53 protein-coding genes (2 of these 53 cut by a window edge) are annotated in these 57,425 nt (G+C 63.3%); 27 read left to right on the top strand and 26 right to left on the bottom strand.

The genetic code is table 11. The annotated features are described in order from the left end of the window. From groL to bla, 3 genes are all read left to right on the top strand, one after another. On the top strand, window positions 1–1,505 hold the 3' portion of the coding sequence (gene groL / locus GRI97_RS14505) for a chaperonin GroEL (protein WP_161391929.1). Its footprint begins 133 nt before the window's first position; 1,505 of the gene's 1,638 nt are visible here — the last part of the coding sequence; its start codon lies off the left edge, out of view; the stop codon is at window positions 1,503–1,505. A 151-nt stretch (window positions 1,506–1,656) separates the two neighbouring features. Further along, a complete protein-coding gene (locus GRI97_RS14500) occupies window positions 1,657–2,454 on the top strand; it encodes a class I SAM-dependent methyltransferase (protein WP_161391928.1) in 798 nt (265 codons plus the stop codon). A 130-nt stretch (window positions 2,455–2,584) separates the two neighbouring features. After that, on the top strand, window positions 2,585–3,616 hold the full coding sequence (bla, locus tag GRI97_RS14495; RefSeq protein WP_161391927.1) for a class A beta-lactamase: 1,032 nt from the start codon (window positions 2,585–2,587) through the stop codon (window positions 3,614–3,616). A gap of 225 nt (window positions 3,617–3,841) precedes the next feature. Here bla and GRI97_RS14490 read toward each other — a convergent pair whose 3' ends face one another. Next, the gene (locus GRI97_RS14490) at window positions 3,842–4,123 is read right to left on the bottom strand and encodes a hypothetical protein (protein ID WP_161391926.1); all 282 of its coding nucleotides are present in this window, start codon (window positions 4,121–4,123) and stop codon (window positions 3,842–3,844) included. Window positions 4,124–4,202: 79 nt separating this feature from the next. Beyond that, the gene (locus GRI97_RS14485) at window positions 4,203–4,478 is read right to left on the bottom strand and encodes a hypothetical protein (RefSeq protein WP_161391925.1); all 276 of its coding nucleotides are present in this window, start codon (window positions 4,476–4,478) and stop codon (window positions 4,203–4,205) included. A gap of 233 nt (window positions 4,479–4,711) precedes the next feature. On the opposite strand from GRI97_RS14485, the gene polA reads away from it, so the two are divergent. Next, a complete protein-coding gene (gene polA, locus GRI97_RS14480) occupies window positions 4,712–7,567 on the top strand; it encodes a DNA polymerase I (RefSeq protein ID WP_161391924.1) in 2,856 nt (951 codons plus the stop codon). A gap of 159 nt (window positions 7,568–7,726) precedes the next feature. Here the strand turns inward: polA and GRI97_RS14475 are convergent, their stop codons facing one another. Continuing rightward, window positions 7,727–8,680: an IS110 family RNA-guided transposase gene (locus tag GRI97_RS14475; protein WP_161391923.1), complete on the bottom strand. Its 954-nt coding sequence runs from the start codon at window positions 8,678–8,680 to the stop codon at window positions 7,727–7,729. Between the two features lie 308 nt (window positions 8,681–8,988). Next, window positions 8,989–11,301 (bottom strand): CDC48 family AAA ATPase, encoded by a 2,313-nt coding sequence (locus tag GRI97_RS14470; protein ID WP_161391922.1) that lies wholly within the window; start codon window positions 11,299–11,301, stop codon window positions 8,989–8,991. A gap of 451 nt (window positions 11,302–11,752) precedes the next feature. Between GRI97_RS14470 and GRI97_RS14465 the strand changes: the two genes are divergently transcribed. The 4 genes from GRI97_RS14465 to GRI97_RS14450 all read left to right on the top strand — a co-directional run bounded on the left by GRI97_RS14465 (window position 11,753) and on the right by GRI97_RS14450 (window position 15,227). After that, the gene (locus GRI97_RS14465) at window positions 11,753–12,460 is read left to right on the top strand and encodes a CoA transferase subunit A (protein ID WP_161391921.1); all 708 of its coding nucleotides are present in this window, start codon (window positions 11,753–11,755) and stop codon (window positions 12,458–12,460) included. Next, window positions 12,460–13,095, top strand: a complete 636-nt coding sequence (locus tag GRI97_RS14460) for a CoA transferase subunit B (protein WP_161391920.1) — start codon at window positions 12,460–12,462, stop codon at window positions 13,093–13,095. Before GRI97_RS14465 ends, GRI97_RS14460 begins: the two co-directional genes overlap by 1 nt. Then, a complete protein-coding gene (locus tag GRI97_RS14455; protein ID WP_268891213.1) occupies window positions 13,092–13,766 on the top strand; it encodes a glutathione S-transferase family protein in 675 nt (224 codons plus the stop codon). The genes GRI97_RS14460 and GRI97_RS14455 overlap by 4 nt, the downstream gene beginning before the upstream one ends. A 165-nt stretch (window positions 13,767–13,931) precedes the next feature. After that, window positions 13,932–15,227, top strand: a complete 1,296-nt coding sequence (locus tag GRI97_RS14450) for a spinster family MFS transporter (protein ID WP_161391918.1) — start codon at window positions 13,932–13,934, stop codon at window positions 15,225–15,227. Window positions 15,228–15,328: 101 nt separating this feature from the next. Here GRI97_RS14450 and metK read toward each other — a convergent pair whose 3' ends face one another. The 6 genes from metK to hisS all read right to left on the bottom strand — a co-directional run bounded on the left by metK (window position 15,329) and on the right by hisS (window position 22,496). Next, entirely contained in the window at window positions 15,329–16,540 is a 1,212-nt protein-coding gene (gene metK, locus GRI97_RS14445; protein ID WP_161391917.1) for a methionine adenosyltransferase, read from the bottom strand. A gap of 48 nt (window positions 16,541–16,588) precedes the next feature. Beyond that, a complete protein-coding gene (lnt, locus tag GRI97_RS14440; RefSeq protein WP_161391916.1) occupies window positions 16,589–18,163 on the bottom strand; it encodes an apolipoprotein N-acyltransferase in 1,575 nt (524 codons plus the stop codon). A gap of 116 nt (window positions 18,164–18,279) precedes the next feature. Next, complete coding sequence (locus GRI97_RS14435; RefSeq protein ID WP_161391915.1) at window positions 18,280–19,092, bottom strand: DUF4167 domain-containing protein; 813 nt, start codon at window positions 19,090–19,092, stop codon at window positions 18,280–18,282. A 174-nt stretch (window positions 19,093–19,266) separates the two neighbouring features. Continuing rightward, a complete protein-coding gene (prmC, locus tag GRI97_RS14430) occupies window positions 19,267–20,142 on the bottom strand; it encodes a peptide chain release factor N(5)-glutamine methyltransferase (protein ID WP_161391914.1) in 876 nt (291 codons plus the stop codon). 7 nt (window positions 20,143–20,149) lie between these two features. Further along, on the bottom strand, window positions 20,150–21,217 hold the full coding sequence (gene prfA, locus GRI97_RS14425) for a peptide chain release factor 1 (RefSeq protein ID WP_161391913.1): 1,068 nt from the start codon (window positions 21,215–21,217) through the stop codon (window positions 20,150–20,152). Between the two features lie 28 nt (window positions 21,218–21,245). Continuing rightward, window positions 21,246–22,496: a histidine--tRNA ligase gene (gene hisS / locus GRI97_RS14420; protein WP_161391912.1), complete on the bottom strand. Its 1,251-nt coding sequence runs from the start codon at window positions 22,494–22,496 to the stop codon at window positions 21,246–21,248. Window positions 22,497–22,589: 93 nt separating this feature from the next. Between hisS and GRI97_RS14415 the strand changes: the two genes are divergently transcribed. Together GRI97_RS14415 and GRI97_RS14410 are read left to right on the top strand one after the other, a co-directional pair. Continuing rightward, window positions 22,590–24,584, top strand: coding sequence for a M61 family metallopeptidase (locus GRI97_RS14415; RefSeq protein WP_161391911.1), 1,995 nt, complete (start codon window positions 22,590–22,592; stop codon window positions 24,582–24,584). Between the two features lie 20 nt (window positions 24,585–24,604). After that, complete coding sequence (locus GRI97_RS14410; protein WP_328598568.1) at window positions 24,605–25,264, top strand: DUF1345 domain-containing protein; 660 nt, start codon at window positions 24,605–24,607, stop codon at window positions 25,262–25,264. A gap of 59 nt (window positions 25,265–25,323) precedes the next feature. On the opposite strand, the gene GRI97_RS14405 is transcribed toward GRI97_RS14410, so the two are convergent. Continuing rightward, the gene (locus GRI97_RS14405; RefSeq protein WP_161391909.1) at window positions 25,324–26,433 is read right to left on the bottom strand and encodes an LLM class flavin-dependent oxidoreductase; all 1,110 of its coding nucleotides are present in this window, start codon (window positions 26,431–26,433) and stop codon (window positions 25,324–25,326) included. A gap of 224 nt (window positions 26,434–26,657) precedes the next feature. Between GRI97_RS14405 and ppa the strand changes: the two genes are divergently transcribed. The 7 genes from ppa (at window position 26,658) to GRI97_RS14370 (ending at window position 35,823) form a co-directional block, all read left to right on the top strand. Beyond that, window positions 26,658–27,194 (top strand): inorganic diphosphatase, encoded by a 537-nt coding sequence (gene ppa / locus GRI97_RS14400; RefSeq protein WP_161391908.1) that lies wholly within the window; start codon window positions 26,658–26,660, stop codon window positions 27,192–27,194. A gap of 214 nt (window positions 27,195–27,408) precedes the next feature. Then, window positions 27,409–28,785, top strand: a complete 1,377-nt coding sequence (locus GRI97_RS14395; RefSeq protein WP_161391907.1) for an MATE family efflux transporter — start codon at window positions 27,409–27,411, stop codon at window positions 28,783–28,785. Between the two features lie 101 nt (window positions 28,786–28,886). Beyond that, on the top strand, window positions 28,887–29,678 hold the full coding sequence (lptB, locus tag GRI97_RS14390) for an LPS export ABC transporter ATP-binding protein (protein ID WP_161392203.1): 792 nt from the start codon (window positions 28,887–28,889) through the stop codon (window positions 29,676–29,678). Between the two features lie 35 nt (window positions 29,679–29,713). Continuing rightward, window positions 29,714–31,180, top strand: coding sequence for an RNA polymerase factor sigma-54 (gene rpoN / locus GRI97_RS14385; protein ID WP_161391906.1), 1,467 nt, complete (start codon window positions 29,714–29,716; stop codon window positions 31,178–31,180). 173 nt (window positions 31,181–31,353) lie between these two features. Further along, window positions 31,354–32,049, top strand: coding sequence for a response regulator transcription factor CtrA (gene ctrA, locus GRI97_RS14380; protein WP_161391905.1), 696 nt, complete (start codon window positions 31,354–31,356; stop codon window positions 32,047–32,049). A gap of 86 nt (window positions 32,050–32,135) precedes the next feature. Further along, entirely contained in the window at window positions 32,136–32,864 is a 729-nt protein-coding gene (trmB, locus tag GRI97_RS14375; protein WP_161391904.1) for a tRNA (guanine(46)-N(7))-methyltransferase TrmB, read from the top strand. A gap of 277 nt (window positions 32,865–33,141) precedes the next feature. Further along, a complete protein-coding gene (locus GRI97_RS14370) occupies window positions 33,142–35,823 on the top strand; it encodes a bifunctional diguanylate cyclase/phosphodiesterase (protein WP_161391903.1) in 2,682 nt (893 codons plus the stop codon). Window positions 35,824–35,892: 69 nt separating this feature from the next. Here GRI97_RS14370 and GRI97_RS14365 read toward each other — a convergent pair whose 3' ends face one another. From GRI97_RS14365 to GRI97_RS14350, 4 genes are all read right to left on the bottom strand, one after another. Further along, window positions 35,893–38,061 carry a putative bifunctional diguanylate cyclase/phosphodiesterase gene (locus GRI97_RS14365; RefSeq protein ID WP_161391902.1) on the bottom strand — a complete coding sequence of 723 codons (2,169 nt, stop codon included), beginning with the start codon at window positions 38,059–38,061 and terminating at the stop codon, window positions 35,893–35,895. A 284-nt stretch (window positions 38,062–38,345) separates the two neighbouring features. After that, complete coding sequence (locus GRI97_RS14360) at window positions 38,346–38,834, bottom strand: YybH family protein (protein ID WP_161391901.1); 489 nt, start codon at window positions 38,832–38,834, stop codon at window positions 38,346–38,348. Between the two features lie 208 nt (window positions 38,835–39,042). After that, window positions 39,043–41,301, bottom strand: a complete 2,259-nt coding sequence (locus GRI97_RS14355) for an NADP-dependent malic enzyme (RefSeq protein ID WP_161391900.1) — start codon at window positions 41,299–41,301, stop codon at window positions 39,043–39,045. Window positions 41,302–41,387: 86 nt separating this feature from the next. Continuing rightward, entirely contained in the window at window positions 41,388–41,981 is a 594-nt protein-coding gene (locus tag GRI97_RS14350) for an HNH endonuclease (RefSeq protein WP_202392798.1), read from the bottom strand. 106 nt (window positions 41,982–42,087) lie between these two features. Between GRI97_RS14350 and gluQRS the strand changes: the two genes are divergently transcribed. From gluQRS to GRI97_RS14325, 5 genes are all read left to right on the top strand, one after another. Beyond that, window positions 42,088–42,978: a tRNA glutamyl-Q(34) synthetase GluQRS gene (gene gluQRS / locus GRI97_RS14345; RefSeq protein ID WP_161391898.1), complete on the top strand. Its 891-nt coding sequence runs from the start codon at window positions 42,088–42,090 to the stop codon at window positions 42,976–42,978. A gap of 2 nt (window positions 42,979–42,980) precedes the next feature. After that, on the top strand, window positions 42,981–43,199 hold the full coding sequence (locus GRI97_RS14340; protein ID WP_235917857.1) for an HIG1 domain-containing protein: 219 nt from the start codon (window positions 42,981–42,983) through the stop codon (window positions 43,197–43,199). A 13-nt stretch (window positions 43,200–43,212) separates the two neighbouring features. Then, window positions 43,213–43,779, top strand: a complete 567-nt coding sequence (locus GRI97_RS14335; protein WP_161391896.1) for a cob(I)yrinic acid a,c-diamide adenosyltransferase — start codon at window positions 43,213–43,215, stop codon at window positions 43,777–43,779. A 96-nt stretch (window positions 43,780–43,875) separates the two neighbouring features. Then, on the top strand, window positions 43,876–44,745 hold the full coding sequence (locus GRI97_RS14330) for a 3-hydroxyacyl-CoA dehydrogenase NAD-binding domain-containing protein (protein ID WP_161391895.1): 870 nt from the start codon (window positions 43,876–43,878) through the stop codon (window positions 44,743–44,745). Between the two features lie 58 nt (window positions 44,746–44,803). Continuing rightward, complete coding sequence (locus tag GRI97_RS14325) at window positions 44,804–45,133, top strand: hypothetical protein (protein WP_161391894.1); 330 nt, start codon at window positions 44,804–44,806, stop codon at window positions 45,131–45,133. Window positions 45,134–45,172: 39 nt separating this feature from the next. Here GRI97_RS14325 and mutS read toward each other — a convergent pair whose 3' ends face one another. From mutS to dksA, 5 genes are all read right to left on the bottom strand, one after another. Continuing rightward, window positions 45,173–47,773, bottom strand: a complete 2,601-nt coding sequence (gene mutS, locus GRI97_RS14320) for a DNA mismatch repair protein MutS (RefSeq protein WP_235917856.1) — start codon at window positions 47,771–47,773, stop codon at window positions 45,173–45,175. A 71-nt stretch (window positions 47,774–47,844) separates the two neighbouring features. Next, window positions 47,845–48,219, bottom strand: coding sequence for a DUF4112 domain-containing protein (locus GRI97_RS14315; RefSeq protein WP_161392201.1), 375 nt, complete (start codon window positions 48,217–48,219; stop codon window positions 47,845–47,847). 53 nt (window positions 48,220–48,272) lie between these two features. Next, window positions 48,273–49,754 (bottom strand): ABC transporter substrate-binding protein, encoded by a 1,482-nt coding sequence (locus GRI97_RS14310; protein WP_161391893.1) that lies wholly within the window; start codon window positions 49,752–49,754, stop codon window positions 48,273–48,275. Between the two features lie 67 nt (window positions 49,755–49,821). Then, a complete protein-coding gene (locus GRI97_RS14305; RefSeq protein WP_161391892.1) occupies window positions 49,822–50,184 on the bottom strand; it encodes a PilZ domain-containing protein in 363 nt (120 codons plus the stop codon). Window positions 50,185–50,323: 139 nt separating this feature from the next. Then, entirely contained in the window at window positions 50,324–50,743 is a 420-nt protein-coding gene (gene dksA / locus GRI97_RS14300; RefSeq protein ID WP_161392200.1) for an RNA polymerase-binding protein DksA, read from the bottom strand. A gap of 313 nt (window positions 50,744–51,056) precedes the next feature. Here dksA and GRI97_RS14295 point away from each other — a divergent pair, with 313 nt between their 5' ends. Continuing rightward, window positions 51,057–51,389 carry a sel1 repeat family protein gene (locus GRI97_RS14295; protein ID WP_161391891.1) on the top strand — a complete coding sequence of 111 codons (333 nt, stop codon included), beginning with the start codon at window positions 51,057–51,059 and terminating at the stop codon, window positions 51,387–51,389. Here the strand turns inward: GRI97_RS14295 and GRI97_RS14290 are convergent, their stop codons facing one another. From GRI97_RS14290 to GRI97_RS14270, 5 genes are read right to left on the bottom strand one after another with little or no spacing between them, the layout of a single operon-like run. Beyond that, complete coding sequence (locus GRI97_RS14290; RefSeq protein ID WP_161391890.1) at window positions 51,390–52,523, bottom strand: GNAT family N-acetyltransferase; 1,134 nt, start codon at window positions 52,521–52,523, stop codon at window positions 51,390–51,392. It abuts the gene before it with no gap. A gap of 9 nt (window positions 52,524–52,532) precedes the next feature. Continuing rightward, window positions 52,533–53,324: a glycerophosphodiester phosphodiesterase family protein gene (locus tag GRI97_RS14285; RefSeq protein WP_161391889.1), complete on the bottom strand. Its 792-nt coding sequence runs from the start codon at window positions 53,322–53,324 to the stop codon at window positions 52,533–52,535. Then, entirely contained in the window at window positions 53,296–53,757 is a 462-nt protein-coding gene (locus GRI97_RS14280; protein WP_161391888.1) for a RidA family protein, read from the bottom strand. Before GRI97_RS14280 ends, GRI97_RS14285 begins: the two co-directional genes overlap by 29 nt. Then, complete coding sequence (locus GRI97_RS14275) at window positions 53,754–54,383, bottom strand: HAD family hydrolase (RefSeq protein WP_161391887.1); 630 nt, start codon at window positions 54,381–54,383, stop codon at window positions 53,754–53,756. Before GRI97_RS14275 ends, GRI97_RS14280 begins: the two co-directional genes overlap by 4 nt. Window positions 54,384–54,396: 13 nt before the next feature. Continuing rightward, entirely contained in the window at window positions 54,397–54,630 is a 234-nt protein-coding gene (locus GRI97_RS14270; protein ID WP_161392199.1) for a DUF3572 family protein, read from the bottom strand. Window positions 54,631–54,746: 116 nt separating this feature from the next. Between GRI97_RS14270 and GRI97_RS14265 the strand changes: the two genes are divergently transcribed. The 4 genes from GRI97_RS14265 (at window position 54,747) to GRI97_RS14250 (ending at window position 57,269) form a co-directional block, all read left to right on the top strand. Further along, the gene (locus GRI97_RS14265; RefSeq protein WP_161391886.1) at window positions 54,747–55,115 is read left to right on the top strand and encodes a response regulator; all 369 of its coding nucleotides are present in this window, start codon (window positions 54,747–54,749) and stop codon (window positions 55,113–55,115) included. A 146-nt stretch (window positions 55,116–55,261) separates the two neighbouring features. Then, the gene (locus tag GRI97_RS14260) at window positions 55,262–55,504 is read left to right on the top strand and encodes an acyl carrier protein (protein WP_161391885.1); all 243 of its coding nucleotides are present in this window, start codon (window positions 55,262–55,264) and stop codon (window positions 55,502–55,504) included. Between the two features lie 7 nt (window positions 55,505–55,511). Continuing rightward, on the top strand, window positions 55,512–56,732 hold the full coding sequence (gene spt / locus GRI97_RS14255; RefSeq protein WP_161391884.1) for a serine palmitoyltransferase: 1,221 nt from the start codon (window positions 55,512–55,514) through the stop codon (window positions 56,730–56,732). Between the two features lie 183 nt (window positions 56,733–56,915). Beyond that, on the top strand, window positions 56,916–57,269 hold the full coding sequence (locus tag GRI97_RS14250) for a PilZ domain-containing protein (RefSeq protein WP_161391883.1): 354 nt from the start codon (window positions 56,916–56,918) through the stop codon (window positions 57,267–57,269). Window positions 57,270–57,299: 30 nt separating this feature from the next. Here GRI97_RS14250 and GRI97_RS14245 read toward each other — a convergent pair whose 3' ends face one another. Continuing rightward, window positions 57,300–57,425: the end of a YqaA family protein gene (locus tag GRI97_RS14245; RefSeq protein ID WP_161391882.1), read on the bottom strand. It continues 513 nt past the right edge of the window; the window shows 126 of its 639 coding nt (coding positions 514–639); its start codon lies off the right edge, out of view — the gene reads right to left on this strand; it ends in the stop codon at window positions 57,300–57,302.

Here is a 57,425-nt window from a genome sequence, read left to right as displayed (position 1 = left end):
GCGCACCGCGCATCACCAAGGACGGCGTTTCCGTCGCCAAGGAAATCGAGCTCAAGGACAAGTTCGAAAACATGGGCGCACAGATGCTGCGCGAAGTGGCTTCGAAGGCGAACGACAAGGCCGGTGACGGCACCACCACCGCGACCGTGCTGGCCCAGGCCATCGTGCGCGAAGGGATGAAGTCGGTTGCTGCCGGCACCAACCCGATGGATCTGAAGCGCGGCATCGATCTGGCCGTTGGCAAGGTCGTCGAAAACCTCAAGGGCCGTTCGAAGAACGTTTCTGACTCGAACGAAATCGCTCAGGTCGGGATCATTTCCGCCAATGGTGACCGTGAAGTCGGCGAAAAGATCGCTGAAGCCATGGACAAGGTTGGCAAGGAAGGCGTGATCACCGTCGAGGAAGCCAAGGGTCTCGAATTCGAACTCGACGTTGTCGAAGGCATGCAGTTCGACCGTGGTTATCTGTCGCCTTATTTCGTGACCAATCCGGAAAAGATGATTGTCGAACTCGACGATCCCTACATCCTGATCCACGAAAAGAAGCTCTCCAACCTGCAGTCCATGCTGCCGGTGCTGGAAGCCGTGGTGCAGTCGGGCCGTCCGCTGCTGATCATCGCTGAAGACATCGAAGGCGAAGCACTGGCAACGCTGGTGGTCAACAAGCTGCGTGGCGGCCTGAAGATCGCTGCCGTGAAGGCTCCGGGCTTCGGCGATCGTCGCAAGGCGATGCTGCAGGACATCGCGATCCTGACCAAGGGCGAGATGATTTCGGAAGATCTGGGCATCAAGCTGGAAAGCGTGACCCTGGGCATGCTCGGCCAGGCCAAGCGCGTTTCGATCGACAAGGACAATACCACCATCGTTGATGGCGCCGGCGATGCCGACGGCATCAAGGCACGCGTGGAACAGATCCGTGCGCAGATCGAATCCACCACCAGCGATTACGACCGTGAAAAGCTGCAGGAACGCCTGGCTAAGCTCGCCGGCGGTGTTGCGGTGATCAAGGTTGGCGGTGCGACTGAAGTCGAAGTGAAGGAACGCAAGGATCGCGTCGATGACGCGCTGCATGCCACCCGCGCTGCGGTTGAAGAAGGCATCGTCCCCGGCGGCGGCACGGCTCTGCTCTATGCCACCAAGGCTCTCGAAGGCCTGACCGGCGTGAACGAAGACCAGACCCGCGGCATCGACATCATCCGTCGTGCACTGCAGGCTCCGGTGCGTCAGATCGCCGAAAACGCCGGCCATGACGGCGCGGTTGTTGCCGGCAAGCTGATCGAAGGCAATGACGAGCAGCAGGGCTTCAACGCATCGACCGATGTGTACGAAAACCTGGTGACCGCCGGCGTGATCGATCCGACCAAGGTTGTGCGCACCGCACTGCAGGACGCCGCTTCGGTGGCTGGCCTGCTGATCACCACGGAAGCGGCGATTGCCGACATTCCGGAAGACAAGGCAGCCCCGGCCATGCCCGACATGGGCGGCATGGGTGGCATGGGCTTCTAATCCCCAAGCCAATCGACAGAATTGGGGCCGGAAGAGTGATCTTCCGGCCCCTTTTCTTTGCCCGATCGCCAGCTTGTTCCTGTATGGCCCGATGATAGACTGCACCCGATCGACCGCCAATGCAGCGGGGACACAAGGGGAGAGTCCTGTTATGCGCCGCCATCTGATGCTGGTCAGTGCCCCAGCTCTTGTCATTGCATTGTCGATGACGACCGCCGCCTGTTCTTCGGGCAGTGACGAACCCGCCGCAGAGGCGGTCGCCAAAACCAATGAGGGCGCCTATCGCGCCGCCATTGCCGATATAGCGCGGACCGATGCGGAACGTACCAGCGACGCCACGCGCAAACCCGTTGAATTGCTCGCCTTTGCCGAAGTCATGAGGGGCGAGAAAGTGGGCGATTACATCATGGGCGGCGGTTATGTGACCAAGCTGCTGGCCGCGACCGTTGGGGCGGAAGGGCGCGTCTATGCCTTCCAGCCCGATGAGTTCATTGCCTATCGTTCCGAATATGCGACCGAGCAAGATGCGGCGGTGGAGCCGTTTCGCAATGTGACCGCGCTGCGCGGGCCAATCGGGGCGCCGCCTTTCCCCGAACCGCTCGACACCATCATCACGGTGATGAATTTCCACGATCTCTATCTGAAACCCATGTCGGCCGACACTGGCAGCAAGGCGAGCGCAGCACTGTTCGCTGCGCTGAAACCCGGCGGGACACTGGTTGTGGTGGATCACGCAGCTGCCAGCGGCAGTGGCACCAGCGCCGCCGACACGCTGCATCGGATAGACAAACAGGCCGTGATCGATGCGCTGACCGCCGCCGGCTTCACGCTGGAGCAAGACAGCACGATGTACGCAAGGTCGGACGACCCGCACACCGCCAATGTTTTCGATTCGGCGATTCGGGGGAAAACGGATCAATTTTCGCTCAGGTTCCGCAAGCCGGGCTGATAAAAAGGGCGACCGATCGTTTCTGAAGGCAGTCGGTCGCCCAAGGCAATCCGTTCATCGCGAGAGCAATTGTGATGAATGGCGATGCGGTTAAGCCTTTGCAAACAATGAGGGTGGTACAAAGCAAGCCATGAAGCTCGGAAAATTTGGACGGATCGCCGCCGGCCTCACGCTGGCTTTTGCAACCGCGACGACGGCCATTGCGCCGGCGCAAGCGCGCGATGGCAATATCGAAGCAGCTTTCGATACAGCCTTCGGGACGGATATCCGTGCCCCGCGCGACTTTACGCCCAACTATCGCAGTGCCCTGGAACAGCAGATCGCAGCCTTGGCCGAAGGGTCCAGCGGTCGCATTGGCGTGGCCGCGATCGATCTGTCGACCGGGCAAGAGGTGGCCATTCTGGGTGACCAGCGGTTCCCGATGGCCAGCACCAGCAAGATCGCCATTGCCGCGACATTCCTGGAAGGTGTGGACCAGGGAAAATGGAGCCTTTCCAGCGAGTTTCCGCTGATGGTGCCGATACGATCCGCCCGTTTTTCGACGACGATCGCGCCTGTACGGCAGGGTGAATTTCTGACCGCGCAGACGCTGATCGACATGATGATCACACGCAGCAGCAATCCCGCAACCGACGCCTTGCTGGCGGCCGTGGGCGGCCCAAGCGCGGTGAACGATTGGGCGCGGCGGGCCGGGATCAACGAGTTCCAACTGTCCCGGGACATTGCCACGCTGGTGCGCGATGACGGGGAAATCGACCCCGCCGTGAGCATCGACGTGCGCGACAGTTCGACGCCGCGAGCGATGGTACAGTTGCTGACAGGCCTGTATCAGGGCCAGTGGCTGAGTTCCGCCAGCCGCCATGTGGTGATCAGCGCGATGGAGCGTTGCCGTACAGGAACCCGGCGAATTCCGGCACTTATGCCTGGCGGCGTGACGGTGGCGCACAAGACCGGATCGCTCAACAACACATCCAGCGACATCGGTATCATCACCGCACCGGACGGCCGATCGATCGCCGTGGCCATCTATGTGACGGGGCAGGGAACGCGGGATCGGCGGGAAGCGCGGATCGCGAATATCGCCCGGGCGATTTATGACGGCTATGCCCAGCAGGGGCAGAATGCATCGTCTTCCCAGCAGTGGGTCAACGCACGCTACTGATTTTCAACGGAACTGATTCAGGCCGGCCGGCTGCCCGACAGGGTGGCCGGCCGTTTGCGTTTGGGCACGCTGTAGTGCGCCCTGCCTCCGCCTGGACGCGCCCTGCCTGCGCATGAACGCGTAAAAGCGCGCGCGAGCACGCCGGAGCCGGCGCGGGAAGCGGGCAAAAGAAAAGGGCGCGACCTTGCGGCCGCGCCCCGTTCAAAAACTGCAGTAGCGTAAAGCTTACTGAGCAGCCGCGGTCGAAGCAGCCGAATCAACAGCCGTTGCGGCGCTCGAAGCGGCCGAGTCAACGGTTGCTGCTGCGTCCGAAGCAGCCGAATCAACGGTTGCTGCTGCGTCGGTGGCGGCCGAATCAACTGCTGCTGCAGCCGAATCAACGTTTGCCGAAGCGTCTTCCATTGCGGATTCGGTGGTTGCTTCTGCGCCTTCGGTGGTGCCTTCCGAGCAAGCTGCAACGGTCAGAGCGGAAACGGCAACGGCAGCGGCGAGAATGATCTTGCGCATGATATGAAATCCTTTGTTGGGGTAGAAATTGTCTTCAACAAAGGGCGCCAGCGAGGCCGGCGCCCTTCGTCAAAACCGATTACTGAGCAGCGGTGGTCGAAGCAGCCGAGTCAACAGTCGAAGCGGCGGTCGAGGCAGCCGAATCAACGGTCGAAGCGGCGTCCGAAGCAGCCGAATCAACGGTTGCTGCTGCGTCAGCTGCGGCGCTGTCGACCGAGTCAACGGCTGCGTCAGCGTTTGCTTCGACGTCTGCGATGGCGGCGTCGGTTGCTGCTTCTTCGGTGGTGCCTTCCGAGCAAGCGGCGACGGTCAGAGCGGAGACGGCAACAGCAGCGGCCAGAATGATCTTGCGCATAATTTCGATCCTTAAACAGCGAGTAGAAGACGCCAACCAATTGATGTTCGGCGTGAAATCCACCCTCAGGGGAAGACCTCAGCGCTCTTAATAATGGCCACTTTAAGGCGGCGCAAGCCAAATGTGGCGATCTTGTGGCGACACCATGGCCAATTGTGGCGGGCCCAGCGACAAACATGATGGCGGGATGAAAGCGGCTGACCGTGCCCGCGCCACCTGCTAGCACCCCGCAAATGACGGAAAAGCAGCATCTCTATCTGGTCGACGGATCGTCCTATATCTTCCGCGCCTATCACCGCCTGCCCCCCCTGACCAATCCGCACGGCACCCCGGTAGGGGCGGTTTACGGTTACACCACCATGCTGTGGAAGCTGGCCGACGATCTGGACAAGGCAGACGGCCCCACGCATCTGGCCGTGATCCTGGACAAGGGCAGCCATTCGTTCCGCAATGACATGTACGATCAGTACAAGGCGCATCGGCCGCCGCCACCGGAAGATCTGGTGCCGCAGTTCCCGCTGATTCGCGATGCCACCCGCGCATTCAGCCTGCCCTGCATCGAGGAAGACGGGCTGGAGGCTGACGATCTGATCGCATCCTATGCGCTGGCCGCCGCGCGGCAGGGCTGGGATGTGACGATAGTATCGTCGGACAAGGATCTGATGCAGCTGGTGGGCGAAGCCATTCCCGGCGACAACGGCCTGCCCGGCGGCAATATCGACATGCTGGATACGATGAAGAACCAGCGGATCGAAATCCCCGAGGTGGTCGAGAAATTCGGCGTGACCCCGGACAAGGTTGGCGATGTGCTGGCGCTGATGGGCGATTCGGTCGACAATGTGCCGGGCATCTTCGGCATCGGGCCCAAGACCGCGTCCAAGCTGATCCAAGATCATGGCAGTCTGGCCGCAGCACTTGATTCGGCCGAGGGGATGAAGCCATCCAAGCTGCGCGAGCGACTGATCGAAGGGCGCGAGATGGCCCTGCTGAGCCGGCAACTGGTGGCGCTGAAGGAAGACTGCCCCCTGCCCGTCGCGCTGGAAGACATGGTTCTGCGGAGCATTCCGCCCGAACCGCTGAGCGCCTTCCTGACCGAACATGGTTTCACCAGTCTGCTGCGCCGGCTGGGCGATGGCGCCGGTTCGCCGTCACGCCCGACCACGCTCAATCCGGCCAAGCCGCAGACCTCCGGCGCCCCCGCCGCGCCCGGGGGCAACCGCCAGCCCCCGCCCGAAATGCCAGCGGTGGATCGCAGCACCTATGAATGCGTGCAGACCATGGAGCGGCTGGAGCATTGGATCGCCCGCGCCTTGACCGCGCGGCTGGTGGCGATCGATACCGAAACCAGCGCGCTGGATGCGATGAATTCCGATCTGGTCGGGATCAGCCTGGCGCTGGGCCCCAATGATGCCTGCTATGTGCCGTTCGGCCATGGCGGCACCGACATGTTTGCCGAACGGCCCGAACAGGTTCCGATCGATGCCGCGCTGGCGGCCCTGCGCCCGCTGCTGGAAAGCGATGCGGTGCTCAAGATCGGGCAGAACATTAAATATGATCTGACCATGTTTGCCCGGCACGGCATTCAGGTGGCGCCGATCGACGACACGATGATCATTAGCTTCGCGCTGGATACCGGGCGGTCGCTGGACGGCATCGGCGGCGGTCATGGCATGGATGAGTTGAGCGAACGCCATCTCGGCCACACCACGCTGACCTTCAAGGACATCTGCGGCTCAGGCAAGAAGGCGATCCCGTTTGGCGAAGTGCCGCTGGACCGGGCGACCGAATATGCGGCCGAGGATGCCGATGTGACCTGGCGGCTGCACAGTCTGTTGAAACCCAGGCTGGCGATTGAGGGCGGAACGCGCGTCTATCAGACGGTCGATCGCCCGCTGATCGCGGTGGTGGCGCAGATGGAACGCCACGGCATCCGCGTCGATCGGACCCGCCTGGCCGGGCTGTCGGAAGAGTTCGCGATCGAGATTGCCCGGATCGAAGGGGAAATCCACGAGCTGGCCGGGCAGAGCTTCACCATCGGCAGCCCCAAGCAGCTGGGCGATATCCTGTTCGACAAGATGGGATACAAGGGCGGGCGCAAGGGCAAGAGCGGCCAGTATTCGACCGATCAGGCCATTCTGGAAGCGCTGGCCGGACAGGGTGCGCCCATTGCGCAGAAGGTGCTGGACTGGCGCCAGCTGGCCAAGCTGAAGAACACCTATACCGATGCGCTGCAGGCGGCGATCAATCCGGTCACCCAGCGGGTCCACACCAGCTACAGCCTGGTGGGCGCGCAGACCGGGCGGCTGAGTTCGACCGATCCCAATCTGCAGAACATCCCGATCCGCACCGCCATCGGCCGGCAGATCCGCCAGGCCTTCGTGCCCGAGGCAGGCAATGTGCTGCTGGCGGCCGACTATTCGCAGATCGAGCTGCGGCTGGCGGCATCCATGGCCGATGTGCCGCCGTTGAAGGAAGCCTTCGCCCAGGGCGAGGACATCCATTCGCGCACGGCCGAGGAAATGTTCGGTGCGGTCGATCGCGATACGCGTGCGCGGGCCAAGACGATCAATTTCGCGATCCTCTACGGCATTTCCCGCTGGGGGCTGGCCGGGCGGCTGGGCACCAGCGCCGATGAGGCGCAGGCGATGATCGATCGCTATTTCGAACGCTTCCCCGGGATCCAGCGCTATATCGTGACCACGCTGGAGCAGGTGCGCGAGCGCGGTTATTCCGAGACGCTGTTTGGCCGCAAGACCTGGTTCCCGCGCATCAATTCGAAGAACCAGGCGGAACGCCAGGGCAGCGAGCGCGCGGCGATCAACGCCCCGATCCAGGGCACCAGCGCCGACATCATCAAGCGCGCGATGGTGCGGATGCTTCCGGCCTTGGCGCAAGCGGGCCTGCCGCAGGTGCGCATGCTGCTGCAGGTGCATGACGAACTGGTGTTCGAATTGCCCGAAGGCGATGTGGCAGCGGCGTCAGATGTGATCCGGCAGGTGATGGCAGAGGCCGCGCTGCCGGCGGTGACACTGGATGTGCCGCTGGGGGTCGAGATCGGCCATGGTGCCAGCTGGGATGCGGCGCACTGATCGGGTTTTTGGGCGGAGGTTGGTGCGGGAACGAGGGCTGACCTGGTTGCTTTGGTTCTGTTGCGACATCCGCTCGTGCAGAGCTTGTGGAAGCGCAGCCACAGCATTGGCCCCTTGGGCGGATGTTGGCGCGTGACCTTCGACGGGCTCAGTCAACCATTAGCGAGCGGGTGCTTCATTTTGCCATTGTGAGCCTCTTGCCATGACGGCGTTGACGAAGGTGAGGAGTTTTCTGGCGCAGGCCACGAGCGCTTGTTTGTGGACCTTGCCGTTGGCTCGCAGCCGCTTGTAGAATGCGACGAGGCTGGCGTTCCAGCGATAGCTGGCCGGGAAAGCCGCAGCGTAGAGTGCGCGTCTCACGCGTCCCCTTCCGCCTGCGATGTGGCGCTGTCCGCGATGTTGTCCGCTCTCTCGATCGAATGGCGCGAGGCCGGCCAGGCTGGCGATCTGCGCGCGCGTGAGGGTGCCCAGTTCAGGCATGAGGATCACCAGGGTGAGCGCTGTACGCCGGCCGATCTCGACCACGCTTTCGATCAGTGTCAGACGGTGGCGAAGATCCTCCTGCTCGGCGATTTTCTTGCCGAGCAGCAGCAGTTCGGCCTTTTGCCGGCGTTCCAGACGGGCGATTTCTGCCTTGAGCCAGCGCAGCAGCGGCTTCTCGTGATAGGCTTCCATGCGGGTTTTCTGGCGTGCCAGATCGGCTTCGATCTGTTCAATCAGTCGCAGATGTTCGGCCAGTGGCGCGAGCCGCGGGTCGGGCGCTGGGCGGATTTCGTCCAGTTCGGCTGTGCAATGCGCTATCAGCTTGGCATCCAGCCGATCGTTCTTGGCTCGTCGAAGCCGGTAGATGGCAAATGCCCGGACCTGGCGCGGCTGAAGCAGTGCCACCTCCATCTGCATGGCATGGAGGATCGCCAGCACCCCTTTCTCATAGCCGCCGGAGGCTTCCATCCCCACCCGCGTAACCGCGCGTTCCTGTAGCCAGGGGATCAGTTCGCGATATCCTTTAGCGCTATTGGTGACCCTTATCTCTTCATTCGCAGGATAAAGTGCCACATCGAGGTACGCCTTGCCGATATCGATCCCGGCCGTGTTTGTGTTACCATCGCTCATCTTCGTCGATCCTTCCTCGTCTGGGAGCCCATGGCTCTTCCAACCATGCGGATCCGATGAAGAAGGCCGGCTGCGATCTAACTGAGCCTCATCCCCGTTACGGATTGACTGAGCACGATCCGACAGCCAGCCGCCCGGTCCTGGATGGCCATCCAGGACCGGGCACTGCTAGCGCAGCAACCAACATATACTCCTTTTCGCCAAGACGAGGCTGAACGGGTTTGGGTGCTGGGGCGAGGGGTATTTGGCAACAGGCAGGATGTTGAGCGGGCGGGGTTGGGCCTGATGGCCCTGCCCCGCCCGATTGGTCAGATGTCGTGTTTCCGTTCACGGGTGGATTCGATCATCCCTTCGTGAATGAAACCGATGGGTTTCACTTCCATCGCCCGGCGTTTGAGTTCGCCCTTCATCTTCGAATATTCGGCTTCCATCTTTTCGGTCACCGAAGCGCGGCTTTCTTCCAGTGCGCTGGCGAAATCGGCGGCGCTGACGGCGGCGGCCTTGGGTCCGAGCCGGCGGATCGCGTTGAGGCCGGCGCGGCGGACCACGTCTTCCAGATCGGCACCGGTGTAGCGGGTCGTCTTCTGTGCCAGATCGGCCAGATCGACATCCTCCGCCAAGGGCATGTTGCGGGTGTGGATGCCCAGGATGTGTTCGCGCCCCGCCTCATCCGGAGGACCGACATAGACGAGTTCGTCGAACCGGCCCGGCCGCAGCAGTGCCGGATCGACCAGCGTCGGCCGGTTGGTTGCGCCGATCAGCACGATCGAGTTCAGTTCTTCCAGCCCGTCCATTTCCGCCAGGATGGTGTTGACCACCCGGGCGGTGACCTGCGGTTCATTGCCGCCCGAACCACGGGCCGGAACCAGGCTGTCGATTTCATCGATGAAGATCACGCAGGGCGCCACCTGCCGCGCGCGGGCGAACATGCGGCTGATCTGCTGTTCGCTCTCCCCATACCATTTGGACAGCAGATCCGAGCTTTTGATCGAGATGAAATTGGCTTCGGATTCGCGCGCCACGGCCTTGGCCAGCAGGGTCTTGCCCGTGCCCGGGGGACCATAGAGCAGGAAGCCCTTGGCCGGGCGGATGCCCAGCCGGTCGAAGGCTTCGCGGTTGCGCAGCGGCATTTCGATGCCTTCGCGCAGCAGTTCTTCCGCGCCATCGACGCCGCCGATATCGTCCCAGCCGATGGTCGGCACCTGTACCATGACTTCGCGCATGGCACTGGGCTGCACCCGCTTGAGCGCTTCGAGGAAGTCGGATTTTTCGACCTGCAGCGATTCAAGCACATCGGCCGGAATGGTCCGCGCATCGAGATCGAGCCGGGGCATGATCCGCCGGACCGCCTCGATCGCGGCTTCACGGGCCAGGGCGGCCAGATCCGCCCCGACGAAACCATGGGTGCTGCGGGCCAGTTCCTTCAGATCCACGCCTTCGCCCAGCGGCATGCCACGGGTGTGGATGCCGAGGATTTCGCGGCGACCGCTTTCATCGGGCACACCGATGATGATTTCACGGTCGAACCGGCCGGGCCGGCGCAGCGCTTCATCGATCGCATCGGGGCGGTTGGTGGCAGCGATGACGACCAGATTGGCACGGGCCTGCAGCCCGTCCATCAGCGTCAGCAGCTGGGCGACGAGCCGCTTTTCCGCCTCCCCGCTTACATTCTGCCGTTTCGGCGCGATGGAATCGATCTCATCGATGAAGACGATCGAGGGCTGCGCGCGTTCGGCCGCTTCGAACACTTCCCGCAGGCGCTTCTCGCTTTCCCCATAAGCGGAGCCCATGATTTCGGGCCCGTTGATGATGAAGAATTCCGCATCGCTTTCATTGGCGACGGCCTGCGCCAGGCGCGTCTTGCCGGTGCCCGGCGGGCCATGCAACAGCACGCCCTTGGGCGGATCGACGCCCAGGCGGGTGAAGAGTTCGGGATAACGGAGCGGCAGTTCCACCATTTCGCGCAGCGCCTTGATGGTTTCATCCATCCCGCCGACATCGTCATAATTGACCAGCGCGCGACCATCGCGCGATTCTTCGAATTCGGCGCGCAGTTCGACTTCGGTATTCTCGTCGATATGGACCACGCCCTTGGGCTGGGTGGAAAGCACCTGCAGGCGGATTTCGGTGAGCGCATAGGCGGGCGCATTGAACATGCGCCGCACATCATTGGGCACGTTCTGCACCGGCTGCTGACCATGGGTTGCGACCAGATCGCCGGCCACCAGCGGGCGTTTGAAGAACACCCGCTTCAGGGCCTCCGTCGGGCCCTGCAGCCGCATTTCGCGCTGCGCCGGGGCGAACACCACGCGGGTGGCGGGGCGCGATTCGGCGCGGCGGATGGTGACATGTTCGCCGGAGGAGGTGCCGGCATTGGCACGCTGCAAGCCATCCAGCCGGACCACGTCGAGCGCCTGATCCTCATCATAGGCCGGCAGGGCGATGGCTGCGGTCAGTCGCTTGCCTTCCACCTCCACCACGTCGCCTTCGGTGATGCCCATCGCCTGGAAAGCGGAGCGCGGCATGCGCGCCACGCCGCGACCGCTTTCATCCTGCCGTGCGGCGGCCACCTGCAGGCGGATCGTCCCCTTGGTGATTTCTGCCGCTTCCGCATCCGCCATAGGTGCTTGCTCCCAATTCGATCTGTTGTGGCAACAAAGCTAGGGTCGGGAGAGCGCGATTGCAAACCAGTGCCGCGCAAACTTTGGCGCCTGACACGGCGGCTTCGCCGATGGGGCAAGAAAAAAGGCCTGGCCGTTGCCGGCCAGGCCTGGAAGTTTTGGGAGAGGATGCCTGAAAGGCACGTTCCATATGTCGCGAATCGCCGATTTTCGCAAGTGCGAAATTCACAAACATAATTGCAAAACCTGCAACAGAGTATATATAACCCTGTTTTTAAATGATTTAAATTTTCATTTCTGGACCAAAACAACTGACTCGGATGACAGTTGAGACGTCTCTCCGTGCATTTTTGCTGCACTGCAGCACGCCGCCCTTCCACCACACCGATGGTGACAGCCCATGGGCCATTGCCTATGCCTGCAGTGGTCCGACGAATTCAGGGGTTTGCCGATGAAGAAACTCTATCCCGATGCTGCCGCCGCGCTGGAAGGCGTGCTGCATGACGGCATGCTGATTGCATCCGGCGGGTTCGGCCTGTGCGGCCTGCCCGAACGCCTGCTGGATGCTGTGCGCGACAGCGGTGTGAAGGATCTGGTGTTCGCCAGCAACAATGCCGGGATCGACAATGAAGGCATCGGCAAACTGCTGCGGACCCATCAGGTGCGCAAGATGATCGCGTCCTATGTGGGCGAGAACAAGGAATTCGAGCGCCAGTTTCTGGCCGGCGAGCTGGAGGTGGAATTCTGCCCCCAGGGCACGCTGGCCGAACGCATGCGCGCCGGCGGCGCGGGCATTCCCGGTTTCTACACCAAGACCGGGGTCGGCACGCTGGTGGCCGAAGGCAAGGAAGTGAAGCAGTTCGACGGGGAGGATTACATCCTGGAACGCGGAATCTTTGCCGATCTGAGCATCGTGAAGGCGTGGAAGGCGGATGAGACCGGCAATCTGGTGTTCCGCAAGACCGCGCGCAATTTCAACCTGCCCGCCGCCACCTGTGGGAAGATTTGCGTGGTGGAGGTGGAAGAGCTGGTGCCGACTGGCAGCCTGGACCCCGATTCCATCCATCTGCCGGGCGTCTATGTGCAGCGGATGATCGTGGGCGCGCCCTATGACAAGAAGATCGAATTCGTCACCACGCGCGAAAGGGAAGACGCCTGATGTCCTGGACACGTGACCAGATCGCCGCCCGTGCCGCGCAGGAACTGCAGGACGGGTTTTACGTCAATCTCGGCATCGGGATCCCGACGCTGGTGGCCAACCACATCCCGGCCGGGGTGGAGGTGACACTGCAGAGCGAGAACGGGATGCTGGGCATCGGCCCCTTCCCCTATGCCGATGAGGTGGACGCCGATCTGATCAATGCCGGCAAGCAGACGATCAGCGAGCTGCCGCAGACCGCCTATTTCGACAGCGCCGCCAGCTTTGCCATGATCCGGGGTGGGCATATCGACCTGACCGTGCTGGGCGCCATGGAAGTATCCGAAGGGGGCGATATCGCCAACTGGATGATCCCGGGCAAGCTGATCAAGGGCATGGGCGGCGCGATGGATCTGGTGGCCGGGGTGAAGAAGATCATCGTGGTGATGGAGCATGTTTCCAAGGATGGTTCGGCCAAGTTCATTCCCGAATGCAGCCTACCGCTGACCGGGCGCAATGTGGTGGACATGATCATCACCGATCTGGCGGTGTTCCAACGCGACGATCACGCCAGCCCGTTCCGGTTGAAGGAGCTCGCGCCGGGCGTCACGGCCGAGGAAATCGCCGCCAAGACCACCGCGCATTATCTCCGCTGATCACCGCCAACCGGAACTATTCCAGCTGGTCGCTGCGCCCCTGGCTGCTGATGCGGGGGCTCGATATTCCGTTCACCGAGCGGATCGAGCCCTTCCTGCAGGCCGAAAACTATGCCGCCTTCCGGGAATTTTCGCCCACGGGACAGGTGCCGCTGCTGATCGATGGCGATCGGCGGATCTGGGATTCGCTGGGCATCACGCTCTATCTGGCGGACCGGCATGATGGCGTCTGGCCCACCGACCCCGATGCACGCGCCTTTGCCCAGGCGGTGGTGGCGGAAATGCACGGCGGTTTCGGCGCCCTGCGCAACGACCGGACGATGAATGTCGGGGTGCGGATTGCCGCCCAGCCCTGTTCGCCCGCGCTGGACCGTGACATCGCCCGGATCGGGGAGATTTTTGCCGAAGGGCTGCAAAGCTTCGGCGGGCCCTGGCTGGCCGGGCCGGCGTTCAGCGCGGCGGATGCCTTCTATGCGCCCGTGGCCTTCCGCATCCGCACCTATGGCATCGATGTGGGCGCGGCAGGATCGCAATGGGTCGACCATATATTGGCGCATCCGGCGATGCTGGAATGGGAAACGGCCGCGCTGGCGGAGACATGGCGCGAGGCCGGGCATGAGGCGGAACTGGCCGCAGCCGGAGCCATCACGGCAGATTTCCGCGCCATTTGAAGGGCCTGATCCCCGCCGGACAGCGGCGGCACCCGTCCCCCGTTTGACCGGTGCAAATCATTACAGTTGCAGGCTCGCCAAGTGGCGATCCGCTTGGCATGATCTGCCCGACACAGCCGGAATGAAGGGCCAGACAAGGGGCCCCAAAGGCGGGAGAGGAAATTTATGGCATTGGCGACACGCCGCGATTCCCCGTGGCTGGCCCTGATCATCCTGATGGCGATCAGCACGGTCGGCTTCATCGACCGGATCGTGCTGAATGTGCTGGCGATCCCGATCCAGGCCGAATTCAGCCTGAGCGACACCCAAGTGGGGCTGCTGACCGGGCTGGCCTTTGCCGTGCTGAATGTCGGACTGGGGATTTTCGTCGCCCGCCATGCCGAGCGCGGCCATCGGCTGTCGCTGATCGCCTTTGGCACCTTTGCCTGGTCGGTCGCCACCGCACTGTGCGGCTATGCCGCCAACTGGATCCATCTGCTGCTGGCGCGGATCGGCGTGGGCGTGGGTGAAGCCGTGGGCCTGCCCGCCACGCAATCAGTGATTTCAGATTACTTCCCGCCGGAAAAGCGCGCCACGGCCATGTCCGTGCTGTTGCTGGCGCCGCCGGTCGGCGCGCTGATCGGGGCGGCGGGCGGCGCCTGGGTGGGGCAGCATTACGGCTGGCGCACGGCATTTCTGGTGGCGGCGGCCCCCGGGCTGGTGCTGGCTGTGCTGGCCTGGCTGTTCGTGGCCGAGCCGCCGCGCGGACGGCATGATCCGGGTGCGGACGAGGATGTGCCGGGGATCAAGGCGGTGTTCGGCCGGCTGTTCGGCCTGGCCAGCGCGCGGCAATTGCTGTTCGGATCGACCGTGGCATCGATGATCGGCTTCGCGCTCAACAGCTTCGTCGCGCTGCTGCTGGTGCGCAAATTCGAATTCACGCTGGTGCAGGCCGGGCTGGTATCCGGCATGCTGGCCAGTTTCCCCGGGGCGATATCGGTGATCATCGGCGGGCGGCTGGCCGACTGGCTGGGGAAGAACAATCCCGCCGTCTATGGCCTGTTGCCGGGCATCTGCCTGCTGATTGCCGCGCCGCTCTATATCTTTGCCATCACCAGCGACAGCATCGCCGTGCTGCTGGTGGTGATGACCATCGCCGCATTATTCCAATATACCTATCTCGGGATCACATCGGGCACGTTCCAGAATCTGCTGCACCCGCGCATGCGCGCCACCGGCGCCGCCGTGCTGGGCGCGATCTATGGCCTGATCGGCCAAGGCCTGGGCCCGCTGGGGCTGGGCATGCTGAGCGATTATCTGATGCGGCAGATGGGATATCCCAACGGCCAGGCGCTGGCCGTGGCCATGGCGAGCTTCGCCACGCTCTATCTGTGGGCGGGCACGCATTATGTGCTGGCCGGGCGGCATCTGCGCAAGGATCTGCCCGCCAGCCGGACCAGCAATACCGTGCATCTGCATTGAGGCGGTGACAGGCTGAAACGAAAAGGGCGGCACCGGAGAACCGGCGCCGCCCTTTTTCACGCCGTCTTGCCGGACCTTTCAGCCCGGCAGGAGGTGGATCATCAGGCGAGGGCCGCCTTCAGATCGTCGACCAGATCGGTCTTTTCCCAGGGGAAGCTGTCGCCTTCCGCCTTGCGCCCAAAATGGCCGTAGGCCGCCGTCTGGGCATAGATCGGCTTGTTCAGACCCAGATGGGTGCGGATGCCGCGCGGGGTAAGGCCGCCGAGCTTTTCAATGCTGCCGATGGCTGCTTCGATGGCGTCGTCAGCCACCGTGCCGGTGCCATGGGTATCGACATAGAGCGACAGCGGCTTGGAGACGCCGATGGCATAGGCCAGCTGGATGGTGACGCGACGGGCGAGGCCGGCGGCGACGATGTTCTTGGCCAGATAGCGGGTGATATAGGCGGCCGAACGATCGACCTTGGTCGGATCCTTGCCGCTGAAAGCGCCGCCGCCATGGGGCGCAGCGCCGCCATAGGTATCAACGATGATCTTGCGCCCGGTCAGGCCGGCGTCGCCATCAGGGCCGCCGATTTCGAACGTGCCGGTCGGGTTGATGTGATATTCGGTGGCGTCGCTGAGCAGTTCGGCGGGCAGGATATCGGCCACGACCTGCTTCACATAAGCCTTGAGTTCCGCTTCCTGCGCGCCCTGATCATAGCCCTTGGCGTGCTGGGTCGAGACGACGATGGCGGTGGCGGCCACCGGCTTGCCGTCTTCGAACTTCAGCGTGACCTGGCTCTTGGCATCGGGTTCGAGGAAGGGGGCGGTCTTGGCGTGGCGGTCTGCCGCCATCCGTTCCAGGATCTTGTGGCTGTAATCCAGCGTTGCCGGCATCAGATCGGGGGTTTCATCGCAGGCGAAACCGAACATGATGCCCTGGTCGCCGGCGCCTTCATCCTTGTTGCCGCTGGAATCGACACCCTGGGCGATATGGGCCGACTGCGGGTGCAGATTGTTGTAGAACTTGAGCGTTTCCCAGTGGAAACCATCCTGTTCGTAACCGATCCGTTTCACCGTGGCGCGCACGGTCTGTTCGATTTCCTCAGGCACGCCGGGCGCCCAATTGCCGGCTTCGTCCATGATGCCCTTGCCGCGGATTTCCCCGGCCAGCACCACCAGCTGCGTGGTGGTGAGCGTTTCGCAGGCGACGCGCGCTTCGGGATCCTTGGACAGGAACAGATCGACGATCGCGTCGGAAATCTGATCTGCAACCTTGTCAGGGTGGCCTTCGGAAACGCTCTCGGACGTAAACAGGTAATTCTGGCGCATAGACGGCCCGTTCCCTCCAATGGGATTAGCTTCGCAAGAGCAGGCGTCCTAACCGGGCCGGTGCCGCGTTGCAACAAGGCCGCACACAAGGAAGATTATGCCCCACCCAAGGGACAGCAGCAGACCCCAGCGCGCAAACAGCGTGGGCGGCGCGGCCGGGGGCACCAGCCCGTCGATCCGCCCCGCCTGACCGGTCGGCAGATAATCGCGCACGACGCCGCGCGCATCGATCACCGCGCTGATGCCGCTGGTGGTGGCGCGCAGGACCGGCAGGCCTTCCTCGATCGCGCGCATCCGCGCCTGGGCCAGATGCTGTGGCGGGCCGAAATGGCCGAACCAGCCATCATTCGACGGATTGAAGAGGAACGCCGGGCGGACCGCATGGCCGACCGTCTGGCCCGAAAACACGATTTCATAGCAGATCTGCACCCCGACATTGCCATAGGGGCCCAGATCGATCGAGCCGGGGCCAGGGCCGGGAATGAAATCGATCGCGCCGGGGACCAGCCGGCTGATACCGAGCGGTTCGAGCAGCCAGCGCATCGGCAGATATTCGCCATAGGGCACCAGATGCGCCTTGGAATAGCTGCCGATGATATCGCCCTGCCCGTTCAGGGCGGTGACCGAATTGTAGGCGCCGGAGATGCGCCCGCCGGTTATCTTCAGATCCACCGCCCCGGTCAGCAGCGTGCTGTCCGGCCCGATCAGCCGGGCGATACGCGCGCGGGCGGCAGCGGGGTTACCCAACGTAGTGGTGGCGTTGTAGAGCCGCTGCGGATAGCCGGGGCGCAGATAATCGGCCATGCCCGATTCGGGCCACAGCACGATCCGCTTCACCCCCGGCGTGCGCGGCGGGGTCTGTTCCGCGAGGCGGACGAAATTCGCCTCGAAATATTCCGGTTCGTTGAGCACATCCTGCCCGATGTTCGGCTGCACCAGCGTGAAGGCCTGGGTTCCTTCCGCCCCCTTGCCGACAGGAAACAGCATGCCCGCCAGCAGCACCGCGCAACCGCCGGCGAAGGCCGGATAGCGGCGGTCACTCAGCGCCAGCACCAGCGCCAGCGCGGCACCTACAGCCAGGCCCGAGAGCGCATAGGTGCCCATCCATGGGGCCAGGACGGCGAGGCCCGGGCGCGTGAAGGGCCCGAGCAGGGTCACGGCGAAAGGGTTCCACGGGTAGCCGGTGAACAGCACTGCGCGCAGCATTTCCGATAGCGTCCAGCACGCCGCCAGCGCGGGAACCAGCGCCCAGCGCCGCCCGGTGCCGCCCAGCGCGCGCGCGCCAGCCGCAGCAAGCGCGGGGAAGATCGCCAGATACAGCGCCAGCAGGGGGACGGCGAACCAGCCGAGCACTGCCGGCATTTCCGCCTGATAGGTGAAGGCGGTGGCGATCCAGTTGTTGCCGAAGGTGAAATGGCCCAGACCGAAGAACCAGCCCGTCCAAGCCGTCTGCCGCACGGTCGGGGTGCGGCTGATCTGCCAGCCGAACAACCCCATGGCGAGCATCGCGATCGGCCACAGCCCCAGCGGGGCGAAGCCGGTAGCAGCCAGAATGCCGAGAATCAGCGCGGCGAGCCGCGGACGACGGTCTGCCAGAGCAGCCAGGGGAGCGAGCAGGCGCATGGCCGCCCCGTGGCCCGGCCGGCCAAGATCCGCAAGAGCCAGTTTCCAGGCTCTCCAGATAGAGAGCCGGCCAATCGGCGGACCGGGTGGCCCGCCGGATTGGGAAATGTCAGCAATCAGCTGACGGTTTCGAGCGCCTCTTCACCGCCATCCTCGGTCGAACGGGGGCGGCGGGTGCGGGCACGGGGTGCGCGACGGGGCTTTTCCTCGTCGGCGGGCGCATCTTCGCTGGTGTCACGCGGGATCGACGGCGGCAGCAGGCCCGGATCGAGGCTGGCCGATTCGGTCTTGGCCGAAGCACGCGCCCGACGCGGTTCGCGGGGCTCCCGAGGTTCGGCACGGGCTTCTGCCTGCGGTTCCTCTGCAGCAGTACCGGCATCTTCCGCCTGTTCGCGCCGGGGGGCGCGGGTGCGGGGACGCGGGGTGCGCGGGGCAGCCGCCGGGCGGACATCACGAAGGAACGGATTGTCGATTTCCGGTTCGTCGTCCTGGCTGCCTTCGGTGGCGGCTACGCCTTCCTGAACGGCTTCGGATTCTTCGTCGCGCGGGCGGCGCTGGTTGCGCTGCTGCTGCGGAGCCGGCTGGCGATTGCCCTGATCCAGATCGTCGAAATCTTCCGCTTCATCTTCGTCAGCGGGATCGCGATCATTGTCCCGACGGGCGCGGAATTCGTCCTTCTGCACCTTGCTGTCGGCCAGCACACGGAAATAGTGATCGGCGAACTGCAGGTAATATTCGGTCTGCACCCGGTCGCCGTTCAGCGAGGCATCATGGGCCAGCTTCCGGTATTTTTCCAGCAGCTGTGGCGCATTGCCCCGCGCGCGGCTGTCGATCCGGTTGAGCTGCTGCCCACCGTTCGATCCGCGGTTGTTGCCGCGACCACGACGACGGTTGTTGTTGTTATTGTTGTTGTTTCGATTGTTGTTCAAGGGAATGTCACTTCCTCACTGGGACCGGCAACACCGGTCAATCAACTCCCGTCACGGCGCGCGTCGCGCTGCGCGATCCCCATCTGTCCAAACCCGTGGCGGTACACCGCCAATGCTGATGTGAGAGATGAAGTTAAAAAGCCCCGCGCAGGATAAGCACCGCACCGCATGGCCTTACGAGGGCAGGTAACCATTCGAATCCTGTTTGCCAAGCCCCAATCGCAGACAAAGCGCACGCGGCCGGCCGCCCAGATCGCGATGGAGTTGGGATGACAGCCCTGCCCCGGCTGCAATCGCGGCCACAGCATCCGCCTGGGCCCAGCCGATTTCGACCAAGGCGCAGCCGCCCTGCGTCATCAGGCCCGGCAACTGCGGAACGAGGATGCGATAATCGTCGAGCCCGTCGGGACCGGAAAACAGCGCGCCAGCCGGTTCCCAATCGCGCACATCCGCGTCAAGCGCGGCGTCATCTTCGACATAGGGCGGGTTGGCGAGAATCAGATCGAACCGGCCCAGCCCCTCGGTCCAGCCCGCCTGCTGCCAATCGGCGATGCGGAACTGCGCGCCCATACCCAGCGATGCGGCATTGGCCTGCGCCACGGCCAGCGCGTCGGGCGAACGATCGATGCCCCAGGCCTCCGCCGCTGGCCACAGGCTCTGCGCGGCGAGCAGCAGCGCGCCCGAGCCGGTGCCCAGATCCAGCAGGCGCGCGGGCGGATCGGCGGGGAAGGCGCCCTGTGCCGCCTCGATCAGCGTTTCGCTGTCCCCGCGCGGGATCAGCACGGCGGGCGAGACTGCCAGATCGAGGCCGTAGAATTCCTGCCGCCCGATGATGTAGGCGATCGGTTCACGCTGCAGCCGCCGCTCCACCAGCGGAGCGAAACCGGCAGGCGAGGGATCGCGCATGTGCCGCAGCAGCAGATCGGACCGGGTGACGCCCAGCGCATGGGCCAGCAGCAGCTCGGCATCGAGCCGGGCGGTGTCCGAGACCGCCGCCAGCCGATCGCTTGCCGCCCGCAGCGCTGCCGCGACCGTATCGGGAAGGGTCATCGGCCGGTCATTCGCCGATGGCGGACAGCCGCTTGGCCTGGTCTTCGGCGATCAACGCATCGACCAGCTCGCCCAGCCCTGGCCCTTCGAGCACTTCGGCCAGCTTGTGCAGGGTCAGGCCGATGCGGTGATCGGTGACGCGCCCCTGCGGGAAATTGTAGGTGCGGATGCGTTCGGAGCGGTCGCCCGAACCGACCATGGCCTTGCGCGCCTCCGCCTCTGCGCCCTGGGCCTCGCTGCGCATTTTTTCATAGAGGCGCGCGCGCAGCACCTGCATCGCCTTGGCGCGATTCTTGTGCTGGCTGCGTTCGTCCTGCTGGATCACCACGATGCCGCTGGGCAGATGGGTGATGCGGACCGCCGAATCGGTGGTGTTGACGTGCTGCCCGCCGGCGCCCGAGGCGCGGTAGATGTCGATCTTGAGATCGTTGTCGTTGATCTGCACATCGACCTCGGTCGGTTCGGGCAGGATCGCGACGGTGGCGGCGGAGGTGTGGATGCGGCCGCCGCTTTCGGTGACGGGCACGCGCTGCACGCGATGGACGCCGCTTTCGAACTTCAGCCGGGCGAAAACGCCGCTGCCCGCGACATTGGCGACGATTTCCTTGAAGCCGCCGATATCATTGGCGTTCATGCTGATCGGTTCGACGCGCCAGCCCTGATCGGCGGCATAGCGTTCATACATGCGGAAGAGATCGGCCGCGAACAGCGCGGCTTCATCGCCCCCGGTGCCGGCGCGGATTTCCAGCATGGCCGGGCGCGCATCGGCGGCATCGCGCGGCAGCAGGGCGAGCGCGAGATCACGTTCGGCATCAGGCAGGCGTTGGCGCAGCTGGGCCAGTTCCTCCTCCGCAATGGCCTGCATTTCCGGATCCTGGGTCAGCACGGCCAGTTCGACCACTTCCTGACGCAGTTCGCGCACCTCTGCCGCAGCCTTGGCCACGGGTTCGAGTTCGGCATAATCGCGGCTGGCGGCGACGAAGGCTTCGCCTTCGAGCTGGCCGGAGGCCATGCGCGCCTCCAGCTCCGCAAAGCGGTGGATGATCTGCGCCAGCCGATCGTCAGGAATGCTCATGCGCTTGCGGGTCCGATCCTGCCCGGTGTCACTGCCAGCGATAGCCGGCGAGAGCGGAATCAACCACGGCGGCAAAATCCGGTTCCGCGCGCAGGCGGTGCTGCGTGCCGGCATCGCCCGGGTTGAGCGCCAGGATCGCTTTCGCGCCGAGCTTGACCGCCTTGTCGAAGCGCTTGCGCGGCGATCCGCTGGCGATCATGTCCACCGACAGGCCCGCGCGGCGCAGCTGTGCGGCAGCGCCGACGCCGTCGAGCATGACTGCATCGTTTTCGACCACCACGATGACATCGGCAGGCAATTCGCCGCCGCCCTGCCCATCACCCTGCACCAGCATGGCGAGCCGTTCGATGCCGGCGGCCCAGCCGACTGCCGGGGTCGGCGCGCCGCCTAGGCTTTCCATCAGCCCGTCATAGCGCCCGCCGCCGAGCACGGTGCCCTGCGCGCCGAGCCGGTCGGTGATGAATTCGAAGGCGGTGTGGCGGTAATAATCGAGCCCGCGCACCAGCGCCGGATTGCGCGACCAGGCAACGCCGGCGGCATCGAGCCCGGCGGTGACCTGGGCGAAGAAATCGCGCGCCTCTTCACTCAGGAAATCGTCGATCTGCGGCGCGTCGGCGACGAAGGGGCGGTCGCGCGGATCCTTGCTGTCGAGAATGCGCAGCGGATTCTTTTCCAGCCGTTCTTGGCTTTCTTCGCTCAGATCGCCGTGGTGCTGGCGGAAATAGGCGATCAGCGCGCTGCGCCAGGCTTCGCGGCTGGCGCCATCGCCCAGCGTGTTGAGGTTCAGGGTGACCCCGTCGGCAATGCCGAGTTCCTTGAGCAGCTGATCGGCCATGACCAGCAGTTCGACATCGGCCTGCGGTTCGGCCGCGCCGATCACTTCGGCATCGATCTGGTGGAACTGGCGATAGCGGCCCTTTTGCGGGCGCTCGTAGCGGAACAGCGGGCCATGCGTGGCAACCTTGAGCGGGGCGTATTGCTGCCAGCCGTCGGTGATGAAGGCGCGTGCGATGCCGGCGGTGAATTCCGGGCGCAGCGTCAGCGATTCCCCGCCGCGATCATCGAAGGAATACATTTCCTTCGACACGACATCGGTGGTTTCGCCGAGCGAGCGGGAGAACACTTCGGTCTTTTCAAACACCGGCATTTCGATCCGCCGGAAGCGATAGAGTTTGCGCACCCGTTCGAAGCATTCGACCACATGGGCGAAAGCTTCCGCGTCGGGGCCGAAGATATCCTGGGTGCCGCGAATGGGGCGGGGGGTTTCAATCCTGCTCATAGTCGGCGGCGCTTAGCCCGGCGCGCAACAATTCGCAAAGGCGGAGCAGTGCGATATTGCAGCGCGGGCTGCTTGCGATCATGCTGCCGGGCCATGACCATCCCACGCCTTGCCGCGCCCCTGCTCGCCGCCCCGCTGCTGGCGGGCGTTTTTGCCCCCGCCCTGTCTGCCCATACCGGTGACACGCCCCACGCCCGCTCCGCGCCGATGGCGGTGCCGATCGCGCAGACCGTGCCCGATGCGCAGGACATTCCCTATCCCGGCACGATCCGGCTGGAGATCGATGCCAGCGACATCACCCGCGCGCTGTATCGCGTGAAGCAGACTGTGCCGGTGGCGCCGGGCACTACCAGCCTGATCCTGCAGCTGCCCAGCTGGCTGCCCGGCAATCACGCGCCGCGCGGGCCGATGAATCTGATCGCCGATATCCGGTTCGAGGCGGGCGGCAAACCGATCGCCTGGACCCGCGACCCGGTGGAGGTGAATGCGTTTCACCTGGCCCTGCCCGCCGGTACACGGGAGGTGGTGGCGCATTTCATCCACACATCGCCGCTCCAGACCAATGAAGGTCGCATCACCATGACGCAGGAGATGCTGAACCTGCAGTGGGAAAAGATGAGCCTTTATCCCGCCGGGCACTATGTGCGGCAGATCACGTTCGCCCCCAGCGTCACCTTCCCCAAGGGCTGGACCGCCTTTGCCGCGCTGGATGGCGAAAGCCGCAATGGCGACACCGTGCGCTGGGCGCCGGTGGATTATGAAACGCTGGTCGATTCGCCGGTGTTCGCCGGCAAATATGCCCGCGCCTGGGATCTGGGGCATGATGTGTCGCTGGATGTGGTGGCCGATGCGCCCGAGCAGCTGGAGCTGGCACCGGAAAATCTCGACAGTTTCCGCCAGCTGGTGAGCGAATCGATGGCTCTGTTCGGCGCGCGCCATTTCGACCGTTATGAGCTGCTGCTGGCGCTGACCGACCGTATGGGCGGGATCGGGCTGGAACACCATCGTTCGAGCGAGAACAGCTATGAGCCCAAGGCCTTCATCGACTGGGCCAATCTGGCGCATGACCGCAATGTCACCAGCCATGAGCTGGTGCACAGCTGGAACGGCAAGTTCCGCCGCCCGGCGCGGCTGTGGGCGCCCGATTACCGCCAGCCGACCCAGGGCAATCTGCTGTGGATGTATGAAGGGCAGACCCAGTTCTGGGGCTGGATCCTGGCGGCGCGGTCCGGCCTGCAGCCCAAGGAAACCGTGCTGGGCGCGATTGCCAATTCCGCCGGGCTCTATGCCACGCAGCCCGGGCGCGGCTGGCGATCGGTGGAGGACACCACCCATGATCCGATCATCAACGCCCGCCGCCCGGTGCCCTACCCCACGATCAGCCGGAGCGAGGATTATTACAACGAAGGCATGATGGTGTGGCTGGAAGCCGACCAGATCATCCGCGCCGGGACCGATGGCGCCCGTGGGCTGGATGATTTCGCCCGCGCGTTCTTCGGCACGCATGACGGCGACTGGGGCCAGGTCACCTATGAGTTCGACGACATCGTCGCCACGCTGAACGGCGTCTATCCGCATGACTGGGCCACATTCCTGACCACGAAATTCCAGACCCCGGGCCAGCCCGCTCCATTGGGCGGCGTGGAGCGCGGCGGATACCGGCTGGTGTGGAAGGCCGAGCCCAACCCCTATGAAGCCGGGCGGATGCGTTCGGGCAAGTATCTGAACCTGCTTTATTCGCTGGGCATGTCGATCAATGCATCGGGCGAGATCACCACGGTGATGTGGGATGGCCCGGCCTTCAATGCCGGGCTGGTCGATGGCGTATCGATCATTGCGGTTAACGGCACTGCCTATAGCGACACCGTGATGAAGCAGGCAGTGACCGCCGCGACCGTATCGAAGGAACCGATCGAACTGATGGTGAAGCGCGGCGATCGTTATCTGACCGTGCCGATCGCCTATCACGACGGGCTGCGCTATCCCTGGATCGAGCCGGTCGCCGAAGGTGAACAGCCGCTCGACCGCCTGCTGGCGCCCAGAGTTGCGGCCACCACCCCAGCGACCCCGGCCACGACCGGCGAGTAGGGCTAACGATGCCCGGCGCCGTGACCATCGGCAACCGGCTGGCGCCGCCGCGTTTCCTGTTGTTTCTGGCCCTGTTGCCGGTCGGTTATGGCTTGGATCGCTGGCTGTTTGGTGGGGCCGGTGCAAGTGCCGGCTGGATATCCGGCGTGGTCATCGCCTTCGACCTGGCGGCGCTGGTGTTTTTGCTGACCCTGCTGCCGCTGCTGCGCGACCGCACGCCCGAGGCGCTGCGGCGCCATGCGGCGGAAAACGATGCCAATCGCCCGCTGATGCTGGTGCTGACGACATTGCTGATGCTGGCGGTGATGGCGGCAATCATCGGCGAACTGCCGGGCGCCAGAGCCGGCGATGCGGGCGCCATTGCCCGGCTGGTGGGGACGCTCGTGCTGGTGTGGCTGTTCGCCAACAGCATCTACACGCTGCATTACGCCCATGCCTTCTACACCAGCGATGATGCCGGCCATGATCGCAAGGGGCTGGATTTTCCAGGCAATGACCTGCCCGATTATCGCGATTTTGCCTATTTCGCCTTCACGCTGGGGATGACATTCCAGACATCCGACGTGGCGATCACCACGCGGCCGCTGCGCGACGTGGCGCTGCTGCATTGTTTCAGCGCCTTCGTGTTCAACATCGGCGTGATTGCCTTTGCGATCAATGCGCTGGGTGGGGCGACTTGACCGTCCCACCAAACCGACAGACTTGCGGGGCGGCATAGCCGCCCCGCCCGGCTTTGCTGCTATTCCGCCGCTTCCAGGAAGCGGTCGTCGATCGAGACATCGGCCTGCCAGCTCTTCACCTCCGGCATGACCTTGTCGGCGAACAGGCGAATGTTCTTCACCGCATCGGCCTGCGCCATGCCGCCGAAATAAACATGCGGGAAAAAACCCTGCGGCCGGAAGATTTCCTTCAGTTCCCACATACGATCCAGGATCATCTGCGGCGTGCCGGTGACCGCACCCTTGCCGAAATCCTCGACATAGGGATCGATCGCGTCGGGCTGCAGCGTCATCTTCTCATAATGTTCATAGCCCTTGATCGTGGTGAAGATCCCGGGCTTGTCGAGGCTGTAGTTGCGGATCGCGGCGCGCATGGTGTTGCCCAGATATTTGCGGCCCTGTTCTTCCGCATAATCGGCGCTTTCATCCAGATAGAAATTGCCGCTGACCATCGGGGCCGGCGGCTGCGTGCCGGGACCGTGCACTTCCTGCCAGACCTCGGTATATTTGTCAGGCGGGGCTTCTTTCCCCCGCTGCGGCAGCATCAGCACCATATTGCCGAAACCATGGCGGGCGGCCGAATACATCGAATTGCCCGACAGCGATCCGCAGAACTTGCGCCCGGCGAAGCTGCGCACCGGACCCGGGCGCAATTCGCGCCGGGGAATGGTGCCATAGGCGCCCTCTCCCTCGATCACGCCGGTTTCCAGCGCCGGAATGACGACGTCCAGAATATCGGAATAGAGCGCACGCGACTGGTTCTGATCGATGCCCAGCCCGGCGAATTCTTCGGGCGAGAGACCGCCGCCAAAGCCCAGGATCGCGCGGCCATTGGACAGAAGATCGAGATTGATGATCTTTTCCGCCAGCCGCACGGGATTGTGCCAGGGCACGATGATGCATTGCGTGCCCAGTTTTATCCGCTTGGTCCGCCCGGCAATATAGGTGAGCAGCTGCAGCGGATCGTTCGACATCGAATAGTCTGTGAAATGATGTTCGGTGATCCAGACCGAATCGAACCCGAGTTCTTCGGCCAGGACGAGGTTTTCCACCTCTTCCCGAATAATCTGCGCGTCCGGATAATCGCGCCCGCGCTGATGCGCGAACCCCGTGGCAAGGCCTACATGCATATGTCTATCCTCTCCGATCCTGCGGGCGGCGACCTGCGTGGGCCATACGCTCCGAAAATCGGACAGGATGATGCCTTGTTTTACGTCGCGCAGCAATTCGACAGTGACAAGCCCGCGCTGCATGCGTAGCAGCGCCCCACAAATGCGTGACAAGTAATCGGAGAGGGTGCCGCACCCAAAAGGCCCGAACAGGGCGATCTAACAAGCGGAAACGAAATCAATCCATGAGAATTGAACATATTCCTGTCGGCGACAATGCGCCGGAAAGCCTGAACATCATCATCGAAGTGCCGCTGGGCGGCGAACCGGTGAAGTATGAATTCGACAAGGCGTCTGGCGCCCTGTTCGTCGACCGCATCCTGCACACGCCGATGCGGTACCCGGCGAATTACGGCTTCGTCCCGCACACGCTGTCGCCCGATGGCGACCCGCTGGATGCGCTGGTCGTGGCCCGTTCGCCCTTCATCCCCGGCTGCGTCGTGCGCGCCCGGCCGATTGCGGTGCTGAACCTGGAAGACGAACAGGGCGGTGACGAAAAGCTGGTCTGCGTACCAGTCGATTCGACCTTCCCCTATTACACCCAGGTCAATGAGATGGAGGATCTGCCCGAAATCGTGTTCAAGCAGATCGAGCACTTCTTCACCCATTACAAGGATCTGGAATCCGAAAAGTGGGTGCGCGTGGGCACTTGGGGCGGCGCTGCCGAAGCCCGTCAGGTCACGCTCGAAGCGATCGAACGCTACAACCAGGCCAAGGCCTGATGATTGCGCGCCAGCCTCTGCGGAGGCTGGCGCTGCATCCTGCCGCCTGCGCAGCCACCATGCTGCCCTGAGCGCGCCAGGCACTTTACCTTCGCCGAAATCCCTCTAGCCTGCCCCGAGAGCGTATCCCGATCCGATTGCATCGCATCGCCGCTCTATTTCCTTTTGTTGGCCGCAATTTCACCTGCTTGGAAATTGCTCAGGGGGGACATGCGTGAAACGCGCATCGGGCAGAATATCCATGACCGATGGCCCGCTGGCCGGGGTTCTGCTGCGCACCGCCGGGCCGATTGCGGCCGCCAGCATGGCGCAATCCGTCCATCAGATCGTCAATGCCTGGTTCGTCGGGCGGCTGGGTGCCGACGCCATTGCCGCCGTGGCCGCCAGTGGGCCGATGTTCGGCGTGCTGCTGTCGCTGGGCAGCGGGCTTTCCACCGCCGGGGCGGTGCTGGTGGCGCAGAATACCGGCGCCGGGCAGCAGCGCGCCGCAGACCGCGCGGCTGCGCAGACGCTGTTGATGGTGCTGGTGGTGGGCAGCTGCTTTGCGCTGATCGGGCAATTGGCGGCCCCGGCGGTGCTGCGACTGATCGGGGTCGATCCGGCCGTCGCCGGGCTGACGATGGATTATCTGACCATCACCCATATCGGGCTGGTGCCGATGTTTGCCTTCCTGGCGTTGCAGGCGATGATGCAATCGGCCGGTGAGGTGCGCTTTGCCATGCGGGCAATGTTCGGCGCCGTGCTCATCAATATCGCGCTCGATCCGCCGCTGATCTTCGGGATTGGGAGCTGGGATGGATTCGGCGTAGCCGGCGCCGCGTTGGCGACGGTGATTGCCCAGCTGATCGCGATGCTGGCCGTGCTGCTGCACATGATGTCCGGCCGGTCCGCGTTGCATCTGCGGCCCGCGGATTTCCGCCCAGACCGCCGCCATCTGCGGCTGGCCACGGGCATCGGCCTACCCGCATCGCTGGAACAGGGCGGCCGCACCTTCGGATCGCTGCTGCTGATGGCGCTGGCGGCGCTGTTCGGCACGGTATCGCTGGCCGCCTATGGCGTGGGGACGCGGCCATTCTTCTTCTGGTTTTCCCCGATGATCGGCCTGTCCATCGCCACCGCCGCCGTGGTGGGGCAGAACATCGGCGCCGGGAAGATCGCCCGCGCGGAAGAGGCGGCGCGGCTGTCTGCCTGGATCGCCTTTGTCGGTTTTACCCTCATCGGCCTGCTGCATCTGCCGCTTCTGCGCCCGCTGATGGCCGCCCTTGCTCCATCCGAAGCGGCGGTGATCGATCAGGCGGTCACATTCGGCTGGGCGGTGTTTCCCTTCATGGGGCTGATGGCGCTGACCCAGGCGCTCAACGGCGCTTTCCGCGGGGCCGGCAGCCCGGCGCAGGCGATGGGGATTTCGCTGATCATGCAATATGCGCTGCAGTTGCCCTTCGCCTGGGGCGTGGCGTTGTTCACCTCCTTGGGCGTGCTGGGGGTCTGGTGGAGCTATGCGTTTGCCAATGCGGTGACCGCCATCATCGCGGTGATGTGGCTGCGCAATGGAACCTGGCGCCGCAATCTGGTCGTGTCCGCGCCAGATTGACCCGTTGGGCCAGACAGAAGCCATGCAGGAATCTTGCCAATGGGCTTCAAACCCGCGCCGGGCGTGCTAAATCGCGCTGCATGAACACGCTCGATGATCCGATGATTGGTGGCGGCGCGCCTGTTACCCGCCATGATGAAGCGCCGGCCAATGCCGCCCCGCCGATCCCGCAGGGTGGGCTGGAGGTCATTTCCATCGCCAAGAGCTATGACAAGCGGGCAGTGCTGACCGATATCTCGCTGACCGTGGGCAAGGGCGAGGTGCTGGGCCTGCTTGGCCCCAATGGCGCGGGCAAGACGACCTGTTTCTATTCGATCATGGGGCTGGTCCGCCCCGACAGCGGCCGCATCCTGATGGATGGCGTCGATGTGACGAAGCTGCCGATGTATCGCCGGGCGATTCTGGGCCTGGGCTATCTGCCGCAGGAAACCAGCATTTTCCGCGGGATGACCGTGGAACAGAACATCAGCTGCGTGCTGGAAATGGTCGAACCGGACAAGGCCGTGCGCAAGCAGGAACTGGAACGGCTGCTGGAAGAATTCCACATCACCCGCCTGCGCGACAGCCCGGCGATGGCGCTGTCCGGCGGTGAACGGCGCCGCTGCGAAATTGCCCGCGCGCTGGCGGCCAAGCCATCGATCATGCTGCTGGACGAACCCTTTGCCGGGATCGATCCGCTGTCCATCAGCGATATTCGCGATCTGGTGAAGGATCTGAAGCGGCGCGGCATCGGCGTGCTGATCACCGATCACAATGTGCGTGAAACGCTCGACATCGTGGATCGGGCCTGCATCATTTATGGCGGGCAGGTGCTGTTTGCCGGCAGCCCGGAAGAGCTGGTGGCGGACGAGAATGTCCGGCGGCTGTATCTGGGTGAAGGCTTCACCCTCTGATGCCCCGCCTGACGCCCTCACGGGAAGGCTGACCCATGGCTCTCGGGCCAAGACTGGATCTGCGCCAGAGCCAGTCGCTGGTGATGACGCCGCAGTTGCAGCAGGCGATCAAGCTGCTGGCGCTGTCCAATCTTGAGATCGAAACTTTCATCGGCGACGCCCTGGAGCAGAATCCGCTGCTGGAAGCCGGCGAAATCGGCGTCGAGCAGCGAGATGAGCCGCCCGAATCGATCACCACCGAAGCGCCGACCGCCGATGAACTGATTCGACAGGGCGCGGGGGAGGCGGATGCGCCCCTGGATATCGATCCCGCCACGCTGGACCGGGATCGCGACACCGGGGACTGGTCGGCCCATTCCGCTTCCGCTGGTGGCGAGGAAGGCCCTGACATCAGCGAGCGCGGCGGCGACGGGCCAACGCTGGCCGAACATCTGGAGGGACAGATCGGCGCAGCCACGCGTGATCAGCGGATGGCGTTCATCGCCCGCTATCTGATCGGCCTGCTGGATGAAGCCGGCTATCTGGCGACGCCGCTGCATGAAGTGGCCTATGTGCTGGAAGTCACCCTGGCCGATGCCGAACAGGCGCTGGCGATCATCCACACGCTCGACCCCACCGGCGTGGGTGCGCGTTCGCTGGGCGAATGCCTGGCGCTGCAGGCCCGGGAAGCCGATCGTTACGATCCCTGCATGGCCAAGCTGCTCGACAATCTGGAACTGGTGGCGCGCGGCGCCTTCCCGCAATTGCGGCGGATGTGCCATGTCGACGAGGAAGACCTGGCCGACATGCTGGGCGAATTGCGCCGCTATGATCCGCGCCCCGGCCTGCGCTATGGTGCGGGGGAACGCGCGCCGGTGGTGCCCGATATTCTGGTGACGGCGACCGCCGATCACGGCTGGGACATTGCGCTGAACCAGGCGACCCTGCCCCGGTTGATCGTGAACCGAGAATATTATGTCGAGCTGCGCGGCGCGGGGGCCGATCGCGACACCAAGCGCTGGCTGAACGAGAAGCTGGCCGATGCCAATTGGCTGGTGAAGGCGCTGGACCAGCGGCAAAAGACCATCCTGAAGGTCGCAGCGGAAATCGTGAAGCAGCAGGACGGTTTCTTCCGCCATGGCGTGTCGCAGCTGCGCCCGCTGACCCTGCGCACCGTGGCAGAGGCGATCGAGATGCATGAGAGCACGATCAGCCGCGTCACCTCCAACAAATATCTCAACTGCGGGCGCGGCACATTCGAGCTGAAATATTTCTTCACCAGCGGCATTGCCTCTGCCGATGGCGAGGGCGCAGTGTCGGCAGAGGCGGTGAAGGCGCAGATCAAATCGCTGATCGATGCCGAGGACACGCGGGATGTCTTGTCTGACGACAAGCTGGTCGAACTGCTGCGCGACAAGGGATTCGACCTGGCCCGCCGCACCGTGGCCAAATATCGTGAGGCGATCGGCATCGGTTCATCAGTCCAGCGGCGGCGACAGAAAAAGCTGCAAAGCGCCGCCTAAGGCGCCGTTCAAGGCGTAAATGGATGCTGGCAGCGGGGCGCCGGCACGAAATTGTTAACGCCGGCTTCACCTGTTTACCCCTGATTAACCTTTTTCCTTCAGAGATGCTGTGGTTAATAGAAGGAACACCTCCTGCACGGGGGATAGTGCAGGTTTGAACGGGGGATATCCCAATGCGTGTGCTGCTGATCGAGGACGAGCCTACCACCGCGAGAGCGATCGAGCTGATGCTCTCTGCCGAAGGTTTCAATGTCTATTCAACGGATCTGGGCGAAGAAGGCCTCGATCTGGGCAAGCTGTATGATTATGATATCATCCTGCTCGACCTGAACCTGCCCGATATGCATGGCTACGATGTGCTCAAGAAGCTGCGCGTGGCCAAGGTGCAGACCCCGGTGCTGATTCTGTCCGGCATTTCCGAGATGGAATCCAAGGTGCGCAGTTTCGGCTTTGGCGCCGATGACTATGTCACCAAGCCGTTCCACCGTGACGAGCTGATCGCCCGCATCCATGCGGTTGTCCGGCGTTCCAAGGGCCACAGCCAGTCGGTGATCCGCACCGGCAAGCTGGGTGTGAACCTGGATGCCAAGACGGTCGAGGTCGATGGCGCCCGCGTCCATCTGACCGGCAAGGAATACGCCATGCTGGAGCTGCTTTCGCTCCGCAAGGGGACCACCCTGACCAAGGAAATGTTCCTCAACCATCTCTATGGCGGGATGGACGAACCCGAACTCAAGATCATCGACGTGTTCATCTGCAAGCTGCGCAAGAAGCTTTCCAGCGCCTGCGGCGGGGAAAACTACATCGAAACCGTTTGGGGCCGTGGCTATGTGCTGCGCGATCCCGGCGAAGAGGTGGAAGCGGCCTGATACTGACCATCGATCACACCGATAAACAGCGAGAACCGCCCCGCAGCGCTTGCTTCGGGGCGGTTTTTCGTTAGCGGGCTGGCGCTATGACTGCTTACAAATCCGGCGATCCGACCACGCTCAACCGCCTGTATGGCCGTTCCAAGGGCAAACCCCTGCGCGACGGGCAACAGGGACTGGTCGATACGCTGCTGCCGCAGATTGCCGTGCCCGTCGAAGGGCCGGTGACCGCGCAACGGCTGTTCGGCGACGATCGCGCGCTGCATTTCGAAATCGGTTTCGGCGGCGGCGAACATATGGCTGCGCGTGCCGACATGCTCCCCGACCACGGATTCATCGGGGCCGAACCCTTCGTCAACGGCGTGGCCCAGGCCCTGTTGCACGTCAGTGGCGGCAACTCGGATGGATCGGGCGACCGCCGGCCGCCGATTCCCAATGTGCGCATCCACCATGGAGATGCGTTGGAGGTACTCAATCGCGTCCCCGACGGCGCGCTGAGCTTCGCCTATCTGCTGCATCCCGACCCCTGGCCCAAAGCACGCCATGCCAAGCGGCGGATGATGAACGACGGACCGGTCAATCTGATCGCCGCCAAGCTGAAGCCGGGCGGGGAATTTCGTTTTGGCACGGATCACCCGATTTATCTGCGCCACGCGCTGATGGTGATGCGGCGACATATGCATCAGTTCGAATGGCTGGCAGAAGGCCCGCCCAGCTGGCAGATCCGTCCCGGTGGCTGGACCCAGACGCGCTATGAAGCCAAGGCCAGGCAACAGGGGCATGAGGTCTGGTACTTCCGTTACCGGCGAATCTGAGATCGGCGAGACCCGAGCGACAAGGCGCGGACAATTGTAACATCGCTGGCACGCTGCGCGTAAACAGATTGCTTAGAAACGCCGCATTAAACAATATTCAACCTCCCACGCGCCATATTTGGTATTGATAATATCATTACTATCATGTTGTAACATTTGGGCGCAGAAGGGCACCCTCGATCACCTACCAAGCCAGCGGGCAGTGCGGTTACGTTTGACGCGAAAAGCAACCTCTTCCGAACGTTCATCCGCCGTTCTTGCTGGCCGCAAATATGGTTTGCATTCCATCATCATCGTCGGCGTAATGGCCACCAGCCTGGTGATCGTGGCGATCGTAGGTGCGGCGATGTGGAACGCTTCCCATTCGCTGACCAATCTGTCCCTTGCCCTGCTGGAAACCAGCGCCCGCACCACTGCCAGCACGGTCGAGACTGAAATCGACGCGCGGGTCGCCACTCTGGAGGCGGTGGCGGCGCGTAATGGACTGATCGGTCCGGGCCAGGTGCCGGCGCAGTCCGATCTGCTGGAGGATGCCGAGATCGTCGTCGCGCCCGGCGGCCGGTTTCCGCAAACGATGCCGCAACTGACGATGATTACCGACCGGCATGGCAAATCCATGGCGCTTTCGAACAGCTTTACCCGCCCAGGTAGCGACCGGCCGCTGCTGGCGATCGCCATCCCCGCACCCGTGCCGGGTGACCCGCAGCGGATGATCGCGATGGTTCAACCGCCGCAACAGCTGATTCAGACTCTGCAGAGCCATCCGGCCGCAACGGACCAGCTGCTGCTGGGCGTGCTGGACGCCAATGGCGTGATTTTGGCACGGTCGCGCGATGCGGCCAAATTGATCGGCACCCGCGCCCCCGACTGGGTCAAGATGCAGGAGCGCAAGGGAGAGACCGGCAATTTTTCCGCCCGGACACCCGAGGGAACGCAAATCGCCTTCGCTTTCCACCGGCTGCATGACACCCCGGGCTGGATCGTCGTGGTGGGCGAACGGATGACGACCTTCACCACCCGCTGGCAATCGCCGGTGTCGCTGGTGACCCTTGCCAATGTTCTGGGCCTGCTGCTGGCGCTGATGGCGGCTTTCGGTCTGGCACGGCTGATCCTGGGGCCGTTGCGCACGCTGGCCAAGCACAGCCAGCGGGTTGTGCATGGCGACAGCGGCGACATGCCCCCGCTGGAGCTGAATTCCCCGGTGCGCGAATTCGATATGCTGCAGGACAGCCTGGCCAATGCGCAAGCCGTGCTGCACAATCGGGCTGAGGCGCTGAAACAGGCACTGGAAGTGCTGGCACAGAGTGAACGCCGCTATCGCGCCCTGGCCGAAGCCGGCACGCTGGTGTCTTTTCGCGGTGATGCCTCAGGACGCATCACCGCCGTCACCGGTTGGGAAAAGCTGACCGGAATTCCCGATTCCGATGCCCCGCTGCGCTGGCGCCGGCAGGTCCACCCCGACGATCTGCCGCACATTATCGAAAGCATGCGCCATGCCTTCGACAGCAAGCCAACCGTCAGCATGGAATTTCGTGTCCGCACGCTGGAGCGCGGATGGCGCTGGGTTTGTTCGCGCAGCGTGCCCGTGCTGGATAGCGACGGCACCGTGATCGAATGGGCCGGCGTTGTGGAGGATGTCCATGACCGCCACATCGCGCAGGAAAAGATCGAGTATCTGGCGCATCATGACAGCCTGACCGGGCTGCACAGCCGCGCCTTCCTGGAAGAAACCCTGCCCGCACAGATCGATTGCGCACGCCATTCCGGCGAACAGCTGGCGATCCATCTGATCGATATCGACAAGTTCAAGGAGGTGAACGATTCCGCCGGCCACGCCGCCGGCGACCGCTTGCTGCGCGCGATTGCCGCCGTGCTGGAAGACCGCAGCACGCCCAATGTCTGCGTGCGCTGGGGCGGCGATGAGTTCGTGGTGATCCAGCGTATGGCGGCCGGTGATGCCGATCCTGCCGCATTCGGCGACGACCTGCTCACCTGCATCGGCAAGGTTCCGTCTCCCACGACGACCGGTTTTGCCTCAGCTTCGCTTGGCTTTGCTGTGTTCCCTCGCGATGGAGAAAACGCAAAGATTCTGATGCGCCATGCGGATATGGCATTGTACCAGGCCAAGCATGCCGAAGCCGAGGCAGCCTGCGCTTTCACGCCGGAAATGGCGCAGCGCATCCTGATGCGGCGCGAGCTGGAGAAGGATCTCTACCGCGCAGTATCCGAACGCTCGCCCGAACTGAGCCTGTGTTACCAGCCGCAGGTCCGCGCCGCGGATGGCAAGCTGATCGGCTATGAGGCGCTGGCGCGCTGGACCCACCCTGTGCACGGGCCGATTTCGCCGCTGACCTTCATTCCGATTGCCGAGGAAACCGGGATCATCAATCAGCTGGGGCGGATCGTGCTGGAAGACGCCTGCGCTGCAGCCACCCATTGGCCCGACGACATTGCCATTGCGGTCAATCTGTCGGCGCTGCAGGTTAACCGTTACGAGCTGGTGCCAATGGCGCATGACATTCTGGTCCGCGCGGGGCTGGCGCCGCGCCGGCTGGAACTGGAGGTGACCGAAAGCGTGCTGATCCGCGATCGCGACGTGGCGCTGCATGTGCTGCGCCAACTCAAGGGCTTCGGCATGAAGATCGCGCTCGATGATTTCGGCACGGGCTTCTCCTCGCTCGAATATCTGAACATCTTCCCCTTCGACAAGGTGAAGATCGACAAGTCCTTCATCTGGAACATGAAGGACAGCCCGCATGCCACTGCGATCGTCAAATCAATCGCCAATCTGGGCGAGATGCTGCGCTTTGAGGTTTTGGCCGAAGGGGTGACCGAAACCTATCAGGCCGATGCCCTTCGCGCGATGGGATGCGATTATTTCCAGGGCTATCTGTATGGCAAGCCGATGGAATTTTCCGATACGCTGGAGGCGCACCGGCGGCTGGCGCAGATCGGTTAAAACGGCCACACTATTCTGTTTGCCGCCATTACCGAGCCAGCCGGTGCTTCCACCTGCCTCGACATTGCTCTAGCCGCTGTAGACCTGCCCCAGGCTCTGGATTGCCTTTTCCGGTTCCAGTGCCGGATCGAACAGGAAGCCCTGCCCCACATGGCAGCCGATGCGGCGTAGCGCGGCCAGCTGGTCCGATCCCTCTATCCCTTCTGCAATGACCGACAGCGACAGTGCCGGGCCGAGTTCGACCAGCGTCTTGACGATCGCGTGATGCGGGCCGCCCTGAGTCATTTCCTTGATGAAGCTGCGGTCGATCTTGATGCCATCGACCGGATAATCGGTCAGGTGCACCAGAGCGGATTGCCCGACGCCGAAATCATCCAGCATGATGCGGATGCCCGCAGCCTTGAATTTCTTCAGCGCGCGGATGACGTGTTCGGCCCCGCGTTCAACGAGAGCGTGTTCGGTCACCTCCACCTCGATCAGATTGTGCGGGATCGCATAGTGCCGCAGCCGCGCCAGGAAACTTTCGGCGAAATCATCGGCCAAAAATTCAACCGGGGCCACGTTGATCGCGATCGGCTGAACCGCCAGCCCACGCGCGCGCCAGCTGGCGATATCGGCGAAGACGCGTTCCTGCATGCGCCCGCCAACCTGGGTGGCCAGTTCGAAATTGCGAAAAGCCTCCGTAATGGCGGCCGGGCCCTGGATCCGCCCGGCGCCGTCGCGCCAGCGCAACAGCGCCTCGAACCCGCAAATGGTCAATCCGTCGAGCTGCAATTGCGGCTGGTAATAAGGTTCTATCAGATCGTCGGCGACCAGATTGCGTGCCCTGCGGAGCTGCCGGGCCACGGTTTCGGCTGCATGGGCCATGTGCACGTTGAACACCCGCACGCCGCCCCGCCCGGTCAGCTTCATGTCATTGAGCGCGGTATCGGCGCAGCGCATCAAATCCGAAGCATTGGCCGCATCGCGCGGATAGAGCGCGCAGCCGGCACTGAGGTCGCCATTCACCGATCCGCCCGAATGGAGGATCGGCGCCTGCATCTGCTGCTTGGCCACGGTGGCAAGAGCGGTCATTTCCGCCACGGATGACACATTTTCCAGCAGGATGGCGAATTCATCGCCCCCCAGGCGGGCGAAGTAGATTGGCTGGTTGCCGGTGCGTGCCGCAATGACCGAACGAACCATCCGGCGCGAAAAGACCCGCAGCAGATGATCGCCTGCGCCATGGCCGATCGTGTCATTCACATGTTTGAAGTGGTCGAGATCAATCAGGATCATGCCCACATTGGAGGCCTGGCCGCGCGCCTTGCGCAACACGCGTTTGAGCCGGTTGTAGAACGCCCGCCGGTTGAGCAGGCCGGTCAGACTGTCGATTTCTCCGAGTTCGCGGAGGCGGTCTTCCGCTTCCTGCTGAATGGTCACGTCGCGCGATACGCACAGTATGGCCGTCGGCTTGCCCGCTTCATCCTTGAGCGGGGTCAGCAGATTGTCCCAATGCTGTTCCGCCTCGCCCGCAAGCTGGGTCGTGCCGGAAAAGCGGACTGTTTGCCCACGGGCGGCAGATTTGACGGCGGCCCGACTGCGGCTGCGAAGATCGGCCGGAAGCAGCGCGGACCAATCCATCCCGAATTCGGTTTCGTCGACCGGCACGCCCAGCGCGATACAGCCCGACAAATTCATGTGGCGCAGACTGCCGTCGAGATTGATGATCTTGATGCAATCCATGCTGGCATCGAGCATATGGTCGCGCTGCGCTGCGTCCGCCAGGATCCGGGTGCGCATGGCCACCTGATCGTCGATATCGGTGAAGACGACCTGATCATAAACCGCCCCGCCGAATTCCACACACTGCACGGAAGCGAGAAACCAATTGTAGCTGCCATCGCGGTGACGGATGCGGCATTCGAGCGGTGCGGCCCGTGGGTGGGCCGAGAATGCCGAGAGGATGGCCGGCTGATCTGCGGGATGCACGAATTGCGACCAGTTGTTCCAGCCGCTTTCGCACGAGGTCAGGCCGATATGATCGACCCAGCGTGCATTGACATAGCCGTCGCAGGAACTGCGGCGCACTACCACCACCATCTGTGGCAAATGATCAAAGCCACACGCTATGGCCGCCAGATAGCCGTCGCCATGGGCACCTGATTCCGCCGCGTCCGGGTCGGAGCCATAGGCCTTAACTGCCTCATCCGCGCTGGCGAGCGGGCGATAATGATCGAAACTGTACGTACGATCCAATGCACCTCTCCCAGGGAATGCCGCCGCTATTGAAGACGATCGTGGAAGCGATGCGAATGCTATGTAACGCAACTTAACAATATGTAAATTGAACCATTAGCACCATTTGTGGAGTAATATCGCTCTGGCCGTATTGCCGTTTTTTTCCAAAGACTTTACCGCAAGTGCCCACTTGGCGGTAATTTTGCGGCAATAACGCCCAAACAATACGTGGCGTGGCGCCGCACAATCTGCGGCGCCACCCAGCCACCTGGAGGTGGAATCGCGATCGTGAAGTGCCCGGTTTATCCGGCAGGGTTCGCACCGGGTGTTTCGACCCGAGCAATATGGGCGGAGACGATCTTCCAGGTCGAACCCGTCGCCTTGTGCCACACGGTCTGATTGCGGAGCGGTATGGTGACCGCCTGCCCCGTCGTGCTGTCCGTCGTGGTCAGGTTGGCGTCCGATGTGGTGACGGCCAGATCGCCGCTGCTTGCTGCCCAACCGGGGCCAGGGGTGACGCTGATCGACAGGTTCGGATCGCCGAGCAGCTTTTCGTAGCCGGCGCGCACGGCAGCAGGGCCGGTCAGCACTTCTCTGTTGGGCCCTGTCATCACGGCGGTTTCATCGAACAGGCGCATGACGCCGTCGATATCCTTGGCGGCGATCGCTTCGATCTGCGCCTGGGCGGTCAGTTCGACAGCAGAAAGATTGCTTTGCGGATCGCCGGCAGTGCCGCAGGCGGCCAGCAGGAGCAGCGGCGTGACCGCGACGATGGCTGCACGAATTTTCATCTCTATCCTCCCCGTTTCGCGATCCGATGATCGCGCCGTTCGCCCGAACATATTGCCGATCCGGCAGGGACGGTCCTTGACCTATCGCAAGGATGGGCATGCCGTTTCAGGGGCAGGAAAACAAAGACCGGCCCGGATCGTGCGATCCGGGCCGGCCCTTGTCTTTACAAAATCCGGTCAGCCGTACCGACCGGAAAAGCGCGCCACGTCAGCCGACAACCCCGGCTGCAGCCAGCACCGCCAGCGTCAGAACGTCGGGCACGCTGGCCGTCATCGGGGCGATCTGCACCGGCTTTTCCATGCCGATCAGCAGCGGGCCGATGGTGGCATTGCCGCCTAGTTCGCGCAGCAGCTTGGCCGACAGATTGGCCGACTGCAGGCCCGGCATGACCAGCACATTGGCCGGGCCAGACAGGCGATTGAACGGATAGAGCTTCATCACAGTGGGATTGAGCGCGGCATCTGGCGCCATTTCGCCTTCATATTCGAAGCCGGGATCTTCCGCGTCCAGGATATGCACCGCATCGCGGATCCCTTCGAGCCACTTGCCCGACGGATTGCCGAAGGTGGAATAGGACAGGAAGGCAACGCGCGGTTCATGGCCGAGCCGACGGGCCACTGCGGCCGTTTCACGCGCGATATGGGCCAGTTCCTCTGCACTGGGACGTTCGTTGATCGTCGTATCGGCCAGGAAGACGGTGAAGTTCTTCCCGATCATCAGATGGACACCGAATGGCACCTGATCGGCCTTCGGATTGATGACCAGACCGACTTCACGCATCGTCTGCGAGAACGGACGCGTCTTGCCGGTGATCATGGCATCGCCATGGCCCAGTTCCAGCAGCAGCGAGGCGAAGATATTGCGATCCTGATTGACCATCCGGCGCACGTCGCGTTCAGTGTGGCCACGGCGCTGCAGCCGTTCGTACAGGAATTCCACCATTCCCGGGACCAGATCGGAATCGGCCGAATTCTGAACTTCAAAGGCGCTGATATCGTCCACGCCCAGTTCGGCCAGCTTTTCGTGCACGGCCTGGGTCCGCCCGACCAGCACCGGGGTGCCGTAGCCGAAATCGCGATACTGGATCGCGGCGCGCAGCACGACTTCGTCCTCGGCTTCGGCGAAGATCATCCGCTTCGGATTGTTCTTCACTTCGGTGTAGACATTGGTCAGCACGGCGGTTGTCGGGTTCAGCCGGATCTTCAGCGCATCGCGATAGGCGTCGAAATCCTCGATCGGCGCCTGCGCCACGCCGCTGTCCATCGCGGCCTTCGCCACGGCGGAGGACACGACTTCCATCAGGCGCGGATCGAAGGGCGCGGGAATGATGTAATCCCGCCCGAACTGATGGTTCTGGCCATAGGCCACCGACACTTCCTGCGGCACCGGCTGGCGGGCAAGTTCGGCAATCGCGCGCGCTGCGGCGATCTTCATTTCTTCATTGATCGCGGTCGCCTGCACGTCGAGCGCGCCGCGGAAGATGAAGGGGAAGCCGAGCACATTGTTGACCTGGTTCGGATAGTCCGACCGGCCGGTGGCGATAATGGCGTCGGGGCGCACGGCCTTGGCCGCTTCCGGGGCGATTTCCGGATCGGGATTGGCCATGGCGAAGATGATCGGCTGCGGCGCCATGGCGGCCACCCATTCCGGCTTCAGCGCATCCTTGGCCGACAGACCCAGGAAGATGTCTGCGCCCACGAGCGCTTCTTCCAGCGTGCGGCGATCGGTTTCGACCGCATGCGCGCTCTTCCACTGATCCACATTGTCGCGTCCCGGGAAGATCACGCCGGAACGGTCGCACATCAGCACGTTTTCATGCGGAACGCCCATCGCCTTGATCAGTGCGGTGCAGGCAATAGCGGAGGCGCCCGCCCCGTTCACCACCATCTTCACGTCCTTCAGGTCGCGACCCGTGATGAGGCAGGCATTGATCACGCCGGCGGCGGAAATGATCGCCGTGCCGTGCTGATCATCATGCATGACGGGGATCTTCATCCGTTCACGCAGCGCCTGTTCGATGACGAAGCATTCAGGCGCCTTGATGTCTTCCAGATTGATCCCGCCGAAGCTGGGTTCCATCAGGGCAACGGCTTCGATGAATTTGTCCGGATCTTCGGTGGCCAGTTCGATATCGATCGAATCCACATCGGCGAAGCGCTTGAACAGCACCGCCTTGCCTTCCATCACCGGTTTGGACGCCAGCGCGCCAAGATTGCCAAGGCCCAGAATGGCGGTACCATTGGAAATGACCGCCACCAGATTGGAACGGGCGGTGTAGCGGGCCGCATTGGCGGGATCTTCCGCAATGGCCAGCACCGGCGCGGCAACGCCGGGGGAATAGGCGAGGCTCAGGTCACGCTGGGTCGCCATCGGCTTCGACGCGACGATCTCAATCTTACCCGGCCGCAGCACTTCGTGGTAGTAGAGCGCTTCCCGCGCTGTGAATTCATTGGTTTTTTCGGCCAAGGTGATCCTCCGTTGTGCCGACTGCACTAACGCGTGTGCCGCGCGGGGGAAAGCGCTACGGCCACAAACTGCGCGGCAGCGGCAAATTATTCTTCGAGCTCGATGTCCCAGTAGAGCCAGTCACGCCAGGTTTCGTGCAGATAATGCGGCGGGAAGCTTTTGCCGTGCTGCTGCAATTGCCAACTGGTCGGGCGGATGGGCCGCACCTGCAACTGCATCTTCGCCTGCGCCGGGGTCCGCCCGCCTTTCTTCATGTTGCAGGGCCCGCATGCCGTGGCGATGTTTTCCCAGGTCGTCTTGCCACCCAGGCGTCGGGGCACCACATGATCGAAGGTCAGATGTTGCGGGCTGCCGCAATACTGGCAGGCGAACCGGTCCCTCAGAAAAAGATTGAACCGCGTGAAGGCAGGAAATTCGCTGGGTTTCACGAATTGCCGCAACGCGATGACAGAGGGGATCTGCATGTCGAGCGACTGCGAATGCACATGACGGTCGTAGCTGGCCACAATGTCCACCCGTTCCAGGAACACGGCCTTGATCGCCGTCTGCCAGGGCCACAGGCTGAGCGGATAATAGGACAGCGGTGTGTAATCGGCATTGAGCACCAGCGCCGGACAGCTGTCTAGCCGGCGGATGGGATCCTCAACCGCGCTTCTGAAGCGTGCGGCACGTTCGATCAGTTCGGCCTTGAACACGGCGCGTGTCCTCCCTGATACGGAGAGAGGAGCATTTGCGCGGAAAAGCGTCAACCCTGTTACAGCATCGGAATCCCCGAAAATTTCTTCGATGACCGACCTCGACCCGCCCGCCCGCCCCCCGGCGACCACACGTTTCGCCCCCAGCCCCAATGGTGGGCTGCATCTGGGGCACGCCTGGTCCGCCATCATGGCCCAGGATCTGGCCCATGCCGCAGGCGGGCGTTTCCTGCTGCGGATCGAAGATATCGACGGCACCCGATCGCGCCCGGAACTGGCCGACGTGTTCCGCCGCGATCTGGAATGGCTGGGCCTGGAGTGGGACGAGGTTGCACCACAATCCACCCGGACGGCGCGCTATGACGCGGCAGCAGAGCAATTGCGCGCCCTCGGGCTGCTGTACCCCTGCCGCTGCAGCCGGGCAGAGATTGCCGCAGCGGCAACGCGATCGGGCCCGGACGGGTTGGTCTACCCCGGCACCTGCCGCCGTGCACAGATCGACCCGCAGCGTGAAGAGGTGGCCTGGCGGATCGACATGGCGCGCGCGCTGCAACTGACCGGCCCGCTGCGATGGACCGATGCGCTGGCGGGCGATCAACAGGCCCGGCCGGAAGCGGCCGGCGATGTCATTCTGGTGCGCAAGGACCGGGACACGCCCGCCAGCTATCATCTGGCCGCTACGCTGGATGATGCCGATGACGGCGTGACGCTGGTGACGCGGGGGATGGATCTGTTCGAGGCGAGCCATATCCACCGTTTGCTGCAGACCCTGCTGCAACTGCCCGTGCCCATCTGGCACCATCATCCGCTGCTGATCGACAGCGACGGGCGCAAGCTGGCGAAGCGGCGCAATGCCCCGACCCTGGCCGATCGGCGGGAAGCCGGAGAAGACGGGCGAGCGCTGGCGGAAGATCTGCGCACCGGGCGGCTACCCGCTGGTCTTTCCCTGGGCAGTGCTGTAGAGTCCGATCCATGCAGATAATCATGATCATTGCCATTGTGGCGCTGATGGGCATGGTCGTTGTTTCGCTGGTGCGCGGGATCATCGCCTTTTTGCAGACCACCAAGGTCGACCTTGAAAGCAACAGCGACAAGGTGACCGAGTTGCAGCTGAAACAGAACCGCTTGATGGCATCGCGGGTGAAGTTCCAGGCGCTGGCGATCGTGGCAGTCGCGGTGCTGCTGTTGATCAGCAACCGCTAGACCCGAAGCCACCATGGTCCGCCTGACCACGATCTACACCCGTACCGGCGATTCCGGCACAACCGGGCTGGTCGACGGGTCTCGCCTGGCCAAGGATGCACCACGCATCGAAGCGGTTGGCACGGTAGACGAGCTCAACTCCTGCCTCGGTCTCGCCATTCTGGCGATCAAGACCTTATGGGCGGCAGATCTGACCCGCATTCAGAACGATCTGTTCGATCTGGGCGCCGATCTGGCCACCCCGGGCGAAGATTTCGAACCCACGGCCCAATCCCTGCGCATTGTCGCATCGCAGACCGAGTGGCTGGAACAGCGCATTGACGAAGTGAACGCCACGCTCGACCCGCTGCGCAGCTTCGTGCTGCCTGGCGGCAATGAAACCGCGGCAAGGCTGCATCTGGCACGCGCCATCGCCCGCCGGGCGGAACGGCGGATCGCAACCATGGCGCAGACCGATCCGGTCAATCCGGCGGCGCGCGCCTATATCAATCGCCTGTCCGATTTCCTGTTCGTGCTGGCCCGCGCGGTCAATGCCAGCGAGGCGGGCGACGTATTGTGGAAGCCCGGCGCCAACCGCTGAATTGACTGACGTGCCCCTGCCCTAAAACTGCTGCCGTAACTCTAGCGTCTGCGCCTTGCGGCAGCTATCCATGTTGCAACTGCGAAGGAGCATGTGATGGGTTTGATCGGCATCATCGGGGCGGGCCAGATGGGCGCGGGTATCGCGCAGGTTGCGGCGGCAAGCGGATATGAGGTGGCACTGCTCGACCGTGACATCGCCCTGGCCGAGAAGGCCCGTACCGGCATTGCCGGGAGGCTGGCGCGGCTGGTGGAAAAGGACAAGCTGAGCCAGGCTGAAGCGGATGCATCGCTGAACCGCATCCAGCCGGTGGCCGATTACGCCCGTCTGTCCGGCGCACGCATCATCATCGAAGCCGCCACCGAACGCGAAGAGATCAAGCGCAGCATCTTCGATGCCGCCGCCGCCGTGCTGGCGCCGGACGCCATTCTGGCCAGCAACACCAGCTCGATCCCGATTACCCGGATGGCCGCGGGCGTGCCCGATCCCAGCCGTTTCATCGGGCTGCATTTCTTCAACCCGGTGCCGGTGATGGCGCTGGTGGAGATCATCGCGGGGCTGGCATCATCCCCCGAAACCGTGGCCAGCACGCGCCAGTTTGCCGAAAGCCTGGGCAAGGAGGTGGTGCTGAGTGAGGATGAGCCCGGTTTCGTGGTCAATCGCATCCTGCTGCCGATGATCAATGAGGCGGTATTCGTGCTGGGCTCCGGCACGGCGAGCGTGGCCGATATCGACAAGGGTTGCCGGCTGGGGCTCAATCACCCGATGGGGCCGCTGCAGCTGGCCGATTTCATCGGCCTCGACACCTGTCTGGAGATCATGCGGGTGATTGCCGATGGCACGGGCGACAGCAAATATCGCCCCGCCCCGCTGCTGACCAAATATGTCGAGGCCGGCTGGCTGGGCCGCAAGAGCGGTAGGGGTTTTTACGATTATTCCGGACCGGAGCCCGTGCCCACGCGGTAACGCGGCGCCGGGAACGGGCACCGGGTCTGGCGGGTTACCGGCATAGAGGAGCCCGACCATGAACGAAGACCCCCGCACAATTCCCGCCGAACCGCGCGATCAGGACGACGCACCCGAACTGCACAATTCCGAGCAGGAAGATGAGGAGGCCCAGGCGCAGACCATCGCCGATGAAGCGCGCCACGGTGAGCGGGCCGCGCCCAGTCCGCTGGACAGCAGCAAATCATCCGAAGGCGGTGAAGTGATGGATGACGCATCGCAGGATCTGATCGATCTGATGCGCGATATGGAACAGTCCGGTCAGATCGACATGCGCGCCTATCGCGGCGAACCGAATATGGATGACGAGGACGAAACCTACGGCAAAAAGAACGCCGACGAAGACTAAGATTGCAGGGCAGGCCAATTGCGCCTGCCCTTGCACTCCTTAACTGGCCGCTTCACGCTTCAATTCATACAGCAAATCCAGCGCTTCACGCGGTGTCAGCGCATCCACATCCAGATCGCGCAATTTCTGCTGCAGGTCATCGGCTGGTTCTTCCTGCCGCTGCGCAGCCGCAGCGGCGAAGAGCGGCAGTTCCCCCAATCCCGCAGCCAGGCCACCGGTTTCCGAGCGCCCCTTCTCCAGCCGTTCCAGCACTGCCCTGGCGCGCGCGACGACGGGCGGAGGTACGCCAGCCAGCTTGGCAACAGCCAGACCATAGCTGCGATCGGCCGCCCCTTCGGCGACTTCATGCAACAGCACCAGATCGCCCTTCCATTCGCGGGCGCGGACATGGTGCAGCGACAGCGCGGGGCAGCTGTCCGCCAGCCGCGCCATTTCATGGTAATGGGTCGCGAACAGGCAGCGGCAGCGATTGTTTTCATGGATTGCCTCGGCCACGGCCCAGGCCAGCGCCAACCCGTCATAGGTGGAGGTGCCCCGCCCGACTTCGTCAAGAATGACGAAGCTGCGTTCCCCGGCCAGCGCCAGAATGGCGGCGGTTTCGACCATTTCCACCATGAAGGTGGAGCGACCGCGCGCCAGATTGTCGGCCGCACCAACGCGGCTGAACAGCCGGTCGACCAGACCGATGGTAGCGCTGGCCGCGGGAACGAAGCCGCCGGCCTGCGCCAGCACGACGATCAGCGCATTCTGCCGCAGGAAGGTGGATTTACCGCCCATGTTGGGGCCACCGACCAGCCACAGCCGGTTGCCGGGGACGAGATCGCAATCATTGGCAACGAAGCGTTCGCCCAGCCGCGCCAGCGCTGCCTCCACCACCGGATGGCGCCCTTCGCGGATCATCAGGGACCGGTCGTCGGTGATGACTGGACGGCACCAGCCGCCTTCTGCTGCGCGTTCGGCCTGGCCAGCGGCGACATCGATGCGGGCGAGCGCAGCCGCCGTTGCGGCGATCCGTTCCCGATCGGCGACCACGCCAGCCACCAGATCTTCAAAATGCGCCTCTTCCGCGACCAGCGCATGTCCGCCAGCTTCGGCGATCCGACTCGCTTCCTCATGCAGGGCCAGCGAATTGAAGCGCACGACATTGGCCATGGTCTGACGGTGAGTAAAGCCGCTGTCCGCCCCCATCAGCGCATCGCCATGGCGGGCTGGCACCTCGATGAAATAGCCCAGCACGCCATTGTGACGGATCTTCAGTGCAGCAATGCCGGTCTGGTCGCGATAGCGCGCCTCCATCGCGGCGATGGCGCGCCGGGCATTGCCGGACACCTGGCGCAATTCATCAAGCGAGGCATCATAGCCTTCGGCAATATAGCCTCCCGATGCCCGCTCGGTCGGCGGAGAAGCCACCAGGGCGCGCGTGAGCAGATCGGTCAGATCGCCATGGCCGGCAAGGCAGGGCAGCAGATCGCGCAACAGCGCGGGGTGATCCGGCAGTGATTGCAACCGGTCATGGATTCGCCCCGCTTCCCCCAACCCATCGCGCAATTGCCCGAGATCACGCGGGCTGCCCCGCCCGGCCACCAGCCGCCCCAGTGCCCGCCCCACATCCGGCAGGGCGCGCAGGACATCGCGCAGATCGGCACGCAGCATCGGATCGCCGTGCAGCCAGCCAACCAGATTAAGCCGCCCCTCGATCGCAGTACGCTGGGCTAGCGGGGCTGCCAGATCATCTGCCAACTGCCGCGCGCCAGCACCCGTCACGCAGCGATCAATGGCAGCGATCAGACTGCCCGCCCGACCTCCGCCCTGCGATTCGAGAATTTCAAGACTGGCCCGGGTCGCCTCATCCATGGCCAGCGCGGCGCCGCTGGCGCGCATCACCGGCGGCAGCAGCAGCGGCAGTTTGCCGCGCCCCGCATGGTCGAGATAAGCGATCAGCCCGCCCGCAGCCGCCAGCATGGCGCGGCTGAATTCGCCGAAGGCATCGAGCGTGGCCAGCCCATGCACCGCCTTCAGCCGGGCGGTGCCATCATCGCTGCCGAACTCGCTGCGCGGGCGGGCAATCATGGCCTCGGGCGCATCGGCCCAATCTTCGGGCCCGACAATCTCGCTCGCCCCCAGCCGCGCAATGGCAGAGGTCAATTCCGCCGGCACGCATTCTTCCAGTTCCATCCGGCCGGTCGAAATATCGCAGGAGGCAATGCCGAAAGTGCCGCGCAGATCGCAGATCGCCGCCAGCACATTGGCCCGGCGCGGTTCCAGCAGCGCTTCTTCCGTCAAGGTGCCGGCCGTGACGAAACGGACGATGTCGCGCCGGACCAGCGCCTTGGACCCGCCGCGCTTCTTCGCCTGTTCGGGTGTTTCCACCTGTTCGGCAATCGCCACCCGGCACCCGGCCTTGATCAAGCGGGCCAGATAGTTTTCCGCCGCGTGCACGGGCACGCCGCACATGGGCACGGGCGCCCCATCATGCTCGCCCCGGCTGGTCAGCGCGATATCGAGCACCTGGCTCGCCCGCCGGGCATCGTCGAAGAACAATTCGAAGAAATCGCCCATGCGATAGAACAGCAGGCAGTCGTCCGCTTCCCGCTTGAGGGCGAGATATTGCGTCATCATCGGGGTAGGTTCAGCAGCCATCGCCACCCCGCCTAGCGAATGCCGGCGGCAAGGTCATTTCCCGCAGCTGGTTTTGCTGCGGAAATCCCCGCCTATTGCTCAATCACCGGATGATGCTTGTCCAGATGGCGCTTGATGATGCGTACATTGCGAGTGTTCGCGCGAAACAGGAAATCGAACAGATCGCCCGCCAGCGGCACGGCACCCAGAGCAGTATCGATCGCCAGATTGCCCGCCATCCGCCCGAGCTGCCATTTCGACATGCCGAGATTGCGCGCTTCCCAGATGATGTAGCTGCCCAGGATGGCACCAATCACATCGCCTGCCACCGGGATCAGACCCACCAGCGCATCGAGCCCGACAGGCCGATTGATACCGGGCACGATGAAACTGCGTTCGAGCAGATGTTCCATCGCCAGCACACGCTGACGGATCGATTCGGGATCACGCCCCAGCGGCAGACCCATCTGCATCGGACGCGGACGTTGCACCTGTTCCACCGGCAGCTCCTTGTTGCTGCCTATCTGGGGCGCTCTGCCATCGGCGGCAAGGGGTGGAAGGCCCAGATGTTGGGCGAAAATCCGTTGATCCGTCCCCGCACCAGCGACCAGCGCAGTGGAGAGCCAAACGGAATATAGACATTGCTGATGGTCAGGGCCGCCTCCGCCTCTGCCAGCAAGGTGGCTCTTTGTTGCAGATTGTCTGCGGTCATGGCCCGGGCCATGATTTCGTCCGTCTGCGGGCTGCAAGCCCCCCGACGCAGCGAACAATTGAATTGATTGAGGAACCAGGCAGCATCGGCATAGCGGGCCACCCGATCGACCAGCACCAGATCCGCCTTTGCAGGATCATCCACCCTTTGCAGCACCACCCCGATTCGGACCATCTGCCCGGCCAGCTGATGAAACAGCTGATCATGGCCCAGATCCCGGTCAATCGCCAAGGTCAGCTGCACCGGGCCTTCCACGCCGTTTGCATTGCGCCAGGCCGCTACCCGTCGGGCAGCGACGAGGCGCCTGTCGGCAATCGCGTCTTCCCCCCAGCGTTCGGCAATCAGGCCCGGATCGTCGGCCAGTCCCGGCGCGACCACTCGCGTCGTCGGCACCCAGCCGCCAATGTTGAACGGCGCGATCAGAGCGGGACGGTCGATCGCCATGGCCAGGGCTTCTCTTTCCGCGGCATCCGCCAGAAATCCACCCGGTTCCCGCACGCGCATCCCGAACAGACCCATGGCCGGATCGACCCGCACCGTGCCTCGCGACAAGGGGCCGACATCCACCCGAGGCAGCGAGCCGATCATCCCGCCGAGCACCACATCGGATGCGCCATCATTGAAGCTTTTAACCGCCTGCTCCGCCGTGGCAGCCCGCAAGACGATCGGGCGGACATATTCCTGCCAATCCTCTTCTTCGGCGATACCGCGTTCAACCGGTGGCTTGAATTCAAACCGCGTGGCGGCAGTTCCGCGCTCCGCCATCATCGGACCGATCCCGGTCTTGCCCCGTTGCAAGGCCAGTTCAGGCTGAGCCAGCAATTGCAGCAGCATCGGCACGGGGCTGGACAGGCGGATTTCCACCACCCGACCGGCCATGGCGCGGATATCTTCGACAGGCCGCAGATCAATCGCCAGCGCCGTGCCGCGCACGTCGCGGATGGCGCGACGCAGTTCAGTGCGAACGCTTTCCGCCGTCAGGGGGGAGGCATCGCCCCAATTCCCTTCACGCAAGCGGAAGATGAAGCTGCGTCCATCATCGGTGACGATCCAGCGTTCCGCCAGCGCGGGGACGACTTCCCCCTGCGCATCAAGGGCGACCAGTCCCGCCCCGGTGGCCGCGCGCACGTGGCGGGCGCCGGCGGAAATGTCCCCGCCTTTGCTGAAAAGATTGTCCTGCGTATCAATGAAGTCGACCGGCAGGGCGCCCGAATCACTCCGTCCGCATGCTGCCAGAGCCAACAGCAGCGACACAAGCGCAGTGGGGCGGGAAAGGCCAGGCCGTAGCATAGCCACGACACTAGGCGGGCGCCGGGGCGCCTTCAACCATCGTCCTCAAAAACCAGCGCCCCGCGAATCAGATCTTGCGCAGGCGCGATGCGTCCACCGGCGTGGCCGGGGCGCGGGCATAACGCGGACTTTCGAAATCGTCCCCGGTTACCGGCGCTCTTACGAGCTTGGGATCCACTTCCTCAACAAACGCGATCCCAAAACGATTGTCCTGCTTCCAGGCAACCGAGCCTTCAACCCAGCCAATATTGCGCAGTTCCACAGCGACCAGCGACCCGCGCATCACCCGGACGTCGCCTTCTGCCATCATGCCGCCCGCCGACAGGTTGCGCACCTTGATCTGGTGCAGGACATCCTGGCCATCGACACGCAATTGCGCGAGCAGCAGCAGACTGTCCCGGTTGACCTGACGAGTGTCGACATTGCTCATCGTGCTTGTACTGTTCCCTTGCGTGGCCCGCCGCAGAGAGGCGGCCGGCACGTTTCATCGCCTGCGCAGGACCATGGCAAAACCATGCCTAAGCGAATCTTAATACCGGCGGGCAGGATTAAACCTGTCCCGCTTTGGATCAGTCGTCTCGGGAAACCTTTTCACGACGTTCATGGGCTTGCTGGGCCTCCACCGTCATGGTGGCGATCGGGCGGGCGATCAGACGGTTGATCCCGATCGGTTCGCCGCTGACTTCGCACCAACCATATTCGCCGGCATCGATCCGACGCAGGGCGGAATCGATCTTGGAAATCAGCTTGCGCTGCCGGTCTCGGGTGCGCAGTTCAATGCCCCAATCGGTTTCACTGGAGGCACGATCATTAAGATCGGGTTCGCGGATCGGACCATCCTGCAGCGACTGCAGCGTGTTTTCCGAGGCCGACAGGATCGATTTCTTCCATTCCAGCAGCAACACCCGAAAGTAGTTGAGCTGTTGCGGGGACATGTATTCCTCGTCATCGGACGGGGCATAATCCCGGTCCAGAGCCCGCTTGGCCATGGCGAGGATGTCTATTTCGTCATTCTGCACCGATATCCACTCCACTCGCACATCACGGCGTGGCCCGCCGGCGACATCTGCGACTTGGCATATGCCATCCGGTCGAATTGGCGCGGCCTATAAGGGCAGCCGGATAGCCGCACAAGCGCAATCTAGGCCTGCCCGACTCCGCCAAAAAGCTCCCCAAACAGCGTAGTAAAGCTAAGTACTATTCCATATTTAACTGTAGCATTAACCATTTTTTGAAAAGCTTCTGGAAATCATTGCCCATCGAAGCATCGGGCCAGGGGGCCTCGAGCAAGGGGACACGGTCATGGAACAGCCCAGGATCGAAATATTCGTGAAGAAAACACCGGCCGATGAAACCGCGCCGGATCTGCGTGTGGCCCACTTTATGGCCGACGCCGCGCAAGGGGATATCCACGCCTGTTTCGACCTGGGGGTGGCCTATTCGACCGGCAATCTCGGGGTGAACTGCGATTTGATCGAAGCGCACAAATGGTTCAATCTGGCGGCCTCGCGCGGCCATGAAGAGGCGGCCTGTTGCCGGGCCGACATCTCCGACGAAATGACCGCGCGCGAAATCGCCGAGGCGCAGCGCCGAGCCCGCGAATGGCTGCGCGCCGGGGAACGCCGGGCGGCCTGATCAGCGGCGGAATGGCGTCCGGTCGTTCAGAACAAGTTGGTCCAGCGCGATGCCATCGCGTTCCTGGGCCAGGTAATCAGCCACCGCCGCGCGAAAACCGGGATCGGCGATGTAATGCATCGAACAGGTCTGCACCGGTTCATAGCCCCGCGCGAGCTTGTGCCCGCCCTGAGCACCCGCCTCTACCCGGTTGAGCCCCCGCGCAATCGCTTCATCGATGGCGCGATAATAACACAGTTCGAAATGCAGGAACGGCTTGTCGACCAGACAACCCCAATAGCGGCCGTATAGGGCATCCGCGCCGATGAAATTCAACGCCCCGGCAATCGGCTGACCGTCGGCATAGGCGAGGAACAGCAGAATCTGATCCCCCATGCGTTCACCCAGCAGATCGAAGGCCGATCGTGTCAGATAGGGCGTGCCCCATTTGCGCGCGCCAGTATCCTGATAGAACTGCCAGAACGCATCCCAATGTTCGGGTTTCAGATCCGCGCCGGAAAGCGTGCGGATCTCCACCCCGGCCTGCGCAGCTTCGCGTTCCTTGCGGATATCCTTGCGCTTGCGCGATGACAGCGCTGCCAGAAAATCATCAAAGCTGGCGTAATCGCGGTTGAGCCAGTGGAATTGAATATCATGCCGCCGCAGCCAGCCGGCTTGTTCGAACAACGGCCTCTGCTCCGGTTCGATGAAGCTGGCATGCGCCGAAGAAAAACCTTCGTTGCGGCACAATTGTTCGACTGCGCGCAGCAGCAATGGCGCCATGGCCGGATCGGACAGCAACAGCCGCGGTCCGCTGGCGGGCGTGAAAGGCACGGCAATCTGCAGTTTGGGGTAATAGTCGCCGCCCGCGCGATGCCAGGCATCGGCCCAGGCGTGATCGAACACATATTCGCCCTGGCTATGCCCCTTGGCATAGGCCGGCAATGCGGCCAGCAATTGCCCACCGCCGTTCTCGATCACCAGCGGAGCCGGCGCCCAGCCGGTGCCAGGCCCAACGCTGCCGGAATCCTCCAACGCGGTCAGGAATGCGTGGGACATGAAAGGATTGCCGCCGCCGACAAGTGCATCCCAGGATGCGGCATCAATCCGGCCCACAGCCGGGTACAGGCGAACCGTCCAATCGGTGCTGGTCATGAACCAGATCTAGGCATCATTGTCCCTAGCAACCAGCCCTTCCCCTTCGGCAATGCAGGCGTCGGCATGGCTGATGGCCAGTGCCGCATGCTCTGCGCCGGTCACTGTCCAGGCCAGCACCGGAATACGCCGCGCACGCTGTTCCGCAACGAAGGAGGATGGCAGGCTGGCAATATCATAGGCGAGGAAATCCGGCCGGGCGCGCCAGAACATCATGCGCCGGGACACTCGCGCCCGGGCGCTGGCGCCATCAGCCTCGCTCATCACCAGTCCACGCAGCAGATTCGGCGCATGGCGAGCGAACCATTTGGCCACGCGCGGATCGAAGGACATGACCGCCACCGCGCCCGAATATCCTTCCAGTTCCGCACGGACAGCGAGGCAGAGCGGGCCGACCGGGCGTTCCCGGCGCGTCTTCAGCTCGATCAAAAGCGGCACGGCGCTGCCGATCTGGGCGACCAGATCGCGCAGGGTGGGAATGTGCTCATCGCTGCCCGACAGCAGGATCCGGGTGATTTCCCCCACGCTGCGGGTGGCGACCGGGCCGCTTTCCCCGGTCAGCCGATCGAGCGTTTCGTCATGGAAGACGATCGCCCGACCATCGCGCGTCTTGCGCACATCGCATTCGATTCCCAACCCGCGCGCGATCGCGCCCGCAAAAGCGGTGCGGGAGTTTTCGACCACATTGGCACTGTGCAGGCCACGATGGGCGTAGGTAAACCGGGTCAGCCAGCCGACGCGCCCCTGTTCGGGGGCGGGAACCAGCAGCTTGTCAAACAGGCGCCAGAGCAAAGATTGCATCCACTTCTACAGCTGCGCCGAGCGGCAGCGCCGGCACCCCGACAGCGGCACGTGCATGCTTGCCGGCATCCCCGAAGATTTCGACCATCAGTTCGGATGCGCCATTGGCGATCCTGGGCTGATCGGTGAAAGATCCGGTCGAATTGACGAAAGCGCCCAGCTTCACGACTTGTTCCACCCGATCCAGCGATCCAAGCGCGGCCTGCAATTGCGCCAGGATCATCAGCCCGCAGGCACGCGCAGCGGCATAGCCCTGATCGGCGGTCACATCCTCACCCAGGCGGCCAGTGACCAATTGGCCATCGACAAACGGCAATTGCCCGGAAACATGCGCCAGGCTGCCAGCGACGACCACCGGAACATAGGCTGCGACCGGTGCCGCAGCGGCAGGCAGGACGATTCCCAGTTCTTCGAGACGGGCGGCAACAGTCATTTAGTATCTCCGTGCAAAGTATCGAGCAGCCAGGGCAGGGCCTGCTGCCAATTGTCTATCCGCGCATCGGCGTGGCCGGCAGTCAGGGCGCAGGGCACATGCGGCGCAATCGCCGGTTCGCCGCACAGATGCAGCCGCCGGACATCGGGCGCGAGTTCGAACACCGATTGGTGATGGCCGGCGATATCGTCAATAAACACTGCGCGGCTGGGCGCATATTCGGCGATAATCCGCTGCAGCGCGCCGCCCTTGGGCCCCTGATTGGTATAGACCGGCACATCCAGCCCGTGCTCTCGCAATTGCCGTCGCCGATCCGCGTTCCGCTTGTCCGTCAGATTGGTCAGGATCACCACATCGGCGTCACGCTGCAGTTCTGTCATCGCCTCGATCGCGCCGGCGATCGCAGTCTGGCGGCTCATCTGCGTGTCGAAGAAGCCTTCGAGATAACCATGCACACCATCAATGCCGATCGTCTGTCCGGTGGCGCGGACGATCATCGATTCGGCGAAGGGATTGCCTTCCAGCGTGAAATCGATCTCGTGCTCGCTGCCCAGCCAGTCGCGAAAATGCCGCACCATGTGCAGCAGCACTTCATCGCAATCGCTGATCACCAAGGGCCGCGTCATGCCGAAATCCCGTTCACCATTCCTCCCCCCGACAGACTGTCGCGAGCTGTTCCGGGGCCATACCGATATGCGCGGCGGCGGCAATCAGATCCGGTTCGTGGGCGCGGAGAAAATCCATCACCGCCATGTGCACGCTGCCATCACCCACGGCCTGCCTCAGCAAATCGGGCGTGAGCCCGGTGACATCGAGAAAACGATGCGCCCGCGCGGGATCGGACAAGATCCATCCCAGCGCCTCCAGAGCAATGGCCGCGGCATCCCCGCCGCCGGATGAAAACGTCTTAAGAATTGTCAGCCATCCATGCAGCAGATAGGGTTGCCCTGAACTTTTGCCCGGGCCGGGCGGAACCGTTCGGGGGCGAAATGACAAAGCGAATACTTGTTGTCGAGGACAACGACCTCAACCGCAAGCTTTTCTGCGATGTATTGACGGCCAGTGGTTTCCAGGTGGAGCCGGTGGCGGATGGCAAGCGCGCCATTGAAAGGGCGCGGGATTTTTCACCCAATCTGGTGGTGATGGATATTCAGCTGCAGGATATTTCCGGGCTGGATTTGATCGCCGAGTTGAAACAAGACAGCATGCTGGCCGGCGTGCCGGTGCTGGCAGTGACCGCCTATGCCGGGAAAGGCGACGAAGAACGGATTCGCAGCGTCGGCGCCGAAGCCTATCTGTCCAAGCCTGTATCGATCATCCCGTTCATGGCGGCCGTGCGCAATCTGGTGGAACCCTAGCGCCTCGACGGGGGAATCCCTCCATCGCAAAGGGGCGTCGAGCCAGGGAAGTTGCGGACATGCCTTGACAAGCTGGCCCCCCGGCCGTTTTGCAGCCGCATTCGCGTGGCAGGCGCCGCGCACCGCAATTGCGATGGGAATTTGGCATGGACCGTTCTGCAGTCGACACCGTGATCCGCACTTTGATCGAACCGTTCAACAAGAAGCAAGTATCGATCGAGGATAGCACCACCTTCGCCGGCGATCTGGAGTTCGATAGCCTGACCGTGATGGATTTCGTGGCAGCGATCGAGGACGAGTTCGACATCATCATCAGCATGAACCAGCAGGCCGAGATCGAGACCTACGGCAATCTCGTCGATGCGGTTCATACCCTGCAGGGCAAGTAACCCATTCATGACCGACACCACCAATCAGGCACCTGATCTGTTCGACAAGTTCGACGGCATCATCCACACGCGCACGGAACTGCTGGCCGGCGGCGTGGAAGACCCCTTCAACTTGGTGATGGAACGTGTGATTTCCCCTACGAGGGCAATCTGCAACGGCCGCGAAACCATCCTGCTGGGCACCTATAACTATATGGGGATGACCTTCGATCCCGACGTGATCGAAGCGGGCAAGCAGGCGCTCGAGAATTTCGGTTCGGGCACCACGGGCAGCCGCGTGCTTAACGGCACCTATCGCGGGCACCGGGATTGCGAAGACGCGCTGCGCGAATTCTACGGCATGGATCATGCCATGGTATTTTCCACCGGCTACCAGGCCAATCTGGGCATCATCAGCACCATCGCCGGCAAGGGCGATTACATCGTGCTGGATATCGATTCGCACGCTTCCATCTGGGACGGCTGCGCGCTCGGCAACGCAGAGGTCGTGCCGTTCAAGCACAATGACATCGAAGCGATGGACAAGCGGCTGGGTCGCATTCCCGCCGGTGCAGGCAAGCTGGTGGTGCTTGAAGGCGTCTATTCCATGCTGGGCGATATTGCCCCGCTGAAGGAAATGATCGCCGTCGCCAAGAAGCATGGCGCGATGGTGCTGGTGGACGAAGCCCATTCGATGGGCTTCATCGGCGAACACGGCCGCGGCGTGGCAGAGGCGCAGGGCGTGCTGGACGATGTCGATTTCGTGATCGGCACCTTTTCCAAGAGCGTCGGGACGGTCGGCGGCTTTTGCGTGTCCAACCACCCGAAGTTCGAAATCATGCGACTGGTGTGCCGCCCCTATGTCTTCACCGCGAGCCTGCCGCCGAGCGTGGTGGCAACCGCCGCGACCAGCATCCGCAAGCTGATGCAGGGCGGCGCCAAGCGGGCACATTTGTGGGAAAATTCCCAGCGTTTGCACGGCGGGCTGACGAAGCTGGGTTTCACCCTGGGGACCACCGAACCGCAGAGTGCCATCGTGGCCGTGATCATGCCCGACCTGGAACGCGGCGCGGCGATGTGGGAAGCGCTGCTGAAGGAAGGGCTGTATGTCAATCTGGCGCGCCCACCGGCAACCCCGGCCAACATGACGCTGCTGCGATGCTCCCTCTGCGCAGAACACAGCACCGAAGAGGTGGAAACCATCCTCGGCATGTTCGAACGCGCGGGCAAGGCCGTCAGCATCATCTGATCGCGAACCGCGCCTGACCCGGTTTACTGGAAAGGTATTCGAGCCCCGCGTGCCAGTCGCATGCGGGGCTCCTTGGCATTGGCGTTCCGTTTGCGGCGATTGCCCTGCATCGCTGGTCCCAAGAAGGTTAGTCCGGCGGTAAGGATTTGCTGGTAACAGCTGTATCCAGAAATGGAGCAGGCCATGACACGGCAGCTGATAAAGCGCGATCCCCGCAGCCAGGTGGAATTGACCGGCCGCTTCCGTACCGGCAGCGGCCGCATGCACGTCGTGCGCGTTTCCGATCTGTCCGTTTCGGGATGCCGGCTGCACCAAAACTTTTCCCTGCTCGACGTCGGCAAGACGATCATGATGCGGCTGGCCGATATCGGACCGATCGAATCGACGGTACGGTGGCGCAACGGCATGGATATCGGCGTGTCCTTCCAGCATCCGCTGCACCCGGCGGTGCTGGACCATCTGCTGGCGCGTTACCGCCTGTTCGAACGCGCCGCGCCCGAAGATATCCCCAAACCGCACACTGACGAATTGTTCTGAACGCAGGGTTCCCGGAACCCTTCCGTCCGATCAGGCTGGCTGAACCACTGCGGGCTGCGCACATTTGTCCGCGGCCGCCTCTCCGCCGCCACCGAGCATGGTCAGCGCCAGGAAACCGGCGATCACCAGAGCGATAAAGCCCACGGTGACCAGGCC

The organism is Croceibacterium xixiisoli, assembly GCF_009827305.1.
Lineage (GTDB): Bacteria > Pseudomonadota > Alphaproteobacteria > Sphingomonadales > Sphingomonadaceae > Croceibacterium_C > Croceibacterium_C xixiisoli.
This window is presented reverse-complemented; position numbering and strand designations above follow the sequence as displayed.

What these genes read in the sequence shown, in the direction of transcription:
- GRI97_RS14325 (WP_161391894.1), top strand. Translation starts at nt 44,804, where the DNA reads ATGAACGAAGACCCCCGCACAATTCCCGCCGAACCGCGCGATCAGGAC.
- GRI97_RS14330 (WP_161391895.1), top strand. Translation starts at nt 43,876, where the DNA reads ATGGGTTTGATCGGCATCATCGGGGCGGGCCAGATGGGCGCGGGTATC.
- GRI97_RS14260 (WP_161391885.1), top strand. Translation starts at nt 55,262, where the DNA reads ATGGACCGTTCTGCAGTCGACACCGTGATCCGCACTTTGATCGAACCG.
- GRI97_RS14290 (WP_161391890.1), bottom strand. Translation starts at nt 52,523, where the DNA reads ATGACCAGCACCGATTGGACGGTTCGCCTGTACCCGGCTGTGGGCCGG.
- hisS (WP_161391912.1), bottom strand. Translation starts at nt 22,496, where the DNA reads ATGAGCAGGATTGAAACCCCCCGCCCCATTCGCGGCACCCAGGATATC.
- trmB (WP_161391904.1), top strand. Translation starts at nt 32,136, where the DNA reads ATGACTGCTTACAAATCCGGCGATCCGACCACGCTCAACCGCCTGTAT.
- prfA (WP_161391913.1), bottom strand. Translation starts at nt 21,217, where the DNA reads ATGAGCATTCCTGACGATCGGCTGGCGCAGATCATCCACCGCTTTGCG.
- GRI97_RS14500 (WP_161391928.1), top strand. Translation starts at nt 1,657, where the DNA reads ATGCGCCGCCATCTGATGCTGGTCAGTGCCCCAGCTCTTGTCATTGCA.
- ctrA (WP_161391905.1), top strand. Translation starts at nt 31,354, where the DNA reads ATGCGTGTGCTGCTGATCGAGGACGAGCCTACCACCGCGAGAGCGATC.
- GRI97_RS14305 (WP_161391892.1), bottom strand. Translation starts at nt 50,184, where the DNA reads ATGAGCAATGTCGACACTCGTCAGGTCAACCGGGACAGTCTGCTGCTG.
- spt (WP_161391884.1), top strand. Translation starts at nt 55,512, where the DNA reads ATGACCGACACCACCAATCAGGCACCTGATCTGTTCGACAAGTTCGAC.
- GRI97_RS14335 (WP_161391896.1), top strand. Translation starts at nt 43,213, where the DNA reads ATGGTCCGCCTGACCACGATCTACACCCGTACCGGCGATTCCGGCACA.
- GRI97_RS14490 (WP_161391926.1), bottom strand. Translation starts at nt 4,123, where the DNA reads ATGCGCAAGATCATTCTCGCCGCTGCCGTTGCCGTTTCCGCTCTGACC.
- GRI97_RS14285 (WP_161391889.1), bottom strand. Translation starts at nt 53,324, where the DNA reads ATGCAATCTTTGCTCTGGCGCCTGTTTGACAAGCTGCTGGTTCCCGCC.
- GRI97_RS14340 (WP_235917857.1), top strand. Translation starts at nt 42,981, where the DNA reads ATGATCATTGCCATTGTGGCGCTGATGGGCATGGTCGTTGTTTCGCTG.
- GRI97_RS14250 (WP_161391883.1), top strand. Translation starts at nt 56,916, where the DNA reads ATGACACGGCAGCTGATAAAGCGCGATCCCCGCAGCCAGGTGGAATTG.
- GRI97_RS14315 (WP_161392201.1), bottom strand. Translation starts at nt 48,219, where the DNA reads ATGGGTCTGCCGCTGGGGCGTGATCCCGAATCGATCCGTCAGCGTGTG.
- GRI97_RS14310 (WP_161391893.1), bottom strand. Translation starts at nt 49,754, where the DNA reads ATGCTACGGCCTGGCCTTTCCCGCCCCACTGCGCTTGTGTCGCTGCTG.
- GRI97_RS14450 (WP_161391918.1), top strand. Translation starts at nt 13,932, where the DNA reads ATGGCATTGGCGACACGCCGCGATTCCCCGTGGCTGGCCCTGATCATC.
- GRI97_RS14475 (WP_161391923.1), bottom strand. Translation starts at nt 8,680, where the DNA reads ATGAGCGATGGTAACACAAACACGGCCGGGATCGATATCGGCAAGGCG.
- GRI97_RS14295 (WP_161391891.1), top strand. Translation starts at nt 51,057, where the DNA reads ATGGAACAGCCCAGGATCGAAATATTCGTGAAGAAAACACCGGCCGAT.
- lnt (WP_161391916.1), bottom strand. Translation starts at nt 18,163, where the DNA reads ATGCGCCTGCTCGCTCCCCTGGCTGCTCTGGCAGACCGTCGTCCGCGG.
- ppa (WP_161391908.1), top strand. Translation starts at nt 26,658, where the DNA reads ATGAGAATTGAACATATTCCTGTCGGCGACAATGCGCCGGAAAGCCTG.
- bla (WP_161391927.1), top strand. Translation starts at nt 2,585, where the DNA reads ATGAAGCTCGGAAAATTTGGACGGATCGCCGCCGGCCTCACGCTGGCT.
- lptB (WP_161392203.1), top strand. Translation starts at nt 28,887, where the DNA reads ATGATTGGTGGCGGCGCGCCTGTTACCCGCCATGATGAAGCGCCGGCC.
- GRI97_RS14485 (WP_161391925.1), bottom strand. Translation starts at nt 4,478, where the DNA reads ATGCGCAAGATCATTCTGGCCGCTGCTGTTGCCGTCTCCGCTCTGACC.
- rpoN (WP_161391906.1), top strand. Translation starts at nt 29,714, where the DNA reads ATGGCTCTCGGGCCAAGACTGGATCTGCGCCAGAGCCAGTCGCTGGTG.
- dksA (WP_161392200.1), bottom strand. Translation starts at nt 50,743, where the DNA reads ATGGCCAAGCGGGCTCTGGACCGGGATTATGCCCCGTCCGATGACGAG.
- GRI97_RS14280 (WP_161391888.1), bottom strand. Translation starts at nt 53,757, where the DNA reads ATGACTGTTGCCGCCCGTCTCGAAGAACTGGGAATCGTCCTGCCTGCC.
- GRI97_RS14465 (WP_161391921.1), top strand. Translation starts at nt 11,753, where the DNA reads ATGAAGAAACTCTATCCCGATGCTGCCGCCGCGCTGGAAGGCGTGCTG.
- mutS (WP_235917856.1), bottom strand. Translation starts at nt 47,773, where the DNA reads ATGGCTGCTGAACCTACCCCGATGATGACGCAATATCTCGCCCTCAAG.
- GRI97_RS14275 (WP_161391887.1), bottom strand. Translation starts at nt 54,383, where the DNA reads ATGACGCGGCCCTTGGTGATCAGCGATTGCGATGAAGTGCTGCTGCAC.
- GRI97_RS14265 (WP_161391886.1), top strand. Translation starts at nt 54,747, where the DNA reads ATGACAAAGCGAATACTTGTTGTCGAGGACAACGACCTCAACCGCAAG.
- GRI97_RS14405 (WP_161391909.1), bottom strand. Translation starts at nt 26,433, where the DNA reads ATGCATGTAGGCCTTGCCACGGGGTTCGCGCATCAGCGCGGGCGCGAT.
- prmC (WP_161391914.1), bottom strand. Translation starts at nt 20,142, where the DNA reads ATGACCCTTCCCGATACGGTCGCGGCAGCGCTGCGGGCGGCAAGCGAT.
- GRI97_RS14460 (WP_161391920.1), top strand. Translation starts at nt 12,460, where the DNA reads ATGTCCTGGACACGTGACCAGATCGCCGCCCGTGCCGCGCAGGAACTG.
- GRI97_RS14415 (WP_161391911.1), top strand. Translation starts at nt 22,590, where the DNA reads ATGACCATCCCACGCCTTGCCGCGCCCCTGCTCGCCGCCCCGCTGCTG.
- metK (WP_161391917.1), bottom strand. Translation starts at nt 16,540, where the DNA reads ATGCGCCAGAATTACCTGTTTACGTCCGAGAGCGTTTCCGAAGGCCAC.
- polA (WP_161391924.1), top strand. Translation starts at nt 4,712, where the DNA reads ATGACGGAAAAGCAGCATCTCTATCTGGTCGACGGATCGTCCTATATC.
- GRI97_RS14470 (WP_161391922.1), bottom strand. Translation starts at nt 11,301, where the DNA reads ATGGCGGATGCGGAAGCGGCAGAAATCACCAAGGGGACGATCCGCCTG.
- GRI97_RS14360 (WP_161391901.1), bottom strand. Translation starts at nt 38,834, where the DNA reads ATGAAAATTCGTGCAGCCATCGTCGCGGTCACGCCGCTGCTCCTGCTG.
- gluQRS (WP_161391898.1), top strand. Translation starts at nt 42,088, where the DNA reads ATGACCGACCTCGACCCGCCCGCCCGCCCCCCGGCGACCACACGTTTC.